Source organism: Salinivibrio sp. PR919, assembly GCF_001995355.1.
Taxonomy (GTDB): Bacteria; Pseudomonadota; Gammaproteobacteria; order Enterobacterales; family Vibrionaceae; genus Salinivibrio; species Salinivibrio proteolyticus.
The window spans coordinates 1-47,982 of the sequence record NZ_MUFL01000020.1 but is presented as its reverse complement, the minus strand read 5'-3'; the positions used below and the strand labels follow the sequence as shown (position 1 = coordinate 47,982).

The following is a 47,982-nucleotide window of genomic DNA, read 5'->3' as shown; positions in this document are numbered from 1 at the left end:
GCTGAGTGAATGGGATCCCCACAATGCCATGCTCGTGCTCGGTTACCATCTCAAGCAATGCGCTAATCGCAACGCCATGACGCACAATGTTTAAAATCATCGCCAGCAAATTCGTTTCCAAAGACAGTTTGGGGCGTATCGCGTATTGATGGCAAATATGATCCAAATAGTCACGATGGAAATAGCCGGGACGAAACATGATCAGTTCATGATCGAAAAAGGTCTGATAGTCGAGGGTTTGGCAGCCGGCAAGTGGGTGTTCCTCACTGACCACTGCGACCATTTGCGAGGAAATGAGAGGCATGGTTTCTAACGATGAGGGCACATCACTGGCAGTGATCACCGCCAGATCCAAGTCACTCTCCAATAGCATCTTTCGCAATGAGTGGGTGCCAGCTTCGATAATGGTTAACTTTAAGTCAGGATAGCGTCGCCGAAACCCCATCAATAAGTCCGGAAAAAAGTAGGAACCCAGCATACCGGGCACACCAATCCGAACCTCGCCCTTTTGCAACCCTTTCAGCTCATCCATTGCGGTGGCCGTATCGCGCATCTGTTGCACCACACGATGCGCATGAGTGAGCAGCACTTGGCCTTCTTGCGTTAGCTGAATCCGCTTCTCGCCGCGCACGAAAAGGGGCATAGAAAGATGGTGTTCAAGCTTTTTGATCGCGATACTCAACGCAGGTTGCGCAATGTGAAGCTCCTGTGCGGCGTGGGTAAAGCTCCCCGCCTCCGCGACAGCAATAAAGTAACGCAGCTGTTTAATGTCCATGTATAAATAATAGATATGGATAATATAAATTTAATATATTTTATTAATCACATTGCCGTTGCTAGCATGATCACAACTTAACGATATGATGAGGTTGTCATGATTGAGCTTGGCTCATCGCGTTACCGATTAACGGCCTTTGCTCTGGCATTCGGCTCCTTCCTTATTTTTTGCAACTTATATCTCTTTCAGCCGATGTTGCCAGTATTTGCGAGCAACGATGGGATCAGTGAAACCCGTGCCAACTGGTTGCTGGCTGCCGCGACCTTAGGTCTTGCCTTCTCACTCGTCCCGTGGGCGGTATTGTCCGAACGACTCGGACGCCGTCCGATTATGCTAGTCAGCCTCTGGATGCTCCCTGCGATCGGGCTTCTGATGGCATCAACGGATAGCTTTTGGTTAATTGTTGGGTTGCGGGCGTTGATGGGTGCAGCACTAGGTGGCTTTGCCGCGGTTGCGGTCGCGTATATGGCTGAAGAATTCTCAGCTAAAGCGTTTGCGATCGCGGTAGGTAGCTATATCAGTGCCAACTCTCTTGGCGGGATATCCGGACGTGTTGCGGGGGGAATGATGACCGATTGGTGGGGCTGGCAAGGGGCAGTGCTAGGAATGGCGGTATTGAGTTTGTTGGGCGTCGCCTTGGTGACGAAATTATTGCCGCGTCAGCAATACTTTACCCAAGGGAATACCTCGTTATTGACTCACTCGCGAGGCGTGCTATCTCATCTTCGTACCCCAAGGTTGTGGCTAGCTATGTTAATTGGCGGTATCAACTTTGCGTTATTCGTCAATTTGTTTTCGGTAATGGCGTTCCGGCTGGTGGCGCCGCCTTATCAATTGCCAGTGAGTTTGGTTTCGTCGGTCTTTATCTGTTATCTCGCTGGCACCGTTACATCACGATTGAGTGGACGCTGGGTACTTAGGTTCGGTGCGATTCGTGGCATGGCATTTGGCACTATTGTTGCCATGTTGGGCGTATTAGTGACCTTACACCATGACATCACTTGGATGATTGTTGGATTACTGGTGGTTAGTGGCGGGGCATTTTTTACTCACTCTCTCGCTTATGGTTGGGTAAGCCGACAAGCCAATCAGGGTAAAGCGACGGCAACGGCTTTGTATCTGGTACATTACTACACTGGTGGTAGCTTAGGTGGCTTTTACCTGATTGCCGCTTGGCAACATTATGCTTGGGAAGGTGTGGTGGTCGCTGCGTGCAGCTTGGGTTTTGCTGTGCTGGCACTTGTGCTTGCGCTGTACAAGTCAACGGGAAAAAGCAAACCCGCCGCCTCTTCATCAGAAACGGCGTTGAGCCATTAATGGCACTAGCTGGTTTCTAGGGCGCTATTGATATAGCTTGCGGTTTCTCTGGCATCGTTGGGATAGTGCTGGCCGACTTGATATTGACGCGTACAGTTGCGACCTTCTGCTTTCGCTTGATAGAGAGCGCTGTCTGCGCGCTCTATCAGTGACGACAATGTATCACCAGTTTGATAGCTGGAAATGCCAATTGATGCTGTCACTTTCAGAGGCGCGTCTCTTTCGTCAATAAACACATCCATGGCGCGAATTCCGTTCAGTAATCGGTCTGCGATCTGCTGTGCGCTGTCGGCATTGCATTTGGGGAGAAATACGATGAACTCTTCACCGCCAAAGCGACCAAAAATGTCTGATTTGCGCAGCCGTTCTTGCACGGCACGTGTGAAAGACTGCAAAACCACATCGCCCGCGTAGTGGCCCCATTTATCGTTGATACGTTTAAACTTGTCCAAATCCAATATCAGGACGGAGAAAGGAGAGTGCCTATCTTCGCTGATCGATAAGGCACGCATCGCCAGCTGTAAGAGCATACGGCGGTTATAAATACCGGTCAGCGGATCTAGCGTGGCTTGGCGATACAGCCTGAGAATCATATGCAACTGTGAAAGCTGTGACCATAACACCATCAGAGCAATTACCGTTTGCAGCCAGTAGGACGAAATATTATCCGGATTGAGCAATACACCGCTAAATGAATCGACCCATAAATGGCACGCGAGGGTGACACTCATCAGTGTCAAGCTCTCTCTCATCGTGAGCGGGAAAATCGTCAGCATGACTATTTGGATAATGGGCAATAGGGTGTAGCTGTATGAAAAAACACTGTTCTCGGAGGGAAAGCCTAATGTATGACTGGCAGAGAAGTAAAAAAGGTTGGTGACACAGACCATTGCCATCAAGCCCAGCTTGGCGGCTTTAAGGTTATTCACTTTATTGACTGAAAAGCCAATCGCGATCAGGAACGCGGCAAGAATCAAGCGCTGAACGGAAAGTTGTGCCGCGATCGCTTTGTCTCCGAGAAAAAGAAAGTCGGCGGGAGACCAAGCGATGGTAAGCGCAGCCCAAACATAGCAAAGCACACACAAGCGACTACGTAAATAGGTACTACGAGTATTGTTAAAGCTATTGGCATGCTTTTTTGCGCTCCAAAGCTCGAGAAAAGAGATTTGAAGCTTGTAGACAACATGACTCATGTTTTCAGTCATTGCGCTCATGTTTGCTCCTGCGTGTACAAAGGTTCCGGTAGCGCGCCTATTTTTGTTATGATCGCGATGTTGTTTTGATTCGTTTTTAGTTGTCATTAGTGTGGTATTCGTGCGCAAACCTTCCAGTTTGTTGTACGTATTTACAGTACTTATTCAATCTAATGTGATCCCGCCAGTTGTTTACCGTAAAAAGTAGTCACAGTTGCGGGTTTTTTATTGATCGCCATAAGGTGTTGTTTCTATGTACGCGTATGTTGCTCCTTCCCTCGTTTCAGCTATTTTGGGTGCGCAACTTGTCTTGTCGTTGGCGTTGCTTAAAGGTGAAATCTGTCCGGGCCAGCGAGGCCGTTTCCACCATGCATATTGGGTGTTGGTGTTCGCATGGGTGATCTTGGTTCCATCTAGTTTCTTAGCCACTATACCCTTTCTGTTTTTAGGCTTATTTGCGTTTCGATCAAAAACGGGCAAAACGCGTCACTCCGGTCCCATTCCTTTGCTGCATGTCGCAAACTTAACGGCATGTGTTGCATGGTTAATCATTACGGCGAGTCAGGGCTGGATGGTCGCTGTATTTGGCTTGCTGCAAGTGGTACTTCTGGGAGCCAGTGCCGGACACGGCCTGTTAGTTAGAGCCAAATCACGCTTACAAGCGTTTGATAACTTATTGCCTCTCGCGAGCGTGCTGGCCTTGATGGCCACGGTATTACTGGTTGCTGTGGCAGCATCGCTCACGACATTCAGCACTGTGAATATTAATGCTTTATTTGCAGGAGTTGGATTAGGCTTGTTGGGTATTRCCGCATCCATTTGGCATTTGCTCAAACACACCAAACCTGCATGGTGGCGTTTAATGATTGGGTTTGGTTTTTTGTTCGCTGCCAGTGTTAGCCTAAACACCATTGTGATGGGATGATTTGGCGAGTGGCCCCGAGTATTTCTATACTTAAAACCGAGCTTTGTTGACCCAACGGGTTCAGCCGAGATAAGGAGAGGCCACYATGGACATCAACAATATTCATCGTTTGGATGGGGCAATATTTTTCAGTATTGCCAATGAACGTTTGCGTTTAGAGTGCGATAGCCTTGAATCATTGATGGCCCATTTCGACCTAGACGATGAGCAAATCCGAGACAAATTTAACGACATTGGTTGTGAGTACGATCCGCTAACCAACCAATTGAAATTGAAATAACCGATTGTTTTAGTGACTTACCGTTTTAGCGAAGGCTCACCCAGACTTGGAGTGGGCCTTTTCTGTCTTCCTTGATTAGCATTCTGTTCAAAGTGCGCTGACCTTATTCGTGACAATTGTTTGGTTTTTGTTAAAAAATTGATCGCCCGAGCTGTGAAGCACTACGCTTAATGTGGCGAAATTTTATATAAAAGCAGCCGAATTCTCGGCAACAGGATACAGACAGAAGGACGTTTGGAATGCCGCGACGCGCTTGGAGCATCATTGTGATAACAGTCCTCGTGGGGATAGGTTTCTCTGCGCTGACTGGACATTTGCTGTTCCAATCTGAGCAAAATGCGATTCGCAAAGAAGTCCAAAAAGATGTCAATAATGCTGCTATGGCACTGGGCAGGGAAGTCAATCTTGGTTTAGAGCTTCTGTATGCGGTGAAAAATCATTTTGATGCGGGCCATCGCCTTAATGCTCGCAACTTCCAACCGATGACATCAGGTGTGTTGGAGCGGCACCTAAGTTTTAAGTCAATTGAGTGGGTCGATATAGTGATGCATCATCAACGGCGGCACTATGTCCAAGATGCGATGCAAGGGGACTCACAACAGGGAACCGATATTGTTGAGTTTGATGAGACAGGGGCATTGGTCCCCGCTCAGCGGCGAGATATGTACTTTCCTATCCGTTTTACGTCGAGCGCGAGCAGTAATCAGTCTGTTATCGGATATGATATGGGGTCGACTGCGGTGACTCGCCAAGCCCTTAAAACCAGTTTTAACACCGGTGTGCCTGTTGCAACGCCCGCGACAACGGTCAAAAGGGCGTATGGCAGCGTACAGGGCTTTTTGCTAATTATGCCGATTCTCCGTGACCCAGAACAGTTAAGTGGTGAGGAAACGAGTGACCTTCGCGGCTTTTTAGTTGCTGTCATTGATATTGGTGAGCTTGTTAATCTCGCGATTAATACGGTGATTAATGATGGGATTAATTTCTCGCTTAATGACATTACCAATGAGCGAAATCCTCAGCTTTTGCATAGCCAAATAGCCACTCTCAGTTCACCGGTGAACAAGGCGTTAACCCAGCAGTCACTCCCGGTATTTTTCGCAGGCAGAGAATGGCAAGTGGAAGGGTATCCGACGGCTGAATATGTGACTGCACGCCAGTCCTACATGCCTTATTGGGTGTTCGCGGCAGGCACCATCATTTTTATTATCATCAGTTACCTGCTGTATCGGCTACAACTGAGGACCTTAACCGTGCAGGCACAGGTTGATCAGAAAACCCGTGCATTACGGGACGCAAACACCAAACTCGAGTCGATGACGAAATGTGATGGTTTAACCGGACTGTACAATCGCAGCCATTTTGAAGCGGAGTTAGAACGTGAAATTCAGCGGGCACTGCGAGAAGAAACCCCGCTGAGCTTGATGATTGTGGAAGTTGAGCGTTTATCGGATTACAACCTCAAGTATGGCCGTTTAGCAGGAGATCAAGTGCTTCGTCGCTTGTCAGAAGCATTAGACAATATGCTGAAGCGCCCAGGTGATTTGTTATGCCGATACAGTGGCAGCCAATTTGTCGCGATATTACCGCGCACAGAAGGCGCGCAGCGACTGGCTGAAGAGTGCTTACTGACGGTAAAACGCTTGCAGCTACCGTTTGAACGGGAAGAGGGTGCCATGTTAGTCGACGTTTATGTCGGTGGGGTAACGCTCAGCGATCACGAGCAAATGACGGTGGCGAGAATGTGCTCTTACGGGGAGATAGCCCTCGCTCGGGCGAGGGCGGATGAACCAGAACGCTGGCATTGGATGGAGATAGAATAAAAAACGACGCCCGAGGGGCGCCGTTTGGTTTATCTACGGCGTAGTGTTGCTTTGCACGGCGTTAAACGTCAGCGTCGTCTTATCGTTAGCAAGTGTTAGTTGGTTGTCCGTTATGTTGATTTGACTCCAGTCGCTGAGTACGTCACTGACTGTGAATTCCATATCCATCGCTTGAGAGGCACATGCCATACGTGTGCTCGCCATCCGGTCAATACGAAAACGGTTGTTTTCGAGCTGAGCATTGCCGAAATAGCGGTTACACCCGGTATAACCACTCGCGACCATGTCAGTACTAACCGTAAGGGTTGGTGCGCCTTCCGCACTGATGGTTTGGTCATCGACCATTGCCAACTGCCACTTTTGAGCGATAGTCTCAACGGTGATTGCGTTTTGGTTTGACGGGTCAGTGGTTAAATCGTTGCTGCAAGCGGTTGCGCCGATACTCGCCAACGTAGCGACTAATAACACTTTTTTCATGATGATTCTTCCTACACTGGAGACGTGACCTTATGGGTCTTATTGTGGCAGTGAATCGATGCATCAATGTCAATTTCTTGTTTATTTTTATCCCGCGCAAAAAAAAAGGCCCCGGTAGAGGGGCCAAGATATACCATCGCGTGAATTATTATCGTTATGTTTGGAGTTAGGAACCGATGCAAACAAGTGCCTAGTTAGTTAATCACAACTCTATGACACTTTATTGGCAGCGACGTATTTAACCGAAATCACCGTTCACATAGCCTCGCGTTCGGTCATCTTGCGGCTGTGCAAAGAGCGTGGCTGTTTCATCATGTTCCACCAGCTCTCCCATCAAAAAGAACGCAGTGCGGTCGGAAATACGACGGGCTTGCTGCATGGAGTGCGTCACAATGACGATGGTGTAGTCTTGTTTTAATGACTCCATCAAGTCTTCAATTTTTTTCGTCGCGATAGGATCGAGGGCAGAGGTGGGCTCATCCATCAAAATCACTTCCGGCTCCATCGCAATCGTGCGAGCAATACATAAGCGCTGTTGCTGACCGCCAGACAGCCCAAAAGCATGGGCCTTGAGACGATCTTTGACTTCATCCCATAATGCTGCGCCACGTAGTGATTTTTCAACCACTGCATCTAGGTGCTTTTTATCTTTAATGCCTTGGGCGCGTAAGCCATAAGCGACATTGTCGTAAATGCTCATTGGGAAGGGGTTAGGCTTTTGAAACACCATGCCCACTTTAATCCGTAGGCCGGCAACGTCGATATTGCCATAGATATCTTGATCATCCATGGTGAGTCGACCGTCAATTTGGACACCTTCAATTAAATCGTTCATGCGATTCAAGCAGCGCAATAGGGTTGATTTCCCACAACCAGAAGGACCAATCAACGAGGTGACACGCTTGGCGGGAATCGGCAAGTTGATGCTTTTAAGCGCGTGGTTTTCACCGTTACCGTAATAAAGATTTAAATCATTGATTTCAAATTTGTTCATGTCGGGCCTCAGAATGCGTTAATAAGTCGCTTTATTGAATCGGCGTGCAATGAGTTTGGTTAGCATGTTGATAACCAGCACGACAACAATCAGTACGGTGGCAGTGGCGTAGGCTTGGTGCCACTCATGGACGGTGTAAAGCTCTTGTGTGAGCTTATACAAATGCACCGTAAGCGTGCGTCCTGAATCAAGCAATGTATCAGGGATACGCGCCACCATACCGGCAGTGAGGAAAACAGGTGCAGACTCGCCAATTACGCGACCTACACTAAGAATGATTGAGGTGATAATCCCTGGCATCGCGCTGGGCAGGATTAACTTCCAAATGGTGTAGATTTTGGACGCACCGAGTCCGTACGATCCCTCGCGATAGGTTTGAGGGACGGCCATTAAGGCTTCCTCAGTGGTACGGATAATCACCGGAAGGATCAAAATACTGAGCGTCAACGCACCGGAAAGAATCGAAAAGCCGAGCCCCAGTACCGCCACAAAAAACGTGAGGCCAAACAGACCAAATATAATTGAAGGAATGCCTGCCAGTGATTCGGTACAAAAGCGGATGACTTTGACTAGCTTACTGCCCACTTTCGCATATTCGGTGAGGTAAATCGCGGTCATGATCCCCAGTGGCGCCGCAATGGCAATCGAGGCGAGTACCATATAGACGGTAGAGACAATCATCGGCCAAATCCCGGAGGACTCACCAATGCGCGTGTAGTCGCTGGAAATGAATGACCAGTCAACATACTGCAGGCCGTTGCTCAGAATGTACCAGATTATCCAGAACAGAAAGCCGACGGTTAAGCCTGCTGCTGTCCAAATAAACCCTAAGGCTAATTTATCTTGTAATTGACGTGACAACATAACTTATCTCGCTTTCTCGCGGTTCAGGTAGAGCAGCGCGCCGTTGAGTAACATAATGAAAATCAACAAGACGACACCGGTCGCGTACAGGGCACTGGCATGCACGCCCGTGGCATAAGACATTTCTAATGCGATATTGGCGGTAAGGGTACGCGCTGAATCGAGAATCCCTTCTGGCATCGCTGGGGCATTACCCATCACCATGATGATCGCCATGGTTTCGCCCAACGCACGTGCAATCCCTAAAATCACACCCGTCATAATCCCGGAGCGAGCAGCAGGCACAAGCAGCTTAAAGATCGTAAACATCGATGATGCACCAAGTGCCAGAGAGCCTTCTTTATAGGCACGAGGTACGGCGCGTAGCGAGGTTTCAGACACCGTAATGACCGTTGGTAAGATCATGACGGCCAACACGATGACACCGGCAAGTAGGGTGTTGCCCGCCGGAACATTAAAGATGTCTTGGATCAACGGAACGATGATGACCAGACCAAAGAAGCCATAAACCACCGATGGAATGCCTGCGAGGAGCTCAACCGCCGGGCGGATGATATTGGCGAGCCATTTCGGTGCGACTTCCGCGATAAAGACAGCGGTGAGCACAGCGACAGGCACGCCCAAAAGGACAGCCCCTGCGGTGGAGGCCAATGACGCCACAATCATGGGCGCAATGCCGTAGAGCGCGGGCGGAAGCCACTCGCTACCAAATACGATATCGGTGAAGCCAGCGGCAGAGAGTGCAGGAATACTCTCGCGGAAAATAAAGTAGCCAATGGTGGCAAGTGATAACACGCCTACAATGGCACTGAATAAAAACAAGGCGTGAAAAATCTTTTCTCGCCAGTCAACTCGAGTGCGTTTAGTGAGACTCGAGCCCGAGACATTATTTACCTGTTCGGATGCGATGGTCATGATAACAACTCCATGCCAAAAATGGCTAAGGATGTAACAAAAGAAGGCCCAGCCATTTGCTGGGCCAAAATTCTACTTACTTAACAGCGATATAACCTTGGTTTGCAACAATCTTCTGGCCATCTGCAGACAGTACCCAGTTGAGGAAATCGTCCGCCGCTGCTGAGGTAGTGCCTTCTTTATGAAGTACTAAGAAAGGACGTGCAACTTTGTAGTCACCCGCTGCCACGGCTTCAGTAGTCGGTGCATGACCGTCAACACTCAGTGCTTTTAGGGAATCATCCACGGAGCCTAGAGAGATGTAACCAATTGCAAGTGGGTTGTTGGCAACAATGGTCTTCACAACGCCGTTACCATTTGCGACTTGTGCTTTTTGTGAAATGGCTGACACTTTCATGCCGTTCACTTTACGTTTCAGACCCATGATGCTTTCAAATGCACCACGCGTGCCCGAAGCCGTGTCACGTGTCACCAGAACGATAGGTTTGTTTTCGCCACCGACATTTGACCAGTTGGTGATTTCGCCACGATAGATTTTAGCGATTTGGTCTGCAGTGAGGTTTTTGACGCCGTTGGCGTTATTGACAACAACAGCGATGCCATCACGGGCAATGACTGTTTCTTTTAGTGAAGACTCTTTTTCAGAAGCTTTTAGCTCGCGTGAAGCCATGCCAAAATAGCTAGTGCCGTTTTTAGCGGCTTTGATACCTGCTGACGAACCTGTGCCTTGTACTTCGATGTAGGTGTCTTGGTGTTGCTGATGATAGGTTTCAGCCAACACTTCCATGACTTCGGTTACTGACGTTGAGCCAGAGATTGAAACAGTTTCTTGTGCACTTGCTGAGGCAGAGAACATGGCACCTGCCATCATGATGGCGCCAAAGACCTTAGATTTCATATCGTATCCCTTATTTGCGATGAGTCGCGGTTTGTTGTTTCGAACGAGAGGCACTTTAGGAAAGAAACATGACAAATATGTTTCATTAACTTGAAGCCTTGATGACGGCCAACTGATTTGACGGTACATCGAAAAGAAAAAAACAGACCTTGTGGAGTGAATCAGACATGCAAACCTCCCGTGTTCACTTGGCTTGACACTTAAGTGCGCATTTATGGGTCAAGTAGTAAAAGCCATAGTATTCACAAGGTGTATTTTTAAATGATTAACGTTATTCTTCTATTAAATGACAGCACTGATCCGTTCGCGGGCAATGTGTGTACTGAAAAGAACAACTTAGGCCAGACCTAAAAGGAATCCATCATGGCATTGAGCGATGCTGCAAAAAAAGTTCAGGAAGCGCTGGTTGCTCGTGGTATTGAGACACCGATGACAGCAAAGTCAGCGTTGTCTGCGGCAGAACGAAAAGAAAAAATTGAATTTCACATGCGTGAAATCCTGCAATCTATTGATCTTGATTTGACTGACGACAGCTTGGCGGAGACACCAGCAAGAATCGCAAAGATGTATGTGGACGAGATCTTCTCGGGCTTGGATTACACGCAGTTCCCTAAAGTAACCATGATTGAAAACAAGATGGGTTGCGACGAGATGGTGCGTGTGAAGGATATTTCAGTCACCAGTACCTGCGAGCACCACTTGGTGACCATTGATGGGCGCGCAACGGTCGCCTATTTACCGGATAAGAAAGTGATTGGGCTATCCAAGATCAATCGCATTGTTCGCTTCTTCGCTCAACGTCCCCAAGTACAAGAGCGATTAACGCGTCAGGTCCTGGTGGCATTGCAAACCTTACTTGAAACCGACAATGTTGCGGTTCGTATCGAAGCAACACACTATTGTGTGAAATCGCGTGGGGTGATGGATGCGAACAGTGAGACAACCACCACTGCTTTAGGTGGTCAATTCAAAAAGAATGCTGCGACGCGCGCTGAATTTCTGCACGGTATCAATTAGTTAGAGAGACGCCTAGTAAGCGAAACGATGCAAAAACGCCCCCATCGTGAGATGGCGGGCGTTTTTTATGACAGTCAGAACCGAGCTTGTTCTTGACCAGTCATGGAGTGGCCAAGGTGTGACTATTCAAACTGTTTGGCAATATCGTGAAACTGACGGACTTTGTCGCGCAGCTCTGCACTTGCTTGCGAAACATCGTTCACTTCATTGAGGTTCTGCTGTGATACCGATTCAATGGCATGGATATCGCGATTAATATCATTAAAAGTCTGCAGTTGGGCCTGTGCTGAGTGATGGGTTTCGCTGGTACGCGATACCACATCGTCAATCGCCGTCGTCACCGYGTTTAAGCTGGCAATACTATGATCTGTGGTATCGACACATTGCTGGGTTTGCTCGTGACTAACATGGATCTGCGCTTGCCATTGTTGAATGGTATCGTGCATCTCTTGGATAGATTGCTGAATTTGCTCTGTTGCGCCTTGCGTGCGGCTAGATAGGGCGCGGACTTCCTCAGCGACAACCGCAAATCCGCGACCTTGTTCACCGGCACGCGCAGCCTCAATTGCGGCATTTAAAGCTAACAAATTGGTCTGCTCAGCAATACCACTGATTTCACTCATTGAATCGGTGACTCGCTCTGCGGTCACAGAAAGCTGCTGTGTCGCGGATAATGAGCTTTCAGACTGTTTGGCTAGGGCTTGAAGCTGCTCGCCGGTTTGATGAAGCAGCGCTTGTGTCTCTTGGCTTTGTTGCTGTACTGATTGCAGTAGCTCAGCACTTTGCTGCGCGTTTTCTAACACTTTATTGGCCGAGTCTGAGGCATGGTCAATATTGCTGGCCACCGAGGTGATTTGATGGCTTTGGGTATTGATCGCTTGAGAAACACGCTGCGAGAGGGCGCTCAATTCATCAGAAAAGCGATTGAGAGACAAAGAGGCATCCAACATACGGCCGAGGATGGTACGGATCCGCGCTTGCAGCATCTTAACCTTGTAGTCAGCGATTGAGCTTAAGCCTGTTCCTGCATAAATATAGCGGCTAATACTGTCATAGTCGGCTTGATAGCCACGGATCAAAGCGGGTAGCGTCAACAGCTCATCGCGAAATAGGGTGCCTAATATGGCAGGCATGGCGACAGCGCTGGCGATATCCCATCCATTGATACTGGGAGCAAAGGCGAGGGAGAGCGGCGCAACCGCGAGGCCGGCGATAAGCAGTGCCAGTTTAGCGGCGCCGGGAATGTTCTCAATGGAGACCCCCCCTAGTGATTTGCCTCCTTTTTCGGCCGCACGTAATTTTTTGTAGATCTGGGCAGCTCGGTGTTTCACCGCGGGATCTGGCTTGACCCGTACCGACTGATAGCCTGTTACCTGACCGCGTTCATAGATTGGGGTCACGTAAGCATCAACCCAGTAATAATCGCCGTTCTTACAACGGTTTTTAACGATGCCTCGCCACGGTTGATTGGCTTTGAGGTTTCGCCACATGTCCGCAAAAGCGGCTTTGGGCATGTCAGCATGGCGAATGATGTTGTGGGGTGCACCCATCAATTCGTCGTCGTCAAAGCCAGCAATACGAATAAATTCTGGATTACAGTAGGTGATAACGCCACGTTTATCGGTGGTCGAAACGAGGCGTTCATCGTCACCAAATACAACTTCATTACCACTCATAGTATTTATCTTTCTGATCACAGTTCATAAGAGCCTTATTAGTTTTAGTCTAGCGGCTATGGGCTTTTTAATGATATTTTTGTTAATATAATGTTGCTTCAATTGATCCATCGACAAAAAAAAGGGCCTGTCGGCCCTTTATGACATTTCGATGACAGTGGCGCTTAGTCTAAAACCTTTGCGATGGCAGTGCAAAGTGGCTCCATATTGGTGTGCGTCATACCCGCCACATTAAGGCGACCAGAGCCGACAATATAAACACCGTGTTCGGCTTTTAGCGCGTTCACTTGATCTTTGGTCAAGCCAGAGAAAGAAAACATCCCGTTTTGTTGCTCGATAAAGCTAAAGTCGCGATTAACGCCTTTGTCTTTTAATGTTGCTACAAACTCGGTTCGCATGGTTTTAATGCGATCGCGCATATCAGCAAGTTCTTGATGCCACTCTGCTTTTAGCGTGGGATTATTGAGGATCTCTGTCACAATACCTGCGCCGTGGGCTGGTGGGTTAGAGTAGATCACGCGCGCGATGGCTTTCACTTGGCTAAAGGCAGTTACGGCTTGTTGCTGATCTTGTGCAACCAAAGTGAACGCGCCCACACGCTCATTGTATAAGCCAAAGTTTTTCGAGAAGGAGCTGGCGATCAACAGTTCTGGGCAGGTTTGCGTAAAGATACGTAGACCAGATGCGTCTTCTTCAACACCTTGTGCAAACCCTTGATAGGCAAAATCAAACATCGGCAGTAAGCCTTTGCGCTGACATAGCTCAGCCAAAACTTTCCATTCCGCATCGGTCGGATCGATACCGGTTGGGTTATGACAACAGCCATGAAGCAAAACCACATCACCACTGTTTGCTTTTTCTAGATCCGCGACCATGCCGGCAAAATCTTTGTCATTCTTCGCGGCATCGTAGTAGGTGTACTCGGCCAGAGGTAGGCCTGCGGCAGTAAACACGCCCTTGTGGTTAGCCCACGTTGGGTTGCTGATCCATACCGTGACATCACCAAGGTGGCGTTTAATGAACTCGCCAGCAAGGCGTAACGCCCCAGTACCACCAGGCGCATGTGCAGTTTGAGCGCGTTTATCCTTGATAACCGAAGCCTGCTCACCGAATAGAAGCTGCTGAACGGCAAGGCCGTACTCCGCAGTGCCCGGGATGCTTAGATAGGATTTGGTGCTCTCTTTTTCGAGCAGCAATGCTTCGGCCTTTTTTACGGTTTTCAGCACAGGGGTTTCGCCGTGCTCGTTTTTGTATACGCCGACCCCCAAGTTGATCTTCGTTTCACGAGGATCCGCTTTAAATTCTTCAGTCAGTCCTAAAATGGGATCGGCGGGAGCGGCAGAAATTTTCTCAAACATTGGTGTCGTCCATGGTTAATGATGAATGAAACTCAGGCTGGGATCGTTATACCACTTGTTTTCTTGGATAGAAACCACCAGCCATGCCTAGAGATACCAAGCGTAACAATAGGCAAGAAAAAGGCTGCGTACTCGCAGCCTTTGAATGGTCTTTTACTTAGAAGCTCGCATTACGTGGCGAACGAGGGAATGGGATCACGTCGCGGATGTTGCTCATACCGGTAACGTAAGATACCAAGCGCTCAAACCCGAGGCCGTAGCCGGCGTGAGGCACAGTGCCGTAACGGCGCAAGTCGCGATACCACCAGAAATCTTCTTTCTCGAGGCCCATTTCTTCAAGGCGTTGATCCAGCACGTCAAGACGCTCTTCACGCTGTGAACCACCGATAATCTCACCAATGCCAGGCGCTAATACGTCCATTGCAGCAACGGTTTTGCCATCATCGTTCATACGCATGTAGAAGGCTTTAATATCTTTTGGATAGTTCTTCACCACAACAGGCGCTTTGAAGTGCTCCTCTGCCAGATAGCGCTCATGTTCTGAGGCGAGATCAATACCCCATTCGACAGGGAACTCGAACGTCTTACCGCAGTTTTGCAAGATAGTGATCGCGTCTGTGTAGTCAACTTGGGCAAAATCAGCTTCAACAAATTTCTCAAGGCGCGTGATTACCTCTTTATTGATTCGCTGCTCGAAGAACTGCATGTCGTCACGGCGCTCATCCAAAACAGCCTTGAAGACATATTTCAGCATGGCTTCTGCTAGCGCTGCAGCATCATCAAGATCGGCAAAGGCCACTTCAGGCTCTACCATCCAAAACTCAGCCAAGTGACGGCTGGTGTTAGAGTTTTCAGCGCGGAAGGTGGGGCCAAAGGTATACACTTTGCTCAGCGCACAGGCATAGGTTTCAGCGTTTAACTGACCGGATACGGTCAAGAAAGCCTCTTTGCCGAAAAAGTCTTGGTCGAAGTCGACATCGCCTTGCTCTGTTTTTGGCACGTTGGCCATATCCAGCGTCGATACGCGGAACATTTCACCGGCGCCTTCACAGTCTGATGCAGTGATCAGCGGGGCAGACATCCAGTAGTAGCCTTGCTCGTGGAAGAAACGATGAATGGCTTGAGAAAGGGTATGACGAACACGAGCTACCGCACCAATCACGTTAGAGCGAGGGCGTAAATGGGCCACTTCGCGCAGGTACTCAATCGAGTGACGCGTCTTGGCCATAGGATAAGTGTCTGGATCGTCAACCCAACCGACTACCTTCACGGCAGTGGCTTGAAGCTCATACGCTTGACCTTTCCCTGGTGATTCCACCACATTACCGGTCACTTCAACAGAACAGCCTGCAGTTAAACGCAGAACGTCTTGCTGATAATTCTCCAGCTCATTGGGGACCACGGCCTGAATAGGGTCGAAACAAGAGCCATCATAAATGGCGAGGAAAGAAATACCGGCTTTGGAATCTCGGCGAGACCGAACCCAACCGCGAACAGTCACTTCAGTGTCGACTGCCGCCTTGCCGCGCAGGACGTCTACTACAGGCGCGTATGTCATAATTCGCTTCTATCTCCGTTTAGGGCAACTCGGTGGTCACTGCCACCGAGAAAGTGGATTTGCAAGTTAGACTAGCAAGTTTACCTGTATCTTGTGTAGCTTCAAGGCTTGAGGCGGTCTGAAAGTTGAAATTGTCCAATTAATCCTTCTAACTGTTCAACCAGTTGTTCGAGATTTGCACTGATTGCTTTCACTTCATTCGCATTATTGGCGGTATCGTTAGCGTGATTTTGAATACGCCCAACTTGCTCGAGCAAGGCGTCGGTCATTTGTGCTTGATGTTGGCTTTGTTGGCTAATGTCATCGGTATTATTGTTCACTGTGGTCACTTGCTCAGCAATATCAGCCAAGGCGTCAGAGAGCTGCATCACCGTCTCGGCACGTTGATTCGCACTTTCTGTGGTGGCCTCGACCGCTTGGGCGGATGCTTCACTGCCTGAACACAAGTTTTCAATAATGGTTTGGATTTCCCCGGTTGCATCATGGCTACGGCTGGCCAAGTTACGTACTTCTTCAGCGACCACGGCGAAGCCGCGACCTTGTTCACCAGCGCGAGCGGCTTCTATCGCTGCATTCAGAGCGAGTAAGTTGGTCTGCTCAGCGATTTCGCGGATCACGCCCAAAATAGTTGTCACTTGTTGGCTTTGCTGGTTTACATCCAAAATSTGGCTGCGTACTTGACCAATATCATCCATCAGTTTACGAATATCATTAGCGGCGACGTTGGCCAGTTCACTGCCTTGATTGGCGCTAGTGGCGGCCGATTCGCTCAATTGTGCGGCCTCGCTCGTACGGCTTTGAATGTCGTGTTGATGCTGCTGAACATCATTGATGGCTGTAGACATATCATTGGTTTCATGACGTTGACTATCGGCGAGTTGGTCGGTATGCCCAGAGACGCGAATGAGGTTTAGCGCTTCAGACGACAGCGTCTCTGAGGTACGTTGCACTTGTTGTAAGCTAGCAGAAAAATTATCGAGTAATTGATCACAGCTATTACATAGCTCGCCAATCTCGTCATTGCGTGTGTCATTCAAGCGCTCAGCCAAGTTTTTGTCGCGACTGGTTCGCTTCATAAAGGCCGATACGTGTTTGAGGGGTGACACCACCCAACGACGGATCACTGTCAGTGAGATCAGAAAGCCCAACACAGCGATACTGCCCATGATCCCAGCAGTGATCAGCATTTCTTTATCAATGGTGCCATAGAGCGGCTGTAAGTCATATTCGAGTCGAATAACGCCCAGCACAGTGCCTTCTTCGGCAACATGGCATTGTAGGCAATTGGTCCCGCGATAATCACTGCTGGCTTTCATTGGCAGTGCCACAACCAACCCCTTGCCGGATTCAGAGTCAAAGGTTTCGACAATGGTCTCGCCATCAAGCGCACGTTGGTCGATATTATCTTTTGGGGCTTGTTCAGGGTTGCCTGGACCGAAAAAGCGGGTGATCGCTTCTGCCCGAATAACACGTGCCTCTTCAATACCCTTGTGGGAAAGCATTTTGTCGCGCAGTGTATTGCGTTGGCTGATTGTGCCGGTCAGCATCAACATATTCAGACTATCGAAATAGTTAGACGCTTTATCGAGCGTTTGTTCACTGACTATCGAGGTCATCAGCGCTTTTTGCTGATGTGATTGATAGGCCAACGAGGTCACAAGCACCAGAGCGAAGACGAGAAAAAGAGAAAGGAGAAGTTTGCTCGCGAGAGTCATGCGCATGAGTCAACCGTTTGTTATTAAATTATATGTATGTCAATTGAATTCTGTCAGATCTATGTTAAACCGTGTCTCACCAGATGCCGCGATTCCCATATAAAATGTGTGATTTCATCGACGTAAATTGTCGCACCTTTGCGACGGGCAACGGTTTGCGTTGGCTATAATCGCGCTGATCTCAGGGATAGAGATTGTGTCGGTCAGGGAAGTTGAGTAGCATGCGCCATCTTGTTGTTGATGGGATTTGGCAGTATGACAACTGAACTGTTTAAAGAATTTACCTTTGAGGCCGCACACCACTTACCGAATGTGCCAGAAGGGCACAAATGTGGGCGTTTGCACGGTCACTCGTTTATGGTGCGTTTGTATGTTGAAGGAGAGGTTGACCCACACACAGGCTGGGTGATCGACTTCGCTGACATCAAAGCCGCTTTCAAGCCTATCTATGATCGTCTTGACCACTACTATCTCAATGAGATTGAAGGGCTGGAAAACCCAACCAGCGAAGTGTTGGCGCGTTGGATATGGCAACAGGTCAAGCCAAACCTGCCTTTATTAAGCAAGGTAATGGTGAAAGAAACCTGCACCGCAGGCTGTACTTACCGCGGTGAATAAATAAAAGCCGAGTGATAACACTCGGCTTTTTGATCGATATTATTCATGTCGTGCGGTTGAACTCGCCCGCGAAGTATCGGCCGACACCCGAGTTTTTATCTATTTGCGCTAGGCAATATTTAAATATTTGTGCGTTTGTATCGACAAGCGCCAGCCGCGCGCAATACAGGTATCAATACATAGCTTGGTGGCACGAGACTTTTGACTGACCGGCTGTAGCGCAATGGTTGCCTTCGGTGAAGGTGGACAGTCGCCAAGCAGCGCATCTAACTGTGCAATGTCTTTTTCGGTACCCACAGGGTGTTTGATTTCGTTCGCGCGCGCCATCGCACTGGCTAGTACCGGTAATTTGCCGCGCATATTGATTTTAGGTGACACCGTGACCCAAGTCTGCGGGCTGGTTTTGACCTCATATGTGCCACTGGTTTCAATTTGGCACTGACACCCAACCGCTTCTAGCGCCTCGGTTAAGGGCACCAAGTCGTATAGGCAAGGCTCCCCCCCAGTAATCACAATGTGTTTAGCCTGATAGCGTTGGGTGATTTCTGTCGCAATATCTTTCGCACTCAGCCAGCACCAAGCAGGCGAGTCTTCTGACTTATCGATAATAAATATCTTGTCTTGCTGATCGTTATCATCGGTTTCCCATGTTTGCTTGGTATCGCACCAAGCGCAGCCGACAGGGCAACCTTGCAAGCGGACAAAGACGGAGGGCACGCCAGTAAATGTGCCTTCTCCCTGAATAGTTTCAAATATTTCGTTTACTCGGTACATCATGCTTTCTGGCGGTTCGATTCGACGGCGCATTATGCCAATTTATCCTCCGCAGATCTTGCTTTTTCACGATTGATTGGATTTTTACCATAGTTACTAAATCGTATGGTTTCGTGAGGCTAAACGCGATTTTCACACCTTAAAGTGATAGATATCACGCGGCGACCTTATTGTGCTTCACAATTAGTTCGCAAAGTAAAAAAATTCAATTATACGCATCATCATGAATAGGATCGCCAGATCCCAGCAGTAATAGGACAGGGCATGATTATTGGGCAGCCGGGGCATATTGATCATATCAAGCGCAAAAATGCCGGCACAGTTTACAACTTGATCGACCGCTTTGGGCCTATCTCGCGCATCGAGCTTTCCAAACGCAGCCAGCTGGCACCTGCCAGTATTACTAAAATTGTCCGTGAGCTAATGGACGCACACCTTGTCAAAGAAACACAAATTCAAGAAACCAGTATGCGTGGTCGACCCGCCGTTGGGTTGATGCTGGACAATGACGGGTGGCAATTCTTATCGATGCGTTTAGGGCGCGGTTACCTCACGATGGCTTTGCACTCGTTAAGCAGTGACATTCTGGTACAAGAACGCCATGAGTTGGCGGTGATGCCTCAAGAGGCCTTGCTAGCGACCGTTGTCGAGTACGTTAAAGCCTTCTTTTCGCGTCATCATGACGTGGTGGATCGCGTGACAAGCATCGCGGTGTCGTTGCCAGGCTTAGTGAATAGTGCGCAAGGAACGGTCATTCAAATGCCGCACTTTGAGGTTAGCCATATGCCATTGGGACCCGTCCTGCATCGAGAAACAGGATTACCGGTTTTTGTGGGTAATGATACCCGCTCGTGGGCGCTGGCTGAAAAGTTATTTGGTAACGCGAAAGAATCAGATAGCGCGGTGCTGATTGCCGTTCACAATGGCGTTGGGGCTGGGATTATCCTAGAAGGAAAAGTACTCCAAGGGCGCGTGGGGAATGTGGGTGAGCTGGGTCATATTCAAGTGAAGCCATTTGGTAAGCGATGCTTTTGTGGCAATTATGGCTGCTTAGAAACCGTGGCAAGTTTAGCCGCGGTCATTGAGCAGGTAGAAACCTTGCTCGCAGAGGGGCACCCTAGTCAATTGCGCGGTAAAACCCTCACCATTGACGCGATTTGTGATGCCGCCGTCGCCGGTGATGCGTTGGCGCAACGCGTGATTACAGAGCTTGGCCATCACCTAGGAACGGCGATCGCCATCGTGGTGAATTTATTTAATCCGGAAAAAATATTATTTGGCGGCGAGTTTAACCGGGCGAAATCGGTGCTCTATCCAGCAATCATGGAATGCTTAAAGACGCAAACCATCCCTTTATACAGCCAAAACTTAGTGCTAGAAGAAAGTTATTTCTACACGCAAGCGACCATGCCGGGCGCTGCGATGGTGAAACAAGCCATGTACGACGGCAAACTACTCATGAAGGTACTGGAAGGCTAGTAACGAGCGCATAAACGAAAAAAGCAGGTGCCAAGCACCTGCTTTTTTGTATCAAACCTGAATGGGAGCGCTATCCGCCTTTTGCCGATAAAACGCCCTTTATCGGCTTATCCGTTTTTACGCTCTTCACCCATACAGGCTGCGGCGGTAAAGACTACGTCTGTTGAGCTGTTAAGCCCCGTTTCTGCTGAATCTTGCAACACACCAATGGTAAAGCCAACACCGACCACTTCCATGGCAATTTCGTGTGGGATACCAAACAAGTTACACGCCAGTGGGATCAGCAAGAGTGAGCCGCCAGCAACGCCTGATGCACCGCACGCAGACACTGCGGCAACAATGCTAAGCAGAATTGCAGTGGCAATATCCACTTCAATCCCTAAGGTATGTACCGCGGCGAGTGTAAGAACCGTGATGGTGATTGCCGCGCCACCCATGTTGATCGTTGCCCCGAGTGGAATCGAGACAGAGTAAGTATCTTCATCAAGCTTGAGCTTACGGCACAGCTGCATATTCACAGGGATATTCGCGGCTGAGCTGCGGGTAAAGAAGGCGGTAAGGCCACTTTCACGCAGGCAGCGGAAAACCAGTGGATACGGATTTTGGCGCGTTTTATAAAACACGATCAGTGGATTAACGATCAACGCAATCGTTGCCATACTGCCAAGGAGCACACCAAGCAAATGAATGTAGCCAAGCAGCGCATCAAAACCACTTTGTGCCAAGGTGTTGGCGACAAGGCCAAAAATACCGATGGGCGCAAAACGGATCACGAAGCGCACAATCATAGACACGCCTTCAGACACGTCAGAGAAGACGCGTTTGGTCTCGCTTGATGCATGGTGTAAGGCAATGCCCAAACCAATCGCCCACGCGAGAATACCGATATAGTTGCCGGACATCAGAGCGTTGACTGGGTTATCGACAATATTAAACAGCAAGGTGTTTAATACTTGGGTAATGCCTTCCGGTGGCGCGACAGCTGCATCGGTTGCGGCAAACTGTAAGGTCGTCGGAAACAAAAAGCTCATGGTAACCGCGGTCAAGGATGCCGCCAGCGTGCCGAGCAGGTAGAGGAAAATAATAGGGCGCATATTGGCGCGCTGACCTTTCTTTTGGTTAGCGATAGAGGCAGCAACCAAAACGAAGACCAAAATGGGTGCAACTGCTTTCAGTGCGCTAACAAAAAGCTTACCAAGTAAACCTGCTGTGCTCGCCAACTCAGGCGACAGATAGGCGAGTACGCCCCCGGCAAGAATACCTATAACGATTTGAAGTACCAACGAGTGACCTCGGCTGATACTGGCGAGTTGTGTTTGACTCATGTGTGTCTCACTTCACTGTGTTTTTTATCAATGGCTGTTAATGAATCGTTAGAAGTGGGGAATTAAACCAGTTTGATTCACCCTATGTAAAGTGAAAATTGATACTTTGCACTAGTTAGGTGGGATTCTGTCAGTCAGTTGGCATTAAATGAAAGTTTCTTTAGTGTAATTATTCTGTTATCACGGCGCTAGATGTGAGGAAATCGTTTTAATGCGCCGAGCATTTGTACGCATTTATTGTCTTGAACAGCATAAAAAAAGGCGGCTTTCGCCGCCAAAGATAGGATAACAACTAGCACAAGGATTTTTAGTAAATCGCATGACCCACGGTATTAAGTAGCTTACTCACACCCTTAGTAAAGTGCAGTGGCGCATTCGCGACCGTGTAGCACAGGCACCCGTCTTTGGTGGAGGGGGTGTGATGATGTCGACTATCCAACAAAATAAAGTCACCCGGCGAGTATTGCCCGCTTTCATCTTCAAAGGTGCCATCGAGTAACAGCGTCAGCTCATAGCCTTTGTGTGTATGGGCTGGAACCGAGCCGCCTTCGTCGATATGTAAGAAGCTCGCACGTGTGGCGCCTTCTTCAAGATTCAGCCTTGCGCGTTGCACCTTGCCGAATGATAACCAATTCGAATCACTAAAACGCTGCAGTGCGCGTGGTAGTGTGTAGGTTTTGTCTCCAACCCTAATCTCGTTAGAGCGAGCGACTTGAATGCGTGATGCCTCGTCTTGTTCAGGTGCGTCGAAAATCGCACTCATCATGTCCGCTTCTAGATCATCGTCCCAAAGCAGAGTGCTTGCCGCGAACTCGTGCTCGGTCTCAGCCTCTTCAAACGCAGCTAATGCTAGCGCTTCTTCTTTCGCACTCACATGCTCACGGCATTGTTGACATAATTCAACGTGTGCAGAGAGAGCAATCGCCATGGATGTCGGTAATTGGCCGGCTGCAAAGGCATCCAGCAGTTCGGAAGAAGGATGATATTTAATCATTGTTGACCTCCAGATGATTGCGCAGCTTCTCGAGCCCGAGTCGCAAACGCGACTTCACGGTCCCTAATGGAACATTAAGTTGGTCCGATAGCTCTTGGTGGGTGAGTTGCTTTAAGTACACACCACGCACCACCTGTTGTTGTACTTCAGGTAATTCATCAATGAAGGATAATAATTCCTGATCCATCATGTGCTGAGCACCTGAGTCGGTTTCATTGTCTTGTTGACCGGATTCCAGTATCGGCCAAATCTCGTCGCTAAAATTGTCTTCGCGGTTCGATTGCACCTTGCGGAGCATATCGAAACTAATGTTACGCATGATGGTAAACACCCAGGTCGTTGCCGCCCCTTTCTCGGCGTTGTAAAGATGGGCTTTTCGCCACACTACCAACATGGTCTCTTGGACAAGCTCCATTGCCTGTCCGTCTGCGCGCAGATGTTTGGTCCCATAAGATCGGATCTTCGGGCCAAAAAAGCGAAACAAACGCTCAAAAGCGACACGATCTCGCTGTTCCGCAACGCGTAATAATAGCTCCGCCAACTCTTCCTTCGTCACGTCAGTCATTGTGGTACGTGTATTCCGTCTCGAGGTTGAAGCTTCAGTATACATGGTTTGAGGCGCAGTCATAGTTGAGTCCTATCTGTCAGTGCCGTCCATCTGACACTCCAATACGCACCACAAATCATTTGGATCACTCGACGTGTTCTTCAAGCAGTTGGTGAATGAATTGCTTGGCCTCATCGGCGGAGTCTTGTGCGATAAACCATTGTTTCTGCGCACTCGTGAGGGGCAGAATCTCTAACCAACGCTGACACGCCCAGGTGACATCCTCGAAATGAGGCTGTTCATACTGCTCGGCATGATCAGGGTGAGCAGCAAATACATGCTTGAGACTGGTGGCAATGCGCGCTTGCACCTCATCGTCCGTATTATCGACATAATCATCGTGTGGCCAATCATGCAGGGTACGTATATCACCCAACCACAATTTGTCGGGCGCTTGTTCGGTTGACATAATTTCCACCCGTTGTCGGCCCGCAATGGTTATGCCCAGCAATCCATCGGGAAGCGTCTCGAAATCAACGATATCGACCAAAGTACCGTATTTATAAAGCCGCTGACCTTGCATCATTGCAAGGACAAACCCTTCTCCGTTGGCGGTACATTCGCGCACCAACCGTAAATAGCGGGGTTCAAAAATACGTAGTTTTGCTCTGCCACCCGGTAACAAAAAGAGGGGCAAAGGAAACAGCTTGGTCATATCCGCGCCTCCTGATAATTAATTGAACATGCTGACTAATACGCGCCCTTAGCGACAAGCGATCAAGCTTCCAGAGAATCGCATAAACAATGATTGACATCTTTTTCTTATTTGGCAGTATAGATGTCTAAATGGCTTTTCGGAAAGGATTACCGATTGATGAAATCTCTACGTGCTTCTTTTATTCTCACTCTCGGACTGACGCTTACGCTGATTGGCTGCTCAGAACCAAAGGATAAGGTGATCAAAGTTGGCGCCACAGTGGGGCCGCATGCCCAAGTCGTTGAAGCGGTTGCCAAGCAAGCAAAAGCCGAGGGCATTGCGGTCGAGGTGGTCGAATTTTCTGACTATATTTCCCCCAATGCTGGCTTGGCGGATGGTAGCTTAGATCTCAACAGTTACCAACATCAGCCGTTTTTGGATAACTACAACCAAAACAACGGTAGCCAGTTGGTATCGATGGGACGTTCCATTTTGATGCGGATGGGGATCTACTCTGATCGCGTTGAGCATGTTGATGCGCTGCCGAATGGCGCACAAATTGCGATCCCCAACGATCCTACCAACGCTGGGCGCGCATTGTTATTGCTGCAAGAGGCGGGGTTAATTACCTTAGCCGACAGTGTCGGCTTTAAAGCTACCTTGCAAGATATCATCGCCAATCCTAAACAACTCGAATTTGTTGAGGTTGAGGCGGCACAACTGCCACGCAGCTTACAGGATGTCGATGCGGCGGCGATCACCATGAACTATGTGATGTCATCGGGATTAAGCCCGAGTGAACAAGGTATTTTCTTGGAGTCGAAAGATGCTCCCTTAGCGGTGATGGTTGTGGCCGCCCGCGAAGAAGATAAAGACAACCCCGACCTACAACGTTTGGTGGCGCTATTTCAGTCCCAACAAACCCGAGACTTCCTTGAAAAGACGTTTAAAGGCACGATTGAACCCGCTTTTTAAATGCGCGTCGCGCTTAATAGTTAAGATGCCCGATTCGTGAGACCGTATCGGGCTTTTGGGTTCCATCTCATGTCTTTAATTTGCGCCATGTTGCCAATCTTGCTGACGTGCGATCTTCGTCATTAGCCGCGCTTTCCTCCATCCAACCTAACGTGAGCGAATTTTAAATTTTTGTTACCACTCAGTTGCTTATTGCGTTACTATGCCAATCAAAGTGTGATTTATGCCGCGTGCTTGCTTGACACTTACCTTTCTTCTCTCGACGCAAATGCACAGGAAATTGGATGCAATCGGCTACTCGTCCATTTAATTGGTCGCCCGTATTGCTGGCATGCTTAACGGTCAGCATTGGACAGTTCAGTATGGGATTGGTGTTCCCGTCTTTGCCGTGGATAGCCCGAGACTTTAACCTCAGTATGGATGATGTCCAACTGCTGATCTCTGCTTATCTACTCGGTTTTGGGCCATCACAGTTTATCTATGGACCTATCTCGGATGCGCTTGGCCGCCGCCGGGTGTTATTAGCCGGCGTGTTACTTTCTTTAATCGGCTTAACCGTGATGGTGAGCTTTAGTGCTAGTTTCACCGGTTTGGTGATTGGCCGCTGCATTCAAGGCATGGGCACCGGTTGCTGTGCGGTGCTCTCACGTGCCYTTACCCGTGACTCGTATTCGGGGGATCAGCTTCCTCAAGCCATGTCATATCTGATCATGGTCGCCTCATTTACGCCTATTATGGCTCCTGTGATTGGTGGCTTTGTTAACCATAACTTAGGCTGGCTGGCGATCTTTATTTTGCTGATGGTGTACACCAGCTTGGTGTGGTGCGTGCTGTTTTTCCAGTTCAAGGAAAGCATGCTCGCTCGTTCGCCGTTGCCTAATGTGAAGGTGATCCTCGGTCGCTATGGCGCATTGCTAAAAACACCGTATTTTCTTTATTTCGCCAGTATTAGCTGGGTGAATTTTACCTTGGTGATCACCACGGTGTCGCTGATGCCATTTTTAATGCAAGAGCGCATCGGTATGACCTCGGATCAATATGCGCTGTGGGCGCTTATTCCGACATGTGGCTTATTGCTGGGTAGTGCGCTGGTTTCGCGCATTCGGCCGCGTTTGGGTACCAAGCGTATGCTGTTGATGGCACCCGTGATGCAGCTCATCTCTGCGGTCTGGTTATGGTTCACTCCGATGGATCCTTTATTGCTGATGATAGGGCAGTTCTTTATGGTGTTTGGTAACGGGATTGCGCTGCCGTGCGCCCAGTCGCAGGTGATGCAACCTTACTCTAACCAAGCTGGCACCGTCGCTGCGCTCTCCGGTGGTGGACAGATGATCATTTCTGCGTTGATGAGTATGGCGCTATTGAGCTTGGGCGTTAGCGAAGCATGGCACCTTGGTGTGGTAGTGGGTGTGTGCGCGCTGCTTTCTGTTCATAATATCTTTCGCGGGTTTGCGGCCCCGAAAGTTAACGTCGCCAGTACCCCGAGTGAGGCATCATGACAAATACACGGTTCGAAAAGGGTGAAAACCATCGCTAGCGCCATCGCCGTTAATGACACAATTTGACGGAATACGGAATACGGAATACGGAATACGGAATACGGAATACGGAATACGGAATACGGAATACGGAATACGGAATACGGAATACGGAAAGAGCTGATACGAGCGCGATTTGTTCTCTTCTGTATTCCGTAAGCGAAGCGCTCTGTATTCAAAAATTCTAAATAGCGCGTAGGTCGGCATAAGCGCCAGCATGATGCCAATAATTATCATAATGTGGGCTGCGCGCCCGTTGCACGGCGCCATCGGACACTGGGGGCAAATTTGGCATCGAGCGTGACTGACGCCTTGTCTACTCACCAAAAAACTGCTTAATTGCGGTGATCATGCCTTGAGTGAGTTGGTGGAGTTGGTCGTCGCGGATGCAATAGGGTGGCATCACATACACCAGTTTGCCGAAGGGGCGGACCCAAATGCCTTGGGCGGTCATTAAAGGCTGAATATCGGCCAGATTCACCGGGTCGGTCAACTCTATCACGCCAATTGCGCCAAGCACACGCACGTCCGCCACACATTCCAATGCGCGAGCAGGCGCTAAGCCGGTTTTTAGCTGCTTCTCGATGTGCGCGACGGTCTGCGGCCAGTCACTTTCCAGCAAGGTATCAATGCTGGCGCAGGCCACGGCGCAGGCGAGAGGGTTGCCCATAAAGGTAGGACCGTGCATAAAACAGCCTGCATCACCGCTGCAGACGGTATCGGCCACATGACGGGTGGTTAGCGTGGCGGCCAAGGTCATGTAGCCGCCGGTCAGTGCTTTACCGACACACAGTATATCTGGGCTGATCCCCGCGTGATCACACGCAAATAGTTTTCCTGTTCGGCCAAAGCCAGTCGCGATTTCATCCACAATCAGCAGTACATCAAATTCATCGCACAGAGCGCGCACTTGACGCAGGTATTCGGGATGATAAAAGCGCATACCGCCTGCGCCTTGCACGATGGGCTCTAAGATCACGGCAGCGAGTTGTCCATGATGGGCGGTGAGTGCGTCGCGCATAGGCTGTATGTCGCTAGGATCCCACTCACCGTCAAAACGGCTTTGTGGGGAAGGCACAAAATGATGCTGAGGCAGAAACCCTTTGTAGAGTTTGTGCATCGAATTATCAGGGTCCGTCACCGACATGGCGGCGAACGTGTCGCCATGATAGCCATGACGCAAGGTCAAAAACTGTGCGCGTGACTCGCCGCGTCCCTGCCAATATTGCATCGCCATTTTAAGCGCCACTTCTACTGATACAGAGCCTGAATCGGCCAAAAACACTTGCGTGAGCGGGTCGGGTGAATGCGCGACCAAGCGCTCGCAAAGCGATACCGCGGGCTGGTGGGTGAGACCGCCAAACATCACATGCGACATCTTATCAATTTGCTGATGCGCTGCGGCGTTCAAAGCAGGGTGGTTGTAGCCGTGAATGGCTGCCCACCACGATGACATACCATCAATCAGAACAGTGCCATCTTCAAGGTGTAGCTCGGCGCCGCTTGCGTGTGAGACAGGTAAGCAAGGCAAAGGGTCGAGCGTTGAGGTGTAGGGGTGCCAGATATGCTCGCGGTCAAAATGGGTGTTTATGCTCATAAATTAACCAGATGTAAACCGGTGTGATTTTGTTGTGTTGACAGGTTAACGTCTGTGGGTAGACTAGCCAAGCATTAAAACGACAACAACGGGGAAAACCGCGTGGAAATAAGACACAACTGGACCGCACAGGAAGTGCAAGCATTGTTCGATAAACCCTTTATGGATTTGCTGTTTGAAGCGCAGCAAGTGCATCGTGAATACCATCCTGCCAACCAAGTGCAAGTCAGCACACTGTTATCGATCAAAACCGGCGCTTGTCCAGAAGATTGCAAATATTGTCCGCAAAGTGCGCGGTATCGCACCGATGTTGAGAAAGAGCGCTTAATGGAAGTGGAACGCGTGCTCGAAGCGGCGGAGAAAGCCAAAGCCTCAGGCGCGACGCGCTTTTGCATGGGTGCGGCGTGGAAAAACCCCAAGCAACGCGATATGCCGTATTTGCTCGATATGATCCAAGGCGTGAAAGGATTAGGGTTGGAAACCTGCATGACACTGGGCATGTTGGATGCAGAGCAAGCCAAGACCTTGTCCGAGGCGGGTTTGGATTATTACAACCACAATCTCGATACCTCACCTGAGTTTTACGGCAATATTATTACCACGCGGACGTATCAAGAACGCCTCGATACCTTATCTAATGTGCGAGACGCGGGAATGAAGGTGTGTTCCGGCGGCATTATTGGGCTGGGCGAAAGTGCTCGCGATCGCGCGGGTTTGCTGGTTGAACTCGCCAACATGCCGGCTCACCCAGAAAGCGTGCCGATCAACATGCTGGTCAAAGTGAAAGGCACACCGCTTGAGAACGTCGATGACGTCGACCCGTTCGATTTTGTCCGCATTATCGCGGTGGCGCGGATCATGATGCCCAAATCGGCAGTGCGGCTGTCTGCCGGCCGCGAAGACATGAATGAGCAAATGCAAACCTTGTGCTTTATGGCTGGCGCGAACTCGATCTTCTACGGCTGCAAGCTGTTGACCACACCAAACCCTGACGAAGATGCGGATATGCAGCTATTTAAAAAGCTGGGTATTAATCGCGAAGCGGTCAGCCAAAAACCCGATCAAGTCACTGAGCACGACTTACTTGAGCAAGTGGCCGAGCGAGTGGCAGCGCGCCCGCAAGAGGGCGATTTGTTCTACGACGCCAGTATCTAAGTCCCCATGACTGACACAACATCAGCGCTGACCCGTCGTTACCAAGGCGAGCTGGCCGCACGCCAGCAACAAGGCTTATGGCGGCAAAGTGGTGACAATGCCGTCGCCGAGTCATGGCGCAACTTTGCGGGTAATGATTACTTAGGCCTTGCGCAAGACCCGCGGCTGGTCAAAAAGGCGCAGCAGCATCTTGAACGCTGGGGCGTGGGTGCAACGGCCTCGCCGGTGGTATCTGGTTTTACCGCGGCGCATCAATCCCTTTGTGATCACTTGTGTGACTGGCTCGGTTATCCGCAAGCGATACTGTTTAACAGTGGTTTTGCCGCCAACCAAGCCTTGCTCTTTACGCTGTTAGGTAAAGACGATGTCTTGTTTCAAGACAAACTCAACCATGCCTCCTTGATTGAGGCTGGCTTATTGAGCCCTGCCACACAGCGCCGTTTTCGTCATAACGATATGGCACACCTTCGCCAACTGCTCGCGAAACAAACCCAACCGTCCGAATCGCTGATTGTCTCAGAAGGGGTATTTAGCATGGATGGTGATGTGTCGCCAACCGAAAGCCTTGCCGCGATTGCCAACCAATCAAGCGCGCTCTGGGCACTGGATGATGCGCATGGGATTGGTGTGTTGGGGCAAGAAGGCGAGGGCAGTATCAGTCGTGGCGCGCGGCCAGATATTTTAATCGTGACGTTTGGAAAAGCCCTGGGCGTCGCTGGGGCGGCAGTGCTGGCTTCTCCCACCATTATTGACTATTTACGCCAGTTCGCGCGCCATTATGTGTACTCGACGGCTATGCCACCTGCGCAAGCGGCACTCATCGAGGATGCGATTAGGCTGGCACGAACAGAGCACTGGCGGCGAGAAACACTCAGCGCCCATGCTGAACAGCTAGCGCAAGGCCTCCACGACTGGTTAGAGACGACGTCTGCTTTCGAACCGCACGTTGGTAATAGGCAGCCCTTCCCGCAATTGCTCGCGACGCCTAGCCCTATCAAGCCGCTGATTATCGGCGATTTGGAAGCATTACAGCAGGTGAATCACGCCTTGATGAAGGCGCATATTCGGATCGGGGCGATTCGGCCACCGACTGTACCTGCCAACACTGCACGTCTGCGGATCAGCCTGTCCGCGCAGCATCAAAAAACAGATATCACCGCACTGATTGAGGCGCTGAAGCCGGTATTAGCAAGCGACAAAGCGTGCGAGGTGACGCCATGACCGTCGCCGATAAACAAGCGATTGCCAGAGCGTTTGGCCGCGCCGCGCCCCATTATGATGACAGTGCGACGCTGCAGCGCCGTGTCGGCCATCGGTTAATGGCATTGGCTGAGTCAGAGCAAAAAGCTGTCCATCTCAACACCGTCTTAGATGTCGGTTGTGGCACCGGCTATTTCACCCAGCAGTGGATGACTCACGCTAAAACAGTGATTGGACTGGATCTCAGCGCCCCCATGCTTGCGACGGCAAAAGCGCGTTGTGGTGATGCCATGCTAGGCGTACAAGCTGATGCGGAGCATTTGCCGCTGGCTGATAATAGTGTCGATCTGGCATTTAGCTCGTTAGCATTGCAATGGTGTGACGATTTGCATGTGCCATTGGCGGAGCTGCGTCGGGTCGTCAAACCCGGCGGGAAAATCCTTGTTTCGACTTTGCTGACCGGATCACTGTGTGAACTCGACAGCGCATGGCAACAAGCATGCGGTAAGTCACGAGTGAACCGCTTTATCTCCTTCTCAGAGTTACAACAGGCGACCCAACGCGCCGGGCTGATGAACGCGACCGTGTTGCAAGAAAGCGAACAGCTGACGTTTGCCAATGCCCATACGGTGATGAAAAGCTTAAAAGGCATTGGCGCGACATATCGCCCGCAAGTGGCGGGGCAACAAGGGCTGGCGACAAGAGCGCAGTTTAGCGCGGTAGAAAAGGCGTATCAGCGTTTTGCACTCGCCGCCAACACCTTGCCGGCGACCTATCAAATTGGCTACATAGTGATTAACCACCATGCATGACAGTTACTTTATTACCGGCACCGACACCGAAGTGGGGAAAACCTATACCACGGCGGCGCTGTTGCACGCTTTTATCAAACAAGGTTATCAAGCGGTGGGCTACAAGCCTGTCGCCGCTGGTGCCGATTTAGCGCCTGATTACCAACTGAATAGTGACGCTGTCACTTTGCAGCACGCCAGTGCGATCGCATTGCCGTATGCCGCTATCAATCCAGTGTTGTTAGAAACGCCGTGCTCGCCGCATTGGGCGGCCGTGTTAGCCAACAAGCCCATCGATACCCAGATGTTAAGCGATGGGCTCGCGCATTTAAAACGGCAGGCCAGCCCGGTATTGGTAGAAGGGGCTGGAGGCTGGCAAGTGCCACTGAGTGAGACGGAAACACTAGCCGATTGGGTGGTTACCCACCAACTGCCAGTGATCATGGTGGTGGGGATTAAACTTGGCTGTTTAAACCATGCTTTACTCACCGCAGAGGCCATTCGCGCACGTGGGCTTAGGTTAGCCGGATGGGTGGCAAATGCTGTTGATCCCAAGGCGCAGCACAGTGATGAAATGGTGCGCTATCTTGCTGCGCATTTAGATGCGCCTTGTCTGGGGCACTTGCCATTTGCTGCTGATGCGTCGCTAGCACAACGGGCGTCAACGCTGGATATCCGTGCGCTTTTAGCGCCTTAAACGGTGGGCGCATTGAGTCATGCCGGACACAAAAAAAGCCAGTGAAAACTGGCTTTTTGCTAATGTAGAGGCGGGCTTGTAACAGGAATGACTGACAACGACCGCTTATTTTTGATCGTCCAGTAATCCCATTAGACCTTGCTGGACTTCTGCAATTTGTCGCGCTGCACTGGCGTCATCCGATGCTAACCCAAGTTCTGAGCAGGCTTCGTCGAAGCTCATGCCGAGATGACAGCACAAGATGTCGATGGCGACACGGTAGTTTTCTTTTTCTGCCATGGTTTCACTCCATTGATAACGCGTTGTTTTGACGCGGCTCTTGATCAGGGCTTCACACTTTGTCTCGTCTCATTAACGCTTCATCGCGATGTAAACAATGAGTGAGAAAATGTTATCTGGTTTTAAACAGCTGCAGCCAAATTAGCGCCCTCTTAACGCAATTACAACTCGACTAAAGTCTATAGTAGCTTGGATTTGTCTAAAATGCTGGCTCTATGTGTTAAGTTTGTTTTTAAGTTGCTGAATTTGTTTTAAAAATTTCTCAATCGGCCTAGCTCACATTTTATCTATATCAGATGGGAATAACGTGCCACACTAACYGGTCAGCGGAGTGGTGCTGCTATCTGTATCGATGAGCGTATTCAATCATTTTATTCGTAACAAATTGCATCAAAGGATTGTTTTTATCTTGAATGCCCATACTATTTTTACCATTACAACAAGTAAGCGCTAAACACTGGGTTTAAGCGACGGAGACACACGATGAAACGCATAGGATTATTTCTTGCTACCAACCTCGCGGTACTGATCGTATTCAGCATTGTGCTGAACATCATCTACGCGGTCACAGGCATGCAGCCGGGCAGCTTGTCTGGGTTGCTGGTATTGGCGGCTGTATTCGGTTTTGGCGGCTCAATTATTTCGTTGCTGATGTCAAAATCCATGGCACTTCGCTCTGTAGGGGCGCAAGTGATTGAGCATCCACGTAACGAAACCGAGCACTGGTTGATGAACACGGTCAGTCAACAGGCTCAGCGTGCTGGCATTGGCATGCCAACGGTGGCGATCTATAACTCGCCTGACATCAACGCGTTTGCCACCGGGGCAAAACGTGACGACTCTGTGGTCGCGGTATCAACGGGGTTACTACAAAACATGACCCGTGATGAAGCGGAAGCGGTACTGGCGCACGAAGTCAGTCACATTGCCAACGGCGACATGGTCACCATGACCTTGATGCAAGGGGTAGTGAACACCTTCGTGATCTTTATCTCTCGTGTCATTGCTGGCGCGGTCAGTGGTATGAACAACGACGAAGAAGGCGAAGGCGGCGGCAACTGGATGATGTACTTCCTGGTGTCGTCAGTGCTAGAAATCGTGTTTGGTATCCTGGCTAGCATTCTCACCATGTGGTTTAGCCGTCATCGCGAATTCCGCGCCGATGCAGGCTCAGCGCAGCTGGTAGGCAAACAGAAAATGATTGCGGCGCTGGAGCGTTTAAAAGTCAGTCACGAGCCGAAACTGGAAGGCTCAATGATGGCATTTGGCATCAACGGTAAGAAAACGCTGAGTGAGTTGTTTATGACTCACCCACCGCTAGAAAAACGTATCGATGCCTTGCGTCGTGGTGACTACCTCTAACCGGATAGCGTTTACGCCGAATCACAGATTAAGCGGCCTGCGGGCCGCTTTTTGTTTGTGTGCGTCGCCACTTTATCCCCTCACTAGCGAGCACCGCACCGAATACAATCAACGCCATCGCCACTACGGTGAGCAGACTGACGGTTTCTGAGAACACAGGAATGGCGATCAGCGCCGCCACCACAGGCGTGAATGCGCCTATTGCGGCACTCATTTCTGCACCTAAGCGACGAATCGCAAATGCATAGCTGTAATTGGCAATGATCCCCACGCCCAAGCCTTGCGCCAGCACATGGTAGCCCAGCTCGCCCAAAGGCGCTTGGAGCAAGTTAAACGAGATCAGCCCGCTCATCGCGCCCACAGGCAGCAACAAGACGGCCGAAATCGCGAGTACCGCGCCGGCTTCTGCGGCATTCAATCCTGTCACACGTACGCCAATGGTAAACCACGCCCAGCTGATACTGGCCGCAAGCAAAATCAAATGGCCTTGGGTGACGCTCCACGGTGAGAAGAACAGCGAATGCCACAAAAATGCACCGATACCGATCACGATAAGCCCAATCCCTAATCGCCGTCCCACCGAGAGCGATTCACCATAAACGCCCCAAGCGATGGTAGAGACAAACAGTGGCAAGATCCCAGGAATTAACGAGGCGCCATCGGCAACAGGGGCTAACTGCATACCGGTGGCAGCGAGCAGATAAAACGGTAAACCGGCACCGAAGGCAATCGCAAACAGATAACGTTTGGGCACGGAGACAATATGACGGACCCGATGACGGCTCAGCCAACCAAATAGGAGTGCGGCGGGCAAAAAGCGCAGTAGGGCAACATCGCCACTGGTTAACACCGATTGGCTGGCCTGACGCAATGAGATAAACAGGCTCGCCCAAATGGTCACGGTGACAAGCATGGCGGCAAGGCCTAATACACGTTGAGAGGTGGCAGGCATGGTTGGTCACTTCCTTGTTCAACAATAGAGTTAGTGTGGCAGCGTCAAAGGAGGGATTGGTGGCAAATTAAAGAGTGATTTGCCATCATGTTAGCGTCTATCATCTTTAACTATCCTTTTGTTGTTGAAAATCACTAAGGAAGCGATTTGGACAGTAAAGACAAAGCCATTCTGGCGCTGTTGCAAGACGATGCGCGGCGTACCACCGCGGAAATCGCTGATGCGGTTGGGCTGTCGTTTTCACCGTGTGCAAGACGAATCAAAAAGCTGGAAGCCGATGGGGTGATAGCGTCCTATCAGGTCACCCTAAATCGCCAGCGGATTGGGCTAAACATGACCTTTTTCGTTAACGTGAGTTTGAGTAATCACCGAGAAGAGGCGATTGTCACCTTTGAAAACGCGCTGGTGGAAATGGATGAAGTGATCAACGGTCACGTCATTTCTGGCACCTATGACTATTTACTAGAAGTGGTGACGCGCGATTTACCGCACTATGAAGCTTTTATGCGCCAGTTACAGACCTTGGCGATGGTCAAAGACATCAATACCAATGTGGCGATCCGCGCGGTCAAACAAGGCGCGGCGCTAAAAGTGTAGCGCCGCGTGATCATTATGAAAGAATGGTTAGCGAATAGCGATTAGCTAAGGTGCTGGCTTAGCCAGTCGCTAAAGGCATTTTGAGGCAGGGCGCCGTTCATCATGTCAACGCGCTCGCCGTTTTTAAACACCATTAGCGTCGGAATGCTGCGAATACGATATTGTGCCGCCAGCGCGTGTTGTGCTTCAGTATCAATTTTCACAAACAGTGCACGGCCTTCTTCCTGTTCGGCGATGGCCTCAAAGGCAGGTGCAAAACTTTGGCATGGTCCGCACCAAGGGGCCCAAAAATCCACTACCACTGGCTTGTCGCTATTAAGTAAGGCAGCAAAGTTATCGCTGGTGCCTTCAATGGGTTTTCCTTCCAATAGCGCTGATTGACACTTGCCACACTTGGGCGCGTCGTTCACGCGTTCGCTCGGAATGCGGTTCATTGCTTGGCAGTGAGGGCAACGTGAGGTTAGGGTTGTCATTATTGTTCCTCGTCGAATGATTTGTGGCTAGTTTACGAGCCTTTGCCGACGAGCGAAAACAGAAATAATCTATGACAGACATAGAAAAAGCCGATGACGCGGCATCGGCTTTTGAGTCTCGCGCATATTGGGTGCGTTACAGTGTATCCACTACCGCGAGGATGGCGCTGAGCATATCGCGACCAAAGGCTTGGCTGCGCGCAGGTGACCAGCCAAAGTCTGGATCCGGTTGGTCGTTGTGATCTTTAAACGGCATTTCAACCGTGTATGACAAACATTTAAAGCGCTCGCCAATCCAGTTCGATCCTACGGTTAAATTGGCTTTACCGGGCGCGTCTTTTTCATAGCCATGCTCGTCTTGAAACTCCGGCGTCACGGTAAGCAGCGCACGTTTGAAGCGGTTTTCAAGATCGGCCATACGTTCATCGTAAGATGGGATCCCCTCGCAACCGGCTACAAAGTTGTACGGTATCGCCTCATCGCCGTGAATATCGAGGCACATTTTCACCCCAGTTTGCTCCATACGGGCACGAACATGATATACCTCAGGGCTGCGCTCAAGGCTTGGCGTTTCCCATTCGCGGTTTAAGTTGGCACCGACGGCATTGGTGCGCAAGTGGCCGCGTACGCTGCCGTCGGGATTCATATTGGGCACGATGTAAAAGTCTGCTTTTTCCAACAGCGCACGGGCGGTGGTGTCCGTGTCGTCAAGCAAGCGGTCGAGCAAACCTTCCATAAACCATTCCGCCATGGTCTCGCCGGGGTGCTGGCGGGCAATCAGCCAAATGGGCGTTTTCGGTTGGGCGGATTCCCCTAAATCAGCGCGAATTTTCAAGAGGCTAATATCGCGGCCATCTAGGGTTTGGCCAAGCGTTTCTAATTGGCACTGTGGGTAGGTTTGCGCTTGATGAATCAAATCCAAGTGGCGCTCATAGCTATACGGTGCGAAATACGCAAAGTACATCGAGCCGTGTTGCGGCGTCACCTTTATGGTCAAGGTATCGCCGTCGAATTCAGTAGGAACACGGAACCAGGTATCACGGTCGTATGAGGCAACCGCTTGGTAATCTTTCCAGCCTTCAGGGTAGGCAGAGCCTGCAAGCTGCTGAATATGGAGCGTATGGGCCTGATTGACCTCAGCTTCAAGGCGAAAGTGGAACCACTGATAAAACTCAGACTGATTGTCTTGGTGAATGGCAAGCTGGATATTGTTGATGTCGTCGTCATTCAGAACGCGGATATTCCCGCTATCGAACTGGCTAAAAATACGCATAGAGCATCCTTTTTCTGTYGAAGGGCCAGCTGTGTTTGCGCCGGTATCTATAAGCCGTTGTGGTTATTTGCTGTCTACTTGAGCAGACATTGTGCATTTACTGGCTTATAGTCGTTGATCTCAGCGAATATCTTGCCGTGCTATTCGTGAGCTGGCAAGGTGCCAGTATGATTTGGGTGAACGCGCAACGCCTTTGAACAAAAAAGGAGCCATTATGCAATTGCAGGACATGACGCTGCTTAAGACACAAGCACTGATTAACGGTCAATGGAAAGATGCCCACAACCAAAAAACACGCCCGGTGACCAATCCTGCCAATGGAACGTGTTTGGCAAACGTACCCAATATGGGCGCCGAGGAAACACGACAAGCAATTGATGCCGCTGATGCGGCTTTGCCCGAGTGGCGTGCGCTAACGGCGAAAGCCCGTGCCGATGTATTGTACCGCTGGTACGAGCTGATGCTGGAACACAAAGACGACTTAGCGGCGATCATGACCGCTGAGCAAGGCAAGCCGCTGAAAGAAGCCGCGGGCGAGATCCAATACGCGGCGTCATTTTTGCAGTGGTTTGCTGAAGAAGCGAAGCGCGTATATGGCGCGACTATTCCTGCCGAGCAGGCCGATAAACGCATCTCTGTGATCAAGCAGCCGATTGGCGTAACGGCAGCGATTACGCCTTGGAATTTTCCGGCCGCGATGATCACCCGCAAAGCCGCGGCAGCACTGGCGGCAGGTTGTACGATGGTGGTGAAGCCGGCCAGTGATACACCGTTGTCGGCGTTGGCGCTAGGAGAACTGGCACTGCGCGCGGGTGTGCCTGCCGGGGTACTAAGCATTGTCACCGGCACGGCTGGGCCGATTGCCGACACGCTTTGCAGCGATGATCGGGTACGTAAGCTCTCATTCACTGGCTCGACGGAAATTGGCGCACAACTGATGGAAAAATGCGCGCCAAGCATTAAAAAGCTGTCACTGGAGTTGGGGGGCAATGCGCCGTTTATTGTTTTTGATGATGCGGATATCGATGCAGCGGTTGAAGGTGCCATTGCGGCTAAATACCGCAATGCGGGACAAACGTGCGTTTGTGTGAACCGAATCTATGTGCAATCGAGTATCTATGACGCCTTCGCAGAAAAATTCACACAAGCGGTTAGTCAATTACGTGTCGGTCTTGGCACCGATGACAAGGTGGACATTGGCCCGCTGATTAATCGTGGTGCGATCGACAAAGTGAAAGCACATTTGGACGATGCCAAGCAACACGGTGGCGAGATCCTGCTTGGCGGCGATTGCCCAGAGTTAGGGGAAAACTTTACTCAGCCTGCGGTCATCAAACATGCCACACCGGCGATGCGGATTGCTAAAGAAGAAACCTTCGGTCCGGTTGCGCCCTTGTTTGCTTTTAATGATGACGCTGAGGCTATCGCAATGGCGAACGATACCGAGTTTGGTCTGGCGTCGTATTTTTATGCGCGAGACATTAGCCGCGTGCATCGTGTCGCAGAAGCCTTGGAGTACGGCATGGTGGGAATTAATACCGGACTTATTTCAACCGCGGTGGCGCCCTTTGGTGGGGTGAAACAATCAGGCTTGGGCCGAGAAGGGTCACAATGGGGCTTGGATGAATACCTTGAAATGAAGTATCTGTGTTTGGCGCTATAGCCTATGGGGTCAAGCCCACTCGTAATCACGGATAGGGCCGCGATGTGTTCAAAAATGCTGACATGTCAACATGACGTTACTCCATTTATGGCTAGCAACTTGCTGCAAATGCCGCCGTGTTGGCCATAATTTAGACGGGTTGACTGTTTTTTGACAGTTTAGTGTATGAAAATTTGCGATTCGGTACATCGGCCCTGTTGTTGCCTTTTCATCCGTGGTAAAACTCAAGTAATATGCGTTAAGACACGTCCAACCGTTGCGGTGAAGCAACAAGTTGGCGAACCAAACCAAGTGGAGATACAAGATTGATCACTGTTTTCCTTGTAGATGATCACGAGCTGGTTCGCACAGGGATTCGACGTCTATTAGAAGACGTCCGTGGAATTAAAGTGGTAGGGGAAGCCGACAGCGGTGAAGCCGCACTCAAGTGGTGTCGGCAAAATCACGCCGATATTGTCCTGATGGACATGAACATGCCGGGCATCGGGGGTTTGGAAGCCACACGTAAGTTGCTTCGCTACTCGCCGGATGCCAAGATCATCGTACTCACGATTCATACCGAGAACCCATTCCCAACCAAGGTGATGCAAGCGGGTGCCGCGGGCTATCTCACCAAAGGGGCGGGCGCGGACGAAGTGGTGAATGCGATCCGCATGGTCAATAGTGGCCAACGGTACATTTCCCCGGATATTGCCCAGCAAATGGCGCTTAGTCAGTTCTCCGCTTCTTCTGACAACCCTTTCAAGGAGCTGTCTGAGCGTGAATTGCAGATCATGCTGATGATCACCAAAGGGCAAAAAGTCACGGACATTTCCGAGCAGCTCAGTTTAAGCCCCAAAACCGTTAATAGTTACCGCTATCGTTTGTTTAGCAAGCTAGGCATTAACGGGGATGTGGAGTTGACTCACCTCGCCATTCGTCACGGGATGTTAGATACCGAGACTCTGTAGTGCCAGACACATTTGATTCAAAAAGCTTTTTAAAAACGGTGCCTCACCAACCGGGCGTTTATCGCATGATGGACGCCTCGGGTGAGATCATTTATGTGGGTAAGGCGAAAGATCTGAGCAAGCGTCTTGCCAGCTACTTTCGTGTGCAAGTTTCCAGCGAAAAAACCAAAGCCTTGGTGCGCAACATCGCCAATGTGGAAGTCACCGTCACTCACACGGAAACCGAAGCGCTGATCCTTGAACACAACCTCATCAAGCAACACCTGCCGAAATACAACGTGTTGCTGCGCGATGATAAATCCTACCCCTACATTTATCTAAGCGGCCATACCCATCCTCGCTTGGCGGTTCATCGCGGTGCGAAAAAGAAAAAGGGCGAATACTTCGGCCCGTTTCCGGATGCGAGCGCAGTGAGACAAAGCCTGCATTTGCTGCAGAAAATTTTCCCCGTTCGCCAATGCGAAGACTCCGTTTACGCCAACCGCAGTCGCCCCTGTTTGATGTATCAAATTGGTCGGTGTGCGGGGCCTTGTGTGCCCGGATTGGTCAGTGATGAGGAGTACGCCGAGCAGGTGAATTTTGCCCGTTTATTCTTGCAGGGCAAAAATCGCCAAGTGATCGATTCGCTGGTGGAAAAAATGGAAACCGCCAGTCAGCAGCTTCAATTCGAAAAAGCCGCCGAATACCGCGATCAAATCCAAGCTTTGCGCCGTGTGCAAGAGCAGCAGTTTGTTTCGCAAGATAGCGACGAAGATCTGGATGTGATCGGGTTTGGACTTGAGAACGGTGTGGCCTGTATTCATGTGCTGTTTTTACGCCAAGGTAAGGTGTTAGGTAGCCGCAGCTATTTCCCCAAAATGCCGGCGGAGACGGAACCTGCCGAAGTGGTGTCTAGCTTTGTTAGCCAGTTTTATTTGGCCCAAGCAGAAGGGCGCACCATTCCTAGCCACATTTTGATTTCTGATGACATCGGCGACGATCTTACCTGGTTGTCAGATACCTTGAGTGAAATCGCCGGGCGGCGTGTGCAACTGCAAAGCAAACCACGCGGCGCGCGGGCACGCTTCTTAAAGCTAGCCAACACCAATGCGCGTACAGCGTTAACCAGCWAGATAAACCATCGTATGACCATCCAGCACCGCTACAAGGTGTTGCAAGAAACGCTAGGGTTAAACCCGGTCAAACGGATGGAGTGTTTTGATATCAGCCACACCATGGGTGAAAAAACCGTGGCGTCGTGCGTGGTGTTTAACCAAGATGGCCCGCTAAAAAAAGAGTATCGCCGTTACAACATTGAAGGGATCACCGGCGGCGATGATTACGCTGCAATGGCCCAAGTGCTGACTCGTCGCTACAGCAAACAGCTCGAGCCAGAAAAAATCCCCGATATTATTGTGATTGATGGGGGTAAAGGACAGCTCAATCGCGCGTGGGAGGTACTTAAACCCCTGATCGCCGATTGGCCCATTCATCCGCTTATTTTGGGTGTTGCCAAAGGAACCAGCCGTAAACCGGGCCTAGAGACACTGATCAAAGTCTCTGGCGAGCAATTCTCGTTGCCGGCCGACTCACCGGCGTTGCATCTTATTCAACACATTCGCGATGAAAGCCATGATCACGCTATTGCTGGACACCGGGCCGCACGCGGAAAAGCACGCAAACAAAGTGTGCTGACCCAAATCGAAGGTATTGGTCCGAAACGTCGCCAAGCTTTGCTGAAATATCTTGGTGGGATCCAAGAGTTGCGCAACGCCAGTGTCGAAGAAATCGCCAAAGTCCCCGGGATCAGCCGAACACTGGCAGAGAAAATTCATTCCTCATTGCAAGGTTAGAGGCAATGGGGCAACATAACGTAGTCAATCCAACAATAAAAAGCTGAGCATGCGCCTTAATATACCCACCATTTTGACCTTTTTGCGCCTTGCGCTAATTCCGGTCTTTGTCATCGCCTATTATTTGCCCTACGAATGGGCTCCGTTTGCCGCGGCACTCGTTTTTGTGATTGCTGGTGTTACTGATTGGTTGGATGGGTATTTAGCTCGCCGTTTAAAACAATCGACCCGTTTTGGCGCCTTTCTCGATCCTGTTGCCGATAAGGTGATGGTGGCAATTGCCATGGTGTTGATTGTCGAGCATTACTACTCCATTTGGGTCACGATTCCCGCTGCGACCATGATTGCGCGAGAAGTAATTATTTCGGCATTGCGCGAGTGGATGGCGGAAATTGGTAAACGCGCCAGCGTTGCCGTCTCTTGGGTGGGCAAATTTAAAACGGCCTCACAAATGTTTGCTCTGACGATGCTGCTTTGGCACGCCGCCCCTTGGATTGAATGGCTAGGTTATGTCGCGCTCTATGCTGCAACTGGCCTGACCTATTGGTCGATGTACCAATATATGATGGCTGCTAAAGACGATTTGTTAGCAGATCCAGACAGCGATTAGCTCGCGTTGGCGTCTCGGCCTTCGCGAGTGGGAAATGCGCAGCTTCGCCGAGTCCGATATATCTGCAGCCCAGTGAAAACATAGCTTAATAAAAAACGCAGCCCAAACGTCTGCGTTTTTTATTGGTATAACACACGGTGTTAGCTAGCGTTTGGGCAGGGTGAGAACAAACGCGGCGCCCTGTAATGAGGATTGGGTGACTTGAATGGAACCATCATAGCTGGCAATAATTTCATCACACACCGCCAAGCCAATCCCCGTGCCCGGATTTAGCTGATCGGCACGCACACCGCGCTGAAAAATACTCTCGCGATAGCACTCCGGCACGCCGGGACCGTCATCCTCGATAGAAAGCTGCCACGCATCGCCTTTATCTTCCAATCGGATCAGCACCTGCTCAAGACAAAAGCGGTACGCGTTCTCGAGTAAATTCCCCAACAGCTCCATCAGATCGCTGCGATGAAGCGGGAGGGTGGCATCTTCAGCAAAGCCACGGATCACCGTCACGGGTTTATCCCGATAGGCTTTATCTAACATACCCGTCAGACTATCGACAGGAATGGTGAGCGAGCTGTCATCACGCTTTAGGCCGCGTTGCCCCACCAAAGCCCGTTTAAGCTGGTACTGAACCATGTCATCCATTTGGCTGACTTGCTCCAAAATACGCTTGTTCAATTGCTCGCGATTCAAGCTGTTATCATCGAGTAGGGCGTTGGTGGCCGCTAAGCGTGTTTTAAGGCTATGTGCCAAGTCATCCATGGCGTGACGATAACGCACTTTTTGCTTTTCCCGCTGTGTGATCATCTGATTGAGTGCTTGGGTGAGATCTTGCAGCTCATCAGGGTAATCACTGTCCAAGGTTTGTTGACGCGATTCGGTGATCGCAATCAGCTCTTTCGCCAAGCGGCGCAGTGGCGAAAAACTCCAATGGCACGCCGCCACAACCAGGGCAGAGGCAGAAAAGAACAGCAAACTGATATAAAACCATGTCTCTGTTTCCAAGTTGGTGAGATGTTGCTTTTCTTGCCCTACATTACGCAGCACATACAAATGGTTAGGGCTATCGCTCGGCTGCTTATCAGAAGATAGCCGTTGGGCTACTACGTTGACGCCCGCAATGGATAAATACTGTGGTGTAGTGGCTTGCGAAGGGAAGAGGGTACAAATATCGTCCACCTTTAAGGCTTTGACATCTCGCGATGTCCATAACGTATGATTTTCTGGGGTGCAGAGCACCGACATATAATCCGAGCTCGACGGGTCAAGCGACTGGATCCACGCGGTGAGCTGGTCGGCACGGATTAAGCCATCGCGGCTGAGCTGAGCCATGACCATCGGAATTTGCGACACCAAATCGCGCGAGTACGTCGCCATTGAGTTTTGCTGATACAGCTTATTAATCAACGCTGCAAGAGCAATCGAAAACAGTAAAATAATACCGATCGAGGTAGCAAGCACACGGGTTCGCAGCCGCGTGCGGCAACGACACAAAGCGAATTGATCTAATTTCATGAATTACTCAGCTTGAATTTCAAAAAGATACCCTTGACCACGTACGGTTGAAATCGGGTTTTCATGACCGCTCTGTATCAGTTTTTTGCGTAAACGGCTAATCATCACCTCGATGGTATTCGGATCGCCGTCTTGGTCGTAATATAGTACATCGAGTAAACGTTGTTTGGAGATCACTTCGCGGCTGTGACGAATCAAGTACTCAAACAAATCATACTCAAAGGCGGTCAGCTCTAAAGGCTGGCCTTTTACCGAGACGGATTTAGCCAGCAAATCGAGCTCGATATCGCCTGCGGTAATGGTAGGTTTCACAAAACCGGCACTGCGTCGCACCAAGGCATTCAGCCGTGCCACCAATTCCGGCTTTTGGAACGGCTTCACCAAATAATCGTCCGCGCCGGCATCCAGTCCAGCCACTTTATCCTGCCAATTCGCGCGGGCGGTTAACACCAAAATAGGCACACGCAGACCCTTGGCACGAATGTCGCGAATCAAACTAATACCATCTTGATCGGGCAAGCCTAAGTCAATGATTGCAATATCATTCGGATATTGATCGACATAATACAATCCCTCGCTGGCTGTGCTGGCACAGCGTACATGATGGCCCAGCTCGGTCAGCTCTGTTTTCATATGATGACTGAGAATTGAATCATCTTCGATAATAAGCACCTGCATGCGTAACCCCTTGTGAGCAAAAAAGCGCCCAAATTGGACGCTTTCATTATATGCATAGTCGCTGAATTATTGCTGACCGAATAGAAGGTTAGCCAATAAATTACACCAGAATGATCAACAGAGTACCGGCCAAGGTGAGGATCACGTTGGCAATCGCATAGGTGCCTGCATAACCCAGCGCCGGAATGGTGCTGCGGGCATGCTCGTTAATCATATCCATCGCAGGCGCACAGGTACGCGCACCGACAATAGCTCCGAACAACAACGCACGGTTCATTTTCAGCACATAAGCGCCAATCAAATAGGCGATAATCACAGGGATCACGCTGATAAAGATACTGGCAATGATCACTGAAAAGCCCATATCGGCGATGTATTCAAATAAACGGCCACCGGCACTTAACCCAATGCCAGCCATAAATGTCATCAACCCGAGCTCTTTGACCATGTTCAGCGCCCCTTGTGGCACATAACCAAACGTGGGGTGATTGGCGCGCAAGTAGCCCAAGCTAATTCCCGCCAGCAACAAACCAGCGGCATTACCCAAACCAAAGGTCACTTGGCCGAAGGTCATGGTGATCATCCCCAGCCCAAGGCCGAGAATAAAGAAACAGCAGAACGCGAGCAGATCGGCCATTTGGCTGTGAATCGAGATAAAACCAATGCGCTCAGCCAGACCTTTCACACGGCTTTTCTCGCCGCTGATCTGCAGCACATCACCTTTATTGAGAATAATGCCTTGGTCCATTGGCATTTCTACCTGTGCGCGCACCACACGGTTTAAGAAACAGCCATATTCTGACAGATTGAGATCGGATAGCTTCTTCTGCGCGACGCTGTCGTTCTTTACCACGATTTCTTCTTCGACAATGCGCAAGTCGAGCAGATCGCGATCAAACACTTCTTTGCCGTTGCGGAAACTGGGGTCGAGGCGAGCATGGCTATCGGGATAGCCCACCAGTGCAATTTCATCGCCTTCTTGCAAAATCGCATCACCATCTGGGTTAGCCAAAATGCCATTACGACGAATTCGCTCGATGTAACAGCCGGTTTGACGATAAATACCCAGCTCGCGCAGATTGCGGCCATCAATCCACTGAATTAGTTCAGGGCCGACCCGATAGGCGCGAATAATAGGTAAATAAACTTTACGCTGCGACTCACTCCCCAAGCCGCGTTCAATGGCGATTTGCTGTGCAGAGTGCTCTAAGTTGTGGCGCTGTAACTTCGGCATCAATTTCGCCAGCACAATCAAGCTCACCAAGCCGGTTAAGTACGCCATGGCATAACCGACACTGAGGTTGTCGATCATCATGCCTAGCTGTTCACCCTCGACGCCCGTAAGTCCGGAATTTAGGGCATCTTTCGCGCCTACCAGTACCGGCGTGGCAGTCAGCGCACCTGCCATCATGCCGGTGGCAATGCTGATATCCAGCCCCAATTGCTCTTGGAAAAACAAGGTTAAGCCAATGGCACTGAGCAGCACGGTGAGCGCCAGTAGCAAATACGACTTACCATCGCGGAAGAAAACGCCAAAAAAGTTCGGGCCTGCCTCAATACCTACACAGTAGATAAACAGCATAAAACCGATGCTGAGCGCATCTGGCGAGAAGGTGAACCCAGCGTTACCGAAAATGATCGCGGTAAACAGTACACCGATGGATCCACCCAATTGCACATTACCAATTTTGACCTTTCCAACCGCAAGGCCCATGGCAAGTACCACAAAAAGGAGCAAAATATCGTTTTGGAGCAGGAGGTTATTGACGTCTATATTCACAGCACAAATATCCAACAGCGTGCGGAGGAGGTTAAAGTGGTGAAAATTATACCAACCTAAATCACAATTTGTTGTACAAATTTAGTGAAATAATCATTAATTTTGCGTAAAAAAGGACCAATTAACCGCGTTTGGTCAAGTTAAACCAAAGAATTCACCACCGCCGAGTTTCTAGACGCAAACTGTCACCCTCGCTAACACCCAGCCTTGGCGCCTTTCTGCCTCCCCCCAAACACCGCTAAGACGACACTTTTACGCCTGCTATTTTCCTAGCCTACACCCGCCAAACGCGACTCCCGTAACCGACCGCCAAGTAATTTTTTGGAGCGAATATCACAGAACAAGCGCTAGCTAACATTTTGGACACTAGCGCATGAAAAGGTATTTAGACATTTGGTAGGCTAAAAAGTAAACAAAGAGACAGATCGCTTACCGGATGCGGACAATCGATGGGCGGTAGCGTGGAGAAAGGCTGGATAGTTAACCAGCTCATCGGAAAGAAAGCTAAATAGGATGCACGCTTTCTCATCATGCATTCACGCTTTCTCAGTCCAGTAAAATAAAAGAATCTATTCATCAATGGGTTACATTATTAGGTTTGGGGATAGTGTGAATGTACCAGCCGTGATAGGCGGCATGCACACTTTCGCGGGAAAGAGACAGACAGTAATCGCTATAAATGCTATTAATAACAGTCAATTAGGAAATAGAAGACGTGTACAACGGTTTTGGGAAAGTGAGTGTGCGCGCTAACGCAATGTTATGTTGAAAGGGAACCCGCATGCTGAATAAGTTGTTCGGGAAAAAGCAAGAAAGAAAGCTCAAGGAAAACGAGGTTAAGGTCGTTCTTCCCGAAGAGGAATATGGAATTCTCGAATGGAAAGAAGATGGTCTTCCCTGTATCGCCGTTTTGAATTCAGCGTTGAAAAAATTTGAGCCAAAGGCAATCTTCAGCTGGCATTTATCTCTCATCATTGATTTTGAGGATATCGTCGAAAACGGAATGCCCTCCGTCAGTGAAAGAGAAATCGTTGATCCCTTTTGTGACAAGCTGGATGAGGAAATCAAAGCTGGTGGGAATGCGTTGTTTTTGGTGCGAGAAACATGGAACGAGACTAGAAGGCTGGTGTGGCGAGTATATGATCCGGAAATTGCTCACGATCATCTGCAGTTTATTCTGAATCACCATCGCTACCCGCGACCTTTCGATTACCACATGGAGCAAGACATGGAATGGAAACAGGCGCAGTGGTATTTCGACCAAATCACAACATAACCAGGGGCTCAAGCCGACCTGTTTGCGCTGGCTCTCCAACCGGCGGCTTAGCCCAGGCGTTAGAGGCCATAGGGAGTAGATATGCCTTTAGAAAAAATTGAAATAATCGGATTTAGAGGGTTTAGCTCCAAGCAGATTATTCAATTCTCAATTCCAAATGGAGAATTGGGGAGTGGATTAACAATAATTACTGGTGCAAATAATTCAGGAAAATCTTCCATTATAGAGTGCCTAAAAGCTCGTGGTGGCTATCAATCACCAAGTTTTACAGTTGGAGCGAGAAACTCATCAGTTGATCGCGTCGACATAACGTACTTTATTGATGGCAAGGAAGAAAAGATTTCTTCTTTGAAAAAAGGAAGTAGTGAAACCAGAAAAGATGAAGTCAACAACCAATTTCAGGTGTTTGTTCTGCCATCTAGGCGAGCATTCAATCCTTTCTTTAGACGTGGCGCTCATACGAGAGAACAATACCTTCAAAATACGGAGCTTCCCGCTCAGCGCAGCTCTATGATGAATAACTTCCAGTATAGGCTATTCAATATATTGGAAAATCAAGAAGCGTTTAAT

General features: G+C 49.9%; 46 protein-coding genes. 21 read left to right on the top strand and 25 right to left on the bottom strand.

Annotation, left to right across the window (positions count from 1 at the left end; genetic code table 11):
* On the bottom strand, positions 1-775 hold a 775-nt coding region (locus BZG83_RS05865; RefSeq protein WP_077479738.1), incomplete at its 3' end, for a LysR family transcriptional regulator.
* Positions 776-874: 99 nt separating this feature from the next.
* Between BZG83_RS05865 and BZG83_RS05860 the strand changes: the two genes are divergently transcribed.
* Positions 875-2,095, top strand: a complete 1,221-nt coding sequence (locus BZG83_RS05860) for an MFS transporter (protein ID WP_077479737.1) — start codon at positions 875-877, stop codon at positions 2,093-2,095.
* 5 nt (positions 2,096-2,100) lie between these two features.
* On the opposite strand, the gene BZG83_RS05855 is transcribed toward BZG83_RS05860, so the two are convergent.
* A complete protein-coding gene (locus tag BZG83_RS05855) occupies positions 2,101-3,309 on the bottom strand; it encodes a GGDEF domain-containing protein (protein WP_158011496.1) in 1,209 nt (402 codons plus the stop codon).
* A 232-nt stretch (positions 3,310-3,541) separates the two neighbouring features.
* Here BZG83_RS05855 and BZG83_RS05850 point away from each other — a divergent pair, with 232 nt between their 5' ends.
* From BZG83_RS05850 to BZG83_RS05840, 3 genes are all read left to right on the top strand, one after another.
* Entirely contained in the window at positions 3,542-4,213 is a 672-nt protein-coding gene (locus tag BZG83_RS05850; RefSeq protein WP_077479736.1) for a hypothetical protein, read from the top strand.
* An 85-nt stretch (positions 4,214-4,298) separates the two neighbouring features.
* Positions 4,299-4,493, top strand: coding sequence for a DUF4250 domain-containing protein (locus BZG83_RS05845; RefSeq protein WP_069587103.1), 195 nt, complete (start codon positions 4,299-4,301; stop codon positions 4,491-4,493).
* A 266-nt stretch (positions 4,494-4,759) separates the two neighbouring features.
* A complete protein-coding gene (locus BZG83_RS05840; RefSeq protein WP_158074937.1) occupies positions 4,760-6,316 on the top strand; it encodes a CHASE domain-containing protein in 1,557 nt (518 codons plus the stop codon).
* Positions 6,317-6,349: 33 nt separating this feature from the next.
* Here BZG83_RS05840 and BZG83_RS05835 read toward each other — a convergent pair whose 3' ends face one another.
* The 5 genes from BZG83_RS05835 to BZG83_RS05815 all read right to left on the bottom strand — a co-directional run bounded on the left by BZG83_RS05835 (position 6,350) and on the right by BZG83_RS05815 (position 10,464).
* Complete coding sequence (locus BZG83_RS05835) at positions 6,350-6,793, bottom strand: META domain-containing protein (RefSeq protein ID WP_077479734.1); 444 nt, start codon at positions 6,791-6,793, stop codon at positions 6,350-6,352.
* A gap of 238 nt (positions 6,794-7,031) precedes the next feature.
* Positions 7,032-7,787: a phosphate ABC transporter ATP-binding protein PstB gene (pstB, locus tag BZG83_RS05830; RefSeq protein WP_069587106.1), complete on the bottom strand. Its 756-nt coding sequence runs from the start codon at positions 7,785-7,787 to the stop codon at positions 7,032-7,034.
* Between the two features lie 18 nt (positions 7,788-7,805).
* Entirely contained in the window at positions 7,806-8,651 is an 846-nt protein-coding gene (pstA, locus tag BZG83_RS05825) for a phosphate ABC transporter permease PstA (protein ID WP_077479733.1), read from the bottom strand.
* Between the two features lie 3 nt (positions 8,652-8,654).
* Entirely contained in the window at positions 8,655-9,566 is a 912-nt protein-coding gene (pstC, locus tag BZG83_RS05820) for a phosphate ABC transporter permease subunit PstC (RefSeq protein ID WP_077479732.1), read from the bottom strand.
* 76 nt (positions 9,567-9,642) lie between these two features.
* Positions 9,643-10,464: a phosphate ABC transporter substrate-binding protein gene (locus BZG83_RS05815; RefSeq protein WP_077479731.1), complete on the bottom strand. Its 822-nt coding sequence runs from the start codon at positions 10,462-10,464 to the stop codon at positions 9,643-9,645.
* A gap of 360 nt (positions 10,465-10,824) precedes the next feature.
* Between BZG83_RS05815 and folE the strand changes: the two genes are divergently transcribed.
* Positions 10,825-11,481, top strand: a complete 657-nt coding sequence (gene folE, locus BZG83_RS05810) for a GTP cyclohydrolase I FolE (protein WP_069587112.1) — start codon at positions 10,825-10,827, stop codon at positions 11,479-11,481.
* A 122-nt stretch (positions 11,482-11,603) separates the two neighbouring features.
* Here folE and BZG83_RS05805 read toward each other — a convergent pair whose 3' ends face one another.
* The 4 genes from BZG83_RS05805 to BZG83_RS05790 form a co-directional block, all read right to left on the bottom strand.
* The gene (locus tag BZG83_RS05805; RefSeq protein ID WP_077479730.1) at positions 11,604-13,157 is read right to left on the bottom strand and encodes a methyl-accepting chemotaxis protein; all 1,554 of its coding nucleotides are present in this window, start codon (positions 13,155-13,157) and stop codon (positions 11,604-11,606) included.
* 164 nt (positions 13,158-13,321) lie between these two features.
* Entirely contained in the window at positions 13,322-14,515 is a 1,194-nt protein-coding gene (locus BZG83_RS05800) for an amino acid aminotransferase (RefSeq protein ID WP_077479729.1), read from the bottom strand.
* A 157-nt stretch (positions 14,516-14,672) separates the two neighbouring features.
* On the bottom strand, positions 14,673-16,073 hold the full coding sequence (gene asnS / locus BZG83_RS05795) for an asparagine--tRNA ligase (protein ID WP_077479728.1): 1,401 nt from the start codon (positions 16,071-16,073) through the stop codon (positions 14,673-14,675).
* Between the two features lie 101 nt (positions 16,074-16,174).
* The gene (locus BZG83_RS05790) at positions 16,175-17,794 is read right to left on the bottom strand and encodes a methyl-accepting chemotaxis protein (protein WP_077479727.1); all 1,620 of its coding nucleotides are present in this window, start codon (positions 17,792-17,794) and stop codon (positions 16,175-16,177) included.
* A 249-nt stretch (positions 17,795-18,043) separates the two neighbouring features.
* Here BZG83_RS05790 and queD point away from each other — a divergent pair, with 249 nt between their 5' ends.
* Positions 18,044-18,406 carry a 6-carboxytetrahydropterin synthase QueD gene (gene queD / locus BZG83_RS05785; RefSeq protein WP_077455681.1) on the top strand — a complete coding sequence of 121 codons (363 nt, stop codon included), beginning with the start codon at positions 18,044-18,046 and terminating at the stop codon, positions 18,404-18,406.
* 108 nt (positions 18,407-18,514) lie between these two features.
* Here the strand turns inward: queD and queE are convergent, their stop codons facing one another.
* Positions 18,515-19,180: a 7-carboxy-7-deazaguanine synthase QueE gene (gene queE / locus BZG83_RS05780; protein ID WP_077479739.1), complete on the bottom strand. Its 666-nt coding sequence runs from the start codon at positions 19,178-19,180 to the stop codon at positions 18,515-18,517.
* Positions 19,181-19,444: 264 nt separating this feature from the next.
* Between queE and mlc the strand changes: the two genes are divergently transcribed.
* The gene (gene mlc / locus BZG83_RS05775; RefSeq protein ID WP_077479726.1) at positions 19,445-20,659 is read left to right on the top strand and encodes a sugar metabolism global transcriptional regulator Mlc; all 1,215 of its coding nucleotides are present in this window, start codon (positions 19,445-19,447) and stop codon (positions 20,657-20,659) included.
* A gap of 107 nt (positions 20,660-20,766) precedes the next feature.
* On the opposite strand, the gene sstT is transcribed toward mlc, so the two are convergent.
* The 4 genes from sstT to BZG83_RS05755 form a co-directional block, all read right to left on the bottom strand.
* On the bottom strand, positions 20,767-21,984 hold the full coding sequence (gene sstT, locus BZG83_RS05770; RefSeq protein WP_069586844.1) for a serine/threonine transporter SstT: 1,218 nt from the start codon (positions 21,982-21,984) through the stop codon (positions 20,767-20,769).
* Between the two features lie 307 nt (positions 21,985-22,291).
* Positions 22,292-22,978: a ChrR family anti-sigma-E factor gene (locus BZG83_RS05765; RefSeq protein WP_077479725.1), complete on the bottom strand. Its 687-nt coding sequence runs from the start codon at positions 22,976-22,978 to the stop codon at positions 22,292-22,294.
* Positions 22,971-23,606: a sigma-70 family RNA polymerase sigma factor gene (locus BZG83_RS05760; protein ID WP_077479724.1), complete on the bottom strand. Its 636-nt coding sequence runs from the start codon at positions 23,604-23,606 to the stop codon at positions 22,971-22,973. The genes BZG83_RS05765 and BZG83_RS05760 overlap by 8 nt, the downstream gene beginning before the upstream one ends.
* A gap of 64 nt (positions 23,607-23,670) precedes the next feature.
* Positions 23,671-24,240, bottom strand: a complete 570-nt coding sequence (locus BZG83_RS05755; RefSeq protein WP_077479723.1) for an LON peptidase substrate-binding domain-containing protein — start codon at positions 24,238-24,240, stop codon at positions 23,671-23,673.
* A gap of 159 nt (positions 24,241-24,399) precedes the next feature.
* Between BZG83_RS05755 and BZG83_RS05750 the strand changes: the two genes are divergently transcribed.
* Both BZG83_RS05750 and BZG83_RS05745 read left to right on the top strand, forming a co-directional pair.
* A complete protein-coding gene (locus tag BZG83_RS05750) occupies positions 24,400-25,197 on the top strand; it encodes a MetQ/NlpA family ABC transporter substrate-binding protein (RefSeq protein ID WP_077479722.1) in 798 nt (265 codons plus the stop codon).
* Positions 25,198-25,481: 284 nt separating this feature from the next.
* Positions 25,482-26,696 (top strand): multidrug effflux MFS transporter, encoded by a 1,215-nt coding sequence (locus tag BZG83_RS05745; protein ID WP_077479721.1) that lies wholly within the window; start codon positions 25,482-25,484, stop codon positions 26,694-26,696.
* Here the strand turns inward: BZG83_RS05745 and BZG83_RS16655 are convergent.
* Together BZG83_RS16655 and bioA are read right to left on the bottom strand one after the other, a co-directional pair.
* Positions 26,691-26,972 (bottom strand): hypothetical protein, encoded by a 282-nt coding sequence (locus BZG83_RS16655; RefSeq protein WP_131825057.1) that lies wholly within the window; start codon positions 26,970-26,972, stop codon positions 26,691-26,693. The two genes, BZG83_RS05745 and BZG83_RS16655, sit on opposite strands and share 6 nt — an antisense overlap.
* Positions 26,973-27,051: 79 nt before the next feature.
* A complete protein-coding gene (gene bioA, locus BZG83_RS05735; RefSeq protein WP_198929724.1) occupies positions 27,052-28,326 on the bottom strand; it encodes an adenosylmethionine--8-amino-7-oxononanoate transaminase in 1,275 nt (424 codons plus the stop codon).
* 108 nt (positions 28,327-28,434) lie between these two features.
* On the opposite strand from bioA, the gene bioB reads away from it, so the two are divergent.
* Genes bioB through bioD form a run of 4 tightly spaced genes read left to right on the top strand, consistent with a single transcriptional unit; the run spans position 28,435 to position 32,175 of the window.
* Positions 28,435-29,487, top strand: coding sequence for a biotin synthase BioB (bioB, locus tag BZG83_RS05730; protein WP_077479718.1), 1,053 nt, complete (start codon positions 28,435-28,437; stop codon positions 29,485-29,487).
* Between the two features lie 6 nt (positions 29,488-29,493).
* Complete coding sequence (locus tag BZG83_RS05725) at positions 29,494-30,708, top strand: 8-amino-7-oxononanoate synthase (protein WP_077479717.1); 1,215 nt, start codon at positions 29,494-29,496, stop codon at positions 30,706-30,708.
* Complete coding sequence (gene bioC, locus BZG83_RS05720; RefSeq protein WP_108744050.1) at positions 30,705-31,499, top strand: malonyl-ACP O-methyltransferase BioC; 795 nt, start codon at positions 30,705-30,707, stop codon at positions 31,497-31,499. Before BZG83_RS05725 ends, bioC begins: the two co-directional genes overlap by 4 nt.
* The gene (bioD, locus tag BZG83_RS05715) at positions 31,492-32,175 is read left to right on the top strand and encodes a dethiobiotin synthase (RefSeq protein WP_077479715.1); all 684 of its coding nucleotides are present in this window, start codon (positions 31,492-31,494) and stop codon (positions 32,173-32,175) included. The genes bioC and bioD overlap by 8 nt, the downstream gene beginning before the upstream one ends.
* Positions 32,176-32,280: 105 nt before the next feature.
* Here the strand turns inward: bioD and BZG83_RS16875 are convergent, their stop codons facing one another.
* Positions 32,281-32,454, bottom strand: coding sequence for a hypothetical protein (locus tag BZG83_RS16875; protein ID WP_167314491.1), 174 nt, complete (start codon positions 32,452-32,454; stop codon positions 32,281-32,283).
* 483 nt (positions 32,455-32,937) lie between these two features.
* Here BZG83_RS16875 and htpX point away from each other — a divergent pair, with 483 nt between their 5' ends.
* A complete protein-coding gene (gene htpX / locus BZG83_RS05710) occupies positions 32,938-33,816 on the top strand; it encodes a protease HtpX (RefSeq protein WP_077479714.1) in 879 nt (292 codons plus the stop codon).
* Positions 33,817-33,844: 28 nt separating this feature from the next.
* On the opposite strand, the gene BZG83_RS05705 is transcribed toward htpX, so the two are convergent.
* A complete protein-coding gene (locus BZG83_RS05705; RefSeq protein ID WP_077479713.1) occupies positions 33,845-34,768 on the bottom strand; it encodes a DMT family transporter in 924 nt (307 codons plus the stop codon).
* Positions 34,769-34,915: 147 nt separating this feature from the next.
* On the opposite strand from BZG83_RS05705, the gene BZG83_RS05700 reads away from it, so the two are divergent.
* The gene (locus tag BZG83_RS05700) at positions 34,916-35,365 is read left to right on the top strand and encodes an Lrp/AsnC family transcriptional regulator (RefSeq protein WP_077479712.1); all 450 of its coding nucleotides are present in this window, start codon (positions 34,916-34,918) and stop codon (positions 35,363-35,365) included.
* 41 nt (positions 35,366-35,406) lie between these two features.
* Here the strand turns inward: BZG83_RS05700 and trxC are convergent, their stop codons facing one another.
* Together trxC and BZG83_RS05690 are read right to left on the bottom strand one after the other, a co-directional pair.
* Positions 35,407-35,838 (bottom strand): thioredoxin TrxC, encoded by a 432-nt coding sequence (gene trxC, locus BZG83_RS05695; protein WP_077457788.1) that lies wholly within the window; start codon positions 35,836-35,838, stop codon positions 35,407-35,409.
* Positions 35,839-35,974: 136 nt separating this feature from the next.
* Positions 35,975-37,111, bottom strand: coding sequence for a M14 family metallopeptidase (locus tag BZG83_RS05690; protein WP_077479711.1), 1,137 nt, complete (start codon positions 37,109-37,111; stop codon positions 35,975-35,977).
* 214 nt (positions 37,112-37,325) lie between these two features.
* Here BZG83_RS05690 and BZG83_RS05685 point away from each other — a divergent pair, with 214 nt between their 5' ends.
* From BZG83_RS05685 to pgsA, 4 genes are all read left to right on the top strand, one after another.
* Entirely contained in the window at positions 37,326-38,774 is a 1,449-nt protein-coding gene (locus BZG83_RS05685) for an NAD-dependent succinate-semialdehyde dehydrogenase (protein ID WP_077479710.1), read from the top strand.
* A 305-nt stretch (positions 38,775-39,079) separates the two neighbouring features.
* Complete coding sequence (uvrY, locus tag BZG83_RS05680) at positions 39,080-39,724, top strand: UvrY/SirA/GacA family response regulator transcription factor (RefSeq protein WP_069591014.1); 645 nt, start codon at positions 39,080-39,082, stop codon at positions 39,722-39,724.
* A complete protein-coding gene (uvrC, locus tag BZG83_RS05675) occupies positions 39,724-41,556 on the top strand; it encodes an excinuclease ABC subunit UvrC (RefSeq protein ID WP_077479709.1) in 1,833 nt (610 codons plus the stop codon). The genes uvrY and uvrC overlap by 1 nt, the downstream gene beginning before the upstream one ends.
* 49 nt (positions 41,557-41,605) lie before the next feature.
* Positions 41,606-42,166 carry a CDP-diacylglycerol--glycerol-3-phosphate 3-phosphatidyltransferase gene (gene pgsA / locus BZG83_RS05670; protein ID WP_069591012.1) on the top strand — a complete coding sequence of 187 codons (561 nt, stop codon included), beginning with the start codon at positions 41,606-41,608 and terminating at the stop codon, positions 42,164-42,166.
* A gap of 144 nt (positions 42,167-42,310) precedes the next feature.
* On the opposite strand, the gene BZG83_RS05665 is transcribed toward pgsA, so the two are convergent.
* From BZG83_RS05665 to BZG83_RS05655, 3 genes are all read right to left on the bottom strand, one after another.
* On the bottom strand, positions 42,311-43,678 hold the full coding sequence (locus BZG83_RS05665) for an ATP-binding protein (protein ID WP_077479708.1): 1,368 nt from the start codon (positions 43,676-43,678) through the stop codon (positions 42,311-42,313).
* A gap of 3 nt (positions 43,679-43,681) precedes the next feature.
* Positions 43,682-44,356 carry a response regulator gene (locus BZG83_RS05660; protein ID WP_077479707.1) on the bottom strand — a complete coding sequence of 225 codons (675 nt, stop codon included), beginning with the start codon at positions 44,354-44,356 and terminating at the stop codon, positions 43,682-43,684.
* Between the two features lie 100 nt (positions 44,357-44,456).
* The gene (locus BZG83_RS05655; RefSeq protein ID WP_069587238.1) at positions 44,457-46,136 is read right to left on the bottom strand and encodes an aspartate:alanine antiporter; all 1,680 of its coding nucleotides are present in this window, start codon (positions 46,134-46,136) and stop codon (positions 44,457-44,459) included.
* 781 nt (positions 46,137-46,917) lie between these two features.
* On the opposite strand from BZG83_RS05655, the gene BZG83_RS05650 reads away from it, so the two are divergent.
* Together BZG83_RS05650 and BZG83_RS05645 are read left to right on the top strand one after the other, a co-directional pair.
* Positions 46,918-47,412, top strand: a complete 495-nt coding sequence (locus BZG83_RS05650; RefSeq protein WP_077479706.1) for a DUF695 domain-containing protein — start codon at positions 46,918-46,920, stop codon at positions 47,410-47,412.
* Between the two features lie 81 nt (positions 47,413-47,493).
* A partial coding sequence (locus BZG83_RS05645; RefSeq protein WP_158074936.1) for an AAA family ATPase occupies positions 47,494-47,982 on the top strand: 489 nt, incomplete at its 3' end.

Bases quoted from the DNA above. Each gene is read 5' to 3' on its own strand.
- BZG83_RS05860 (WP_077479737.1), top strand. From the start codon at position 875: ATGATTGAGCTTGGCTCATCGCGTTACCGATTAACGGCCTTTGCTCTG.
- BZG83_RS05855 (WP_158011496.1), bottom strand. From the start codon at position 3,309: ATGAGCGCAATGACTGAAAACATGAGTCATGTTGTCTACAAGCTTCAA.
- BZG83_RS05845 (WP_069587103.1), top strand. From the start codon at position 4,299: ATGGACATCAACAATATTCATCGTTTGGATGGGGCAATATTTTTCAGT.
- BZG83_RS05835 (WP_077479734.1), bottom strand. From the start codon at position 6,793: ATGAAAAAAGTGTTATTAGTCGCTACGTTGGCGAGTATCGGCGCAACC.
- pstB (WP_069587106.1), bottom strand. From the start codon at position 7,787: ATGAACAAATTTGAAATCAATGATTTAAATCTTTATTACGGTAACGGT.
- pstA (WP_077479733.1), bottom strand. From the start codon at position 8,651: ATGTTGTCACGTCAATTACAAGATAAATTAGCCTTAGGGTTTATTTGG.
- pstC (WP_077479732.1), bottom strand. From the start codon at position 9,566: ATGACCATCGCATCCGAACAGGTAAATAATGTCTCGGGCTCGAGTCTC.
- BZG83_RS05815 (WP_077479731.1), bottom strand. From the start codon at position 10,464: ATGAAATCTAAGGTCTTTGGCGCCATCATGATGGCAGGTGCCATGTTC.
- BZG83_RS05800 (WP_077479729.1), bottom strand. From the start codon at position 14,515: ATGTTTGAGAAAATTTCTGCCGCTCCCGCCGATCCCATTTTAGGACTG.
- asnS (WP_077479728.1), bottom strand. From the start codon at position 16,073: ATGACATACGCGCCTGTAGTAGACGTCCTGCGCGGCAAGGCGGCAGTC.
- queD (WP_077455681.1), top strand. From the start codon at position 18,044: ATGACAACTGAACTGTTTAAAGAATTTACCTTTGAGGCCGCACACCAC.
- queE (WP_077479739.1), bottom strand. From the start codon at position 19,180: ATGTACCGAGTAAACGAAATATTTGAAACTATTCAGGGAGAAGGCACA.
- mlc (WP_077479726.1), top strand. From the start codon at position 19,445: ATGATTATTGGGCAGCCGGGGCATATTGATCATATCAAGCGCAAAAAT.
- sstT (WP_069586844.1), bottom strand. From the start codon at position 21,984: ATGAGTCAAACACAACTCGCCAGTATCAGCCGAGGTCACTCGTTGGTA.
- BZG83_RS05765 (WP_077479725.1), bottom strand. From the start codon at position 22,978: ATGATTAAATATCATCCTTCTTCCGAACTGCTGGATGCCTTTGCAGCC.
- BZG83_RS05760 (WP_077479724.1), bottom strand. From the start codon at position 23,606: ATGACTGCGCCTCAAACCATGTATACTGAAGCTTCAACCTCGAGACGG.
- BZG83_RS05755 (WP_077479723.1), bottom strand. From the start codon at position 24,240: ATGACCAAGCTGTTTCCTTTGCCCCTCTTTTTGTTACCGGGTGGCAGA.
- BZG83_RS05750 (WP_077479722.1), top strand. From the start codon at position 24,400: ATGAAATCTCTACGTGCTTCTTTTATTCTCACTCTCGGACTGACGCTT.
- BZG83_RS16655 (WP_131825057.1), bottom strand. From the start codon at position 26,972: ATGATAATTATTGGCATCATGCTGGCGCTTATGCCGACCTACGCGCTA.
- BZG83_RS05725 (WP_077479717.1), top strand. From the start codon at position 29,494: ATGACTGACACAACATCAGCGCTGACCCGTCGTTACCAAGGCGAGCTG.
- bioC (WP_108744050.1), top strand. From the start codon at position 30,705: ATGACCGTCGCCGATAAACAAGCGATTGCCAGAGCGTTTGGCCGCGCC.
- bioD (WP_077479715.1), top strand. From the start codon at position 31,492: ATGCATGACAGTTACTTTATTACCGGCACCGACACCGAAGTGGGGAAA.
- BZG83_RS16875 (WP_167314491.1), bottom strand. From the start codon at position 32,454: ATGGCAGAAAAAGAAAACTACCGTGTCGCCATCGACATCTTGTGCTGT.
- htpX (WP_077479714.1), top strand. From the start codon at position 32,938: ATGAAACGCATAGGATTATTTCTTGCTACCAACCTCGCGGTACTGATC.
- BZG83_RS05705 (WP_077479713.1), bottom strand. From the start codon at position 34,768: ATGCCTGCCACCTCTCAACGTGTATTAGGCCTTGCCGCCATGCTTGTC.
- trxC (WP_077457788.1), bottom strand. From the start codon at position 35,838: ATGACAACCCTAACCTCACGTTGCCCTCACTGCCAAGCAATGAACCGC.
- BZG83_RS05690 (WP_077479711.1), bottom strand. From the start codon at position 37,111: ATGCGTATTTTTAGCCAGTTCGATAGCGGGAATATCCGCGTTCTGAAT.
- BZG83_RS05685 (WP_077479710.1), top strand. From the start codon at position 37,326: ATGCAATTGCAGGACATGACGCTGCTTAAGACACAAGCACTGATTAAC.
- pgsA (WP_069591012.1), top strand. From the start codon at position 41,606: ATGCGCCTTAATATACCCACCATTTTGACCTTTTTGCGCCTTGCGCTA.
- BZG83_RS05665 (WP_077479708.1), bottom strand. From the start codon at position 43,678: ATGAAATTAGATCAATTCGCTTTGTGTCGTTGCCGCACGCGGCTGCGA.
- BZG83_RS05660 (WP_077479707.1), bottom strand. From the start codon at position 44,356: ATGCAGGTGCTTATTATCGAAGATGATTCAATTCTCAGTCATCATATG.
- BZG83_RS05650 (WP_077479706.1), top strand. From the start codon at position 46,918: ATGCTGAATAAGTTGTTCGGGAAAAAGCAAGAAAGAAAGCTCAAGGAA.